This is a genomic window from Demequina gelatinilytica, assembly GCF_000971115.1.
Classification (GTDB): Bacteria; Actinomycetota; Actinomycetes; order Actinomycetales; family Demequinaceae; genus Demequina; species Demequina gelatinilytica.
The window spans coordinates 95,353-149,651 of record NZ_BBLV01000010.1 but is presented as its reverse complement, the minus strand read 5'-3'; the positions used below and the strand labels follow the sequence as shown (position 1 = coordinate 149,651).

The window sequence follows — 54,299 nt, the reverse complement described above, 5'->3', positions numbered from 1 at the left end:
GCCGAGGCCTCCGCGCCCCGTGAGCCGCGCGCCGAGGGCGCCGCGGGCTCGTCCCCCGAGGGCGAGGCCAAGCCGCGCCGCAACCGCAACCGCCGTCGCCGCCGCTCGGGCGGCTCGGGCTCGGGCGAGGGCTCGGCGCCGCAGGCGCAGCCGGCCGGCGAGTAGCAGCTGAACGCGAAGGGCGGGACCTCCTGGGAGGTCCCGCCCTTCGTCGTCTCAGCGTGTCAGGAGCTGACGCGCGCGGCTCGACCCGCGAGGCTCACCACGTCGCCCTGGTGCAGCTGACGCCCGCGCCGAAGGTCCACCTCGCCGTTCACCGACACCTCGCCCTCGAGGATCGCCTCCTTCGCCTCGCCGCCGGTGTCGACCAGCCCTGCGAGCTGGAGGAACTGGCCGAGGCGGATCACGTCGCCGGAGATGAGGACGTCTTCGATGGGAGGCTGGCGGGTCATGACCGCATGATAGATCCCGGCGGGCACGGCGCGACGGTCGGGCCTCTCAGGTGCGCTGAGCCTCCAGCGCCTCGAACGCCTCCACCGTCGTGAGGTTCTCCCCCAGCAGGTTGAGCTTCCCCGTGCCGTGGTAGTCCGAGGACCCGGTCTGGACAAGCCCGTACCTCGCGGCGAGCCCGGCGAGCCGCGCGCGCGCCTCCTCGTCGTGGTCGCGGTGGTCCACCTCGAGGCCCGCGAGGCCCGCCTCGGCAAGCGACGCGATCACCGCGTCCGGCACCACGCGTCCGCGCGCGTGGGCGCCCGGATGCGCGAAGACCGGTACCCCGCCGGCCGCCCGGATGGCGCGCACGGCATCGTGCACGTCGGGCGCGTGATGGTGGACGTAGAAGGGCGAGCGGTTGTGCAGGATGGCGTCGAACACCTCGCCGCGCGTGGCGAAGTGGCCGCGCTCGACCAGGGCGTCGGCGATGTGCGGCCGACCCACCGTCGCGGCCTCGCCCGACTGGCGCACCACGTCCTCCCACTCGAGCGGGTACTCGACCGCGATCCGCTCCACCATGCTCTGCGCACGGCCCACGCGCGCCTCCCGGGTGAGCGCGAGGATCTCCGCGAGCGCCGCATCGTCCGGGCGGGGCCAGTACGCGAGCATGTGGATCGAGACCCAGCGGTCCTTCGCGGACACCTCGATGCCGGGCACGAACCTGAGACCCAGCCGCGCGGCCTCCGCCGCGGCCTCCTCCCAGCCGTCCACGGAGTCGTGGTCCGTGAGCGCGACCACGTCCAGACCGGCCGCGGCGGCGTCGCGCATCACCTGCGCGGGCGTGCCGGTGCCGTCGGAGACGTTGGAGTGGGTGTGAAGGTCGATGCGCACGGCTTCAGCCTAGGCATCGGCGCGACCACCTGCGCCGGACCGGTCAGACCTCGAGCTTGCGGACCAGGAAGATCGCGGCGAGGATCGCCGCGATGAGCGCGCCGGGGATCATCGTCCGGCCGTCGCCCGAGGACGCGGGCGCCTCGGCTGCCGCAGCCGCCGGCTCGACCACCTCGGCAGCGACCTGCACCACCGCCGGCTGCTCCGCCGGGGCCGCCGCGGGGGTGGCCTCGGTCGCAAGGCGCGCTATCTCCTCGACGGCGGCACGATGCTCGAAGGGGTCCGGCTCCTCGGGCGCCTGGCTCGGCTCGGGCTTCGTGGTGGCCGCAGGGGCCGGCGCCTCGGGAACCGGCTTCTCCGACGGCTCCGGCGCGACGGTTCCAGGATCGGGATCGACAGCTTCGGGCTCCGGCGCCGCGGTGACCGTGAGCGTGAAGGTCTGGGTCACGGCGACGCGGGTGCCCATGCGCGCCCCCTCGGGCTCCGACGCGTCTGCGCCGAGCGGCAGCACGCCCGTGAGCGCGATCGTGAGGTCCACCGCGCCGGCCACGGCATCCGCCTCGGTCACGGCGTAGTCCACGGCGCACGTCACGGTCGCGCCCGCGTCCACGCCGCCGTCGAGGACGTCGCATGAGGGCGCGATCCCCTCGGGGGCGAGCACCGTCACCTGGGGATCCCGCAGCGGCAGCGCCGCGGTGTTGAGCATCGCGAGCACAAGGGTCACGGTGTCGCCCGCGTGGATCGGGTCCTCGAACGGCGTCACCGACCACCCCGCGGTGTCGAGGAACGCGCGCACCTCCGCGATCTCGAGGCGCCTCTGCGCCATCGTGACCGCGAGCTCATGCGCCGCCTCGTGCAGCGGTGCGACGGCAGCAAGGTCAGCGAGCGCGGCGTCGAGCTCGACGCGCGCCGCCTCCGCGGTCGCGACGGCGAGGGCATGCGCGGCGACCTCCGCCTCGAGCGCCATGAGCGCATCCGCCACCGCCTGCCACGACTCGAGCGCGGCGGCCGCGGCGGGCTCGGCCTCCGCGAGCTCGGTCTCGGCCTCCGTGAGCCGTGCGGCCATGTCGTCCCGGTCGGGCCCGGGCTCGGTGAAGGCGAGCTGGTCCGTCAGCAGCGTGATCTCCGCGCGCAGCGCTGCGGCGGCCGCGTCCGCCTCGTCGAGCGTCGCCTGCGCCAGCGCGACCACGTCCACCTGTGCGTCGTACGCCTCGGGCGCCCCCGCGGTGGCCGCCGCCTCGGCCTCGGCCGCGGCCACCGTGTCGGAAGCGATGTCGGCCGCCGCCTGCGCCGCCGTCAGCAGCGTCTCGAGCGCCGCGTCGGCGCCGTCGACGGCCTCGGCCTGAACGAGCGCCTCGTCGAGGTCACCCTCCGTGAAGGCGGCCTCGGCGGCCACCGCGGCAGCCGCCGCATCGTCCGCGAGGGCCTGCGCCGACTCGAGGCGGGTCGGCTCGTCCGTCGCCCCGGCCGGGGCCACGAGCACGGCCATCACGGTGACCAGCGCCGCGACCGCGGAGAGCAGGCGTGCGCGCACGTGTGGGCCTTCCGTCGAGGTGGGAGAGATCAAGGTTATGGCCGGTGCGGGCCAGGATCGGGGCGGGAACGGCACGATGTGCGCAAACTCACACGGCCGACGCCCCCGACCCGCAGGGACCCCCGGCGCATCGTCCACACCGGACCGCGTGGGACCATGGCGACGTGAACGACAAGGTTGAGAACAACAAGGCCCGCACCGGCCGCCCCACCACCCAGGAGTTCAAGGACTTCATGGGCTCCCACTGGGCCCCGCACGAGGACGTCGAGGTCACGCGCATCGCGGCCGCGCCGTACGCGGCCGAGCGCCGCGCCCGCCTGAGCGCACGCTTCCCGGGCGAGCTCATCGCGGTCAAGGCAGGCAACCTCAAGACCCGCGCGAACGACACCGACTACCGCTTCCGCCCCGACAGCGACTTCGCCTACCTCACGGGGCTCGGGCTCGACCACGAGCCCGGCGCGATCCTGGTGATGGAGCCTCGCGAGGGCGAGGGTCACGATGCGACGCTCTACCTGGTCCCGCCGGCGCAGCCGGGCGACGAGGGCTTCTACTCCGACCCCGCCGCGGGCGAGTTCTGGATCGGGCGCCGCCCGGGCCTGGCCGAGTTCGCGGCGATGACCGGGATCGCCACCAAGGCGCTGTCCGACCTGCCGAAGCTCAACCTCACGCACCAGCCGCACAAGAACGTGCGCGAGGCGCTGGCGGAGATGCGGTTCGTCAAGGACGAGTACGAGGTCCAGCAGCTGCGCGACGCCGTCGACGCGACCATCGCGGGCTTCGAGGCCGCGATCACCCAGCTGCCGCGAGCGATCGACCACAAGCGCGGCGAGCGCGTGATCGAGGCCTCCTTCGACGGCCATGCGCGCGAGGAGGGCAACGGCGTGGGCTACGAGACCATCGCCGCCGCCGGCCCCCACGCGACCACGCTCCACTGGATCGCCAACACGGGCCAGGTGCGCGAGGGCGACCTGCTGCTGCTCGACGCCGGTGTCGAGGTCGAGAGCCTCTACACCGCGGACGTCACCCGCACCTTCCCCATCTCGGGAGACTTCACCGCGACGCAGCGTCGCGTCTACGAGATCGTGCTCGAGGCCGCCGATGCCGCGTTCGCGGTCGCGAAGCCGGGCGTGCGCTTCCTCGACATCCACTTCGCGGCGGTCGAGGTCCTGGAGAAGCGGCTGACCGAGTGGGGCATCGCGCCGGTCTCGGAGGACCCCGAGTCGAAGCTGTTCCGCCGCTGGATGGTGCACGGCACGTCGCACCACCTGGGCCTGGACGTCCACGACTGCGCCGAGGCCAAGCGCGAGCTCTACATGGAGGGCATCGTCGAGCCGGGCATGGTCTTCACCATCGAGCCGGGCCTGTACTTCCAGGAGGGCGACCTTGCGGCCCCCGAGGAGCTGCGCGGCATCGGCATCCGCATCGAGGACGACATCCTGGTGACCGAGGACGGCGCCGAGAACCTCTCGGCGGCGCTGCCCCGCGACCCCGACGAGGTCGTCGCCTGGATGAAGCGCGCCATGCGCTGACGCTGAGAGCGCTAGGCTCCCTCACGCTCGAAGGGCGGGACGTCGCGATCGGTGCGGCGGCCCGCCCTTCGTCATGTCCGGGGAGGGCCGTCCCTGGCTCCGCCGCGCCACGCTGACACATGGGTGCCCGCACAGCAGCACGTGCGGGCACCCATGTGTCAGCGGGACGATGCGGCGGTGAGCGAGAGCGGGCGCCATGCGGCGCGGTGGGTCCTGTGGGTCCTGGTGCTCGCCTTCGTGTTCGCGCCGATCTTCACGGTCGGCAGGTGCGTCGACTCGGAGGACCCGGGCACGAGCTACTGCGAGAGCGGGCTTGCGTCTCCGCTCATGGCGCTCGTCGGGATGACCTACCCGGTCACGCGCACGCCCTGAGGCGTGCGACTCAGCCGAGCCACAGCACGTGCCAGGGCGACCGCAAGGCCGGCGCCGACAGCGCCGCCCAGCGCCGCGAGCAGCACGTCGTCGATATCGACAGAGCCGAGCACGAACACAAGCTGTACGGTCTCGACCACAAGCGCCGTTGCCGTCGCCCATGCCAGCCCAGCGATGAACGAGGTCCTCCGCACCGCGAGCGCGCCGAGGAAGCCGACCGGGACGAGCATGAGCGCGTTGCCATAGATCTGCCAGCGCGGACCCGGCAGCAGGTTCGAGTCCGTCCACAGCGCCGAGATCGATCGCAGCGGCACCAGGTTGACTCCTGCCCACATGCCCGCCGGCCGCAGCAGCGTGACGGCCGCGATCACCAGCAGCGCCGCTGCGAGCAGGACCCGCGCCGCGCCGGCACGGTCGAGCCTGCGGTGCCGCACGAGGACGGCCACCGCGAGGGAGGCGACCGCGCCGGCGATGACCGCGAGCGCGACGAGCGGCAGCGGGACGGTGCGCAGGATCTCGCTCATCGCACCGGCGGGTACTTGCCTGGGTCAGGGAACACGATGATGCCGCCGCCCTGGGCCTTGGTGGTGTTCCAGTGGGCGGCGAAGCAGGGCTCGATCTTGTCCCACAGCAGGTGTCGGTCGGTTGGCGGCTGCCCGGCGCCGTACCAGGCACGCGTCGCGAACGCTACGAGGTCCGCCAGTTGGATGAGCTCCCGATCCCATGTGCTCAGGGTGGGATCGATCCAGACGGGCTTGTCGACGACGAGGTTGAAGTTCGGGCGGTTGGCTCCCTTCGATGCCAGTCCCTGTCGGACCTCGTGCATCGCGCCCGAGTTGAAGTACGCCTCGTGCTCGTCCTGGCGGTCCGCCACGAAGATCGCGCCTTCGCCGCGGTTCACGCTGCCGAGCGTCTGCGCAACCCGCTCGTAGAGTCGTGCATACGCGACGCCGAGCGGATTCAGCGTCGGGTCCACGGCCGCGAGCGCGCGCTTGTCGACCACGACGCTGAAGACCAGGGGCCGAAACTTGGCGAACAACTGGCCCAGATCACGGAGCAGATCGTTGAGGTGCTTCTTGTCGGCGACGCCGGCGTACCCGGCTGGCGCCCCCGCGACCTGCTCCCCGTGAGCCCGACGGCTCGCAAGCCACAGGTGGCGCGCCTTGATCTCGGTCGCACCCCAGTCGGACCCGAGCGCTTCAGCGCCGAAGTTGCGCTCCTTCAGCCGCACGATCTCCTCGGCGAGGGGCTCACGCGAGGAGTCATGGATCCCCACCGCTGCCAGTGCGAACAGATCGCGCACCGGCGTGCGCCCGTCAGCCGCCACCCCGACGTTCATCGAGGTACCGCCGGACTCGTCGACATAGAACAGCAGCATGGTCCCCCCGGGTCCTGACGTGACGTGGGCAACCTACCGGGCACCGCGCATCGTCCCTGGCTCCGCCGCGTCCCGCTGACACATGGGTGCCCGCACGTGCTGCTGTGCGGGCACCCATGTGTCAGCGGGACGATGCGCCGCGTACGCGGGCATAGGGTTCCATCTCCCGGTGTTCAGCCTCCGGCCCCCGCCTCACCACCCGAAGGAAGCCATGCCCCTCGCCCTGTCCCTGCTCGATCTCGCCTTCATCCGTCCCGGCGGCACCGCCGCGGAGAGCCTCGCGCACTCGGTCGAGCTGGCCCGCACGGCGGAGACGGCGGGCTACCGACGCGTCTGGTACGCCGAGCACCACGCGATGCCCACCATCGCCTCATCGGCCCCGGCGGTGGTCATCGCCCACGTCGCCGCCCACACGTCGACCATCCGCCTGGGCGCCGGCGGCGTCATGCTCCCCCACCACTCGCCGCTGGTGGTCGCGGAGCAGTTCGGCACCCTCGCGGAGCTCCACCCGGGACGCATCGACCTGGGGCTGGGCCGCGCACCGGGCGGCGCCGGCGAGGTCTACGCCGCGCTGCGCCGCACTCCCGACGCTTCCGACCGCTTCCCCGAGGACGTCCGCGAGCTCCAGGACCTGCTCGCGGGCGAGGCGCGGCTCGACGGCATCCGCGCCACCCCCGGGGCCGGGACGAACGTGCCGCTGTACGTGCTCGGCTCATCGCTGTTCGGCGCGCAGCTCGCGGCGCAGCTGGGCCTACCCTACGCCTTCGCCTCGCACTTCGCCCCGCAGGCGCTCGAGCAGGCCGTCGCGCTCTACCGCGGCACCTACCAGCCCTCGGAACGGCACCCCGAGCCGTACGTGATCGCCGGCGTCAACGTGGTCGCGGCCGAGGACGGGGACGATGCCCGGGCCGAGCTCGCAGACGCCCGTCGCCAGCGCGTGCGCGCGCTCATCGCGCGCGGGCCTGCGGCGCGCACCTACACGGACGAGGAGATCGAGGCGTTCCTCACCACCCCGCAGGGCCAGGGCATCGCGCAGATGATGTCGAAGGCCGCCGTGGGCACGCCGGCCGAGGTGCGCGCGGGCCTCGAGGCCTTCGCCGCGGAGGCACGCGCCGACGAGCTCATCACGGTCCACCCCTCGCTCGACCCGGCCGCGCGGATCCGCTCGGTCACGCTCGCGGGCGCGGCGGTCCGCTGAGACGCCCTACGCGGCGCGCTCGGCGAGCGTCTTGATCCCCAGCCGCATCTCCTCGGGCGACAGGTAGAACGGCAGCCGGAAGCGGTCCGCTCCCGCGCCGGGCACCACGGAGAACGCGGCACCGGCCACCACGGGCACGCCCGCGCGCTCGGCACGCTCGGCGAAACGCTCGGCAGACTGGCCGGGCATGCGCACCCAGAGGCTCGGCCCGCCCACGGGCTCGACCGCCTCCCAGTCGAGGCCCGCCTCGGCGATCGCCTCGCGCACCGCCGCGAGGGACTCGCGCAACGCGTCCAGGCGCCACGCGAGCGTCTCCTCGAAGCTCTCCCGGAGCAGCCGCGCTCCGATGCGCTGGAACAACGCAGGGCTGCCCAGGTCCATCGCCGCGCGCCGGTGCCGCAGGTGCGCCGCGAGCGTCGCGTTGGTGTGCAGCCAGCCGATGCGCAGACCGCCCCAGAACACCTTCGACATCCCGCCCACGGTCACCACCGACGCCCCCGTGCCGAGCGATGCGAGCGGCCGCGGCATCGTCCCCGAGAGCGCGAGCTCGCCGAGCGTGCGGTCGTCGATCACCGTGGTGCCGGACGATGCGGCTGCGGCCAGGAGCCGCACGGCGTCCCCCTCCGCGAGCGCGGTGCCGGTCGGGTTGTTGAACGTGGTGAGGTAGGCGAGGTCGGGCTCCGCAGCGCGCAGCAGCTTGGCCGCGCCGTCGACGTCGAGGCCTTCATCGGTCATGGGCAGCGCGAAGGGCCGCGACCCGGCGGCGGCGATGGCGTCGAAGATCCCGGGGTACGTGATCGCCTCGAGGGCGACCGGTCGCGACGGCGAGGCCAGCGTGGTCACCGCGAGCCAGAGCGCCTGCTGCGCGCCCGACGTGATGACGATCTCGTCGGCGCGCGCGGGGATGCCCTGCGCGCGCAGGTGGTCCGTGACGGCGAGCACCAGGTCGCGGTCGCCGAGCGCGGCGTAGCCGTTGCCCAGCGCCGCGCGCCCCTCGAGCAGCACCTCGGGGTTCGCGAGGGCCTCCGACACCGCGGGCGCCGGCGGCGGCGACGCGGTGTTGAGGGCGACCAGCGGCGGCTCCTGGCCCACCAGGATCCGCGAGAACCTGTCCTGGGCCGTCAGCGCCGACACGCCGCGCGACCGTGTCCCGAGCCGAGGCGCCGCGCCCGGCGACGCCTCGAGCCATCCCTGGTCGCGCAGGCGCTGATACGCGGCGGTCACGGTGTTGCGCGACAGGTGGAGGCGCGTCGCGAGGGCCCGCTCGGACGGCATGCGCGCACCGTGCTCGAGCGTGCCGGACTCCCCGAGCGCGACGATCGCGTCGGCAAGCTGCTGATAGAGGGGTCCCGTGCCCGACTTCCAGTGGTCGAGCACGCCTGCGAGCTGGTCGGCCGTGGTGCGCATGGAGCCATCTCACCGCCTCCTGGCACCCTTGCACAAGTGCCAGATGGAGCCGATGCGGCGCTTTCCTCACGGTGCCAGTCGCCGCAGGCTGTCCTGCATGAGCCTCATCGACCTGACCCCGGCCCTCACCAGCCCGACGTCGCTCGCGCTCGCCCGCGAGCGCATCGGCCTCATCTCGGAGGCCGCACGCCGTGCGGGCTCCTATGTGGCCAACGCGCCGCATCGTCCCGTCTCCCCCGGCCCCGATGCGATCGCGGCGCTCGACGTGTTCCGCCGCCCGCTCCAGGACGGGCGCATCGACGCCCGCGAGGTGCTGGCCGAGCTCGACACCTTCGGCTCGCCCGCGACCGTCACGCAGGCGCAGGGACGGTTCTTCGGCTTCGTCAACGGCGGCGTCGACAACGCCGCGGGCGCGGCCGCGCTGCTCGCGGGCCAGTGGGATCAGAACCCCTCGCTACCGGTGGGCTCGCCCGTCGCCTCGGTGCTCGACGAGGTCGCGGCCGGCTGGGTGATGGACCTCCTGGGCCTTCCTCACGATGCCACGGCCACCTTCACGCCTGGCGCCACCCTCGCGAACCTCACCGGGATCCTCGCAGCGCGGGACACGCTCCTGGCACGCGCGGGTTGGGACGTGCATGAGCACGGCCTGTTCGGCGCCCCCGCGATCCGCGTGGTCGTCGGCGAGGAGGCGCATGTCTCGATGCTCAAGGCCGTGCGTCTCGCGGGCCTGGGCGTCGGGCGCATCGAGACCGTCCCTACCGACGAGCGGGGCGCCGTCCGCGCCGACGCCTTCCCCACCGACACGGATGCCCTCACCTTGGTGCTGCTGCAGGCGGGCAACGTCAACACGGGCGCCTCGGATCCGTTCGCCGCGATCATCCCCGGCGTGCGCGAGCGCGGAGGCTGGGTCCACGTCGACGGCGCCTTCGGGCTCTGGGCCGCCGCCTCCCCCGCCCTGCGTCACCAGGTCGCAGGCGTGGAGCTCGCGGACTCATGGGGCACGGATGCCCACAAGTGGCTCAACGTGCCGTACGACTCGGGGCTCGCGATCGTGCGCGACAGGGAGGCGCTCGAGCGCGCGACGGCCATGAACGCCGCCTATGTCGCGAGCTCCGACGCACGCCCGCTCATGCAGCTGGGCCTCCAGATGTCGCAGCGGGCGCGTGGCATCGAGACGTGGGCGATGCTCGCGGCGAACGGTCGCGACGGGGTCGCCGCGCTCATCGAGCGCACGTGCGCGCATGCGCGCCTGTTCGCGGAGCTGCTGACCGCGGGCGGCGCCACCGTGCTCGCGCCCGTCGCGCTCAACCAGGTCCTCGTGTCGTTCGGCGATGCGGCGACCACGGATGCCGTGATCGCGGCGGTCCAGCGCGACGGGACCATGTGGGCGGGCGCCTCCACCTGGAAGGGCACCCGCGCGATGCGCCTGTCCGTCTCCGACCAGGCGACCACGAGCGACGACGTCCGGGTAAGCGCCGCCGCGATCCTCGCGTGCTGGGCCGCCGTGCGGCGTTGAGAGGTGGGGCCGATGCGCGGGACCCTTCCGCGCATCGGCCCACGTCCCAGGACCGACGCGCCCGCGGGACTACTCTGAGCCCATGAGCACCGCAGTCGACCGCGTCTACATCGCGCGCCTCGCGGGCACCTCCGTCTTCGACCCCATCGGCGACGAGGTGGGCCGCGTCCGCGACGTCGTCGTCGTGATCCGCCGCACCGGCGGCACGCCGCCCACCGCCGTGGGCCTGGTCGTCGAGGTCCCCGGCCGCAGGCGCGTCTTCATGCCCCTCACCCGCGTCACCGCGATCAACCCCGGGCAGGTCATCTGCACGGGCGTGATCAACCTCCGCCGCTTCAAGGCACGCGCCGGGGAGTCCCTCGCGATCGCCGAGCTGTTCGAGCGCTCGGTGAAGCTCAAGGAGGACAAGTCCACGGCGTACATCGAGGACATCGCGATCGAGCAGGACCGCACCAAGACGTGGCGGTTCACCAAGCTCTACGTGCGTCGCGCCGAGCGCCGCAAGGGCGTGCTCGGGTTCTCGCGTCGCGGCGAGTCGCTCGTGGTGGACGTCGACCAGGTCACCGGGCTGTCGACACGCGACAAGAACCAGGGCGCGTCGCTGGTCATCGAGGCCTTCGAGGACCACAAGCCCGCGGACCTCGCGGCCGCGCTCATGGAGATGAGCCCCTCACGCTCCGCGGAGATCGCAGCGGCGCTGGACGACGAGCGCCTGGCGGACGTGCTCGAGGAGCTGCCCGAGGAGGATCAGATCGTCCTCCTGTCCACCCTGCGCTCGGAGCGCGCGGCGGACGTCCTCGAGGCGATGGACCCGGACGATGCCGCCGACCTCCTGGGCGACCTGCCGGCACCTCAGGCCGCGGCCCTGCTCGAGCTCATGGAGCCCGAGGATGCGCGCAACGTCGAGCAGCTGCTGGGTTACGAGGACGACTCGGCCGGTGGCCTCATGACCACCGAGCCCGTCATCGTGGGGCCCGAGACGTCGGTCGCGACGTGCCTCGCGCTGGTGCGCAAGAACGAGCTGCCGCCGGCGCTGGCCTCCATGGTGTTCGTGGTGCGCCCGCCGCTCGAGACCCCCACGGGCCGGTACATCGGCCTGGTCCACATCCAGAAGCTGCTGCGCGAGCCTCCTCACGAGTCCATCGGCTCGTTCGTGGACCCCGCGATCGCGCCGCTGCACCCCGGCGACCACCTGTCGATCGTCGCGCGCCGCATGGCGGCCTACGACATCCTCGCGCTGCCGGTGGTGAACGACGACCACCGCCTGGTGGGCGCGATCTCCATCGACGACGTGCTCGACCACCTGCTCCCCAGCGACTGGCGCGAGCACATGGACGAGGACGACTCGGAGGGCGCTGCGGCGAAGGGGGGCGCCCGTGGCTGACCGGCTCGATCGCCCCAAGGGCGCGGAGCGGGGCTTCTTCCGCCGCCGCTCGAGCAACCCCGACCGCGCGGGCGTGGTGGTCGAGGGCATCGCGCGCTTCCTCGGCACCCCCAAGTTCCTGCTGTGGCTGACGCTGTTCTGCGCGGCATGGCTCGCGTGGAACTCGTGGGGTCCGGAGGACTACCGGTTCGACTCGGCGGAGTTCGGCTTCACGCTGCTCACCCTGATGCTGTCGCTCCAGGCGTCCTACGCCGCGCCCCTGATCCTGCTGGCGCAGAACCGGCAGGACGACCGCGACCGCGTGGCGGCCGAGCAGGACCGTCAGCAGGCGGCCCGCTCGCTCGCCGACACCGAGTACCTGGCCCGCGAGGTCGCCTCGCTTCGTCAGGCGCTCGGCGAGACCGCGACGCGCGACTTCGTCCGCTCGGAGCTGCGCGGCCTGCTCGAGGAGCTTCGCGACGAGCTGCGGGACGACGAGGACGATGAGGACGAGCCGGAGGACCAGCGGCGCGGCTCGCGCCGCGGCCGCTGACCCTCCCGAGCCCTACGCGGCCTTGGTGCCGGTGAGGCCGGCGCCGCGGAAGAACGCGTAGCCGAGCGTGACGCCGATCCAGACGTAGTCGAGGAGCTCGTCGAACAACGTCGAGATCACGTCTCCGGGGAGCTCCAGCACCAGGTCGAGCGCGTCGGAGAACGGCACGTCGAACTCCTTGGCGATCATCCCCGCGACCTCGCCGAACGCCGCGACCACGAACAGGAGCGCGGTGATCCCCACGGCCGCGAGGCCGAGCGCGATGCTGCGGCGCTGTGCGAACCGCTGGATGCCCCACGCCACCGCGACGCCGATGATCACGGCGAGGAACAGGAACTCCCTCCCCGACATCACTGCCGCGAGCGCGTACACGGATGCGGCGGCCGCGCCGAGACCGGCGCCGACCAGCAGCCCCATGCCGACGCTGCCCTGGGCGGACGGCTCCTCGTACGGCGCGAAGCCCTGGGGCTGTGCGGGCGGCGCATCGTACGGCTGCGGCTCGTACGGCGCCGGCGGAGCCGCCTGCGCGGCGGAAGGATCGGGCTGCTGCGCCGCGCCGGGCGCGCCGAACTCTGTCATGGATGGACCCCCCTCTGGATCGCTGTCATGCCTGATGGCATGGCTGTCACCGTACTGATCGCGAGGTCGGGGCGGAACCACCTCGAGCCATCGTCCCCCGCACCGCCGGGAGCAGAACGGGACAGACGAGGCGCAATCGGACCGCGCAGCCGGCCCGGGCCGAGCGCCTACGATTGACCCCATGCCTACCGCCGAGCTCATCCACGACGCCCTCGCGAAGGTCATCGACCCCGAGATCCGCCGCCCCATCACCGAGATCGGCATGGTCCGCTCGGTCGAGGTCGACGGCGCCCTCGCCGTGGTCGGCATCGATCTCACCACGCAGGGCTGTCCCATGCGCGAGCGGATCACCACGGACGTCGAGGCCGCGACGCGCACCGTCGCCGGGGTCGAGGAGGTGCGCATCGAGCTGGGCGTCATGTCCGAGGAGCAGCGCCTCGAGCTGCGCTCGAAGCTGCGCGGCGGCAAGCCCGAGCCCGTCATCCAGTTCACGCAGCCCGGCAACATGACGCGCATCTACGCGATCGCGTCGGGCAAGGGCGGCGTGGGCAAGTCGACCGTCACCGCGAACCTCGCGGCCGCGATGGCGCAGGACGGGCTCAAGGTCGGCGTGCTCGACGCGGACATCTTCGGCTTCTCCATCCCCGGGATGCTGGGCGTCCAGGGCCAGCCGACGCGCCTCGACGACATGCTCCTGCCGCCCATCGCGCACGAGGTCAAGGCGGTCTCCATCGGCATGTTCGTGCCGGAGGGTCAGCCGGTGGTGTGGCGCGGACCCATGCTCCACCGTGCGATCGAGCAGTTCCTGGCCGACGTCTTCTGGGGCGACCTCGACGTGCTGCTGCTCGACCTCCCGCCCGGGACCGGCGACATCGCGATCTCGGTCGCGCAGCTGCTCCCCCACGCCGAGATCCTCGTGGTGACCACGCCCCAGTCGGCCGCCGCGGGCGTCGCCGAGCGCGCGGGCGCGATCGCGACGCAGACCTCGCAGTCGGTGGTCGGCGTGGTCGAGAACATGGCATGGCTCGAGCAGGCCGACGGCTCGCGCCTCGAGGTGTTCGGCTCCGGCGGCGGCGCCACCGTGGCCGGCCGCCTGTCCAAGGTGCTCGGCACCGATGTCCCTCTGCTGGGCCAGATCCCGCTCGACATCACCGCGCGGGAGGCCGGCGACGCGGGCACTCCCGTGGTGGTCTCCGACGCGGGCTCGCCCGCCGCCTCGGCACTGCGGGAGGTCGCGCGCAAGCTCACCTCGCGTCAGCGCGGCCTCGCGGGCCGCTCGCTGGGCGTCACCCCCGTCAAGCGCTGAGCCGCCGCCGCCCCCGCGCCTCGCGGCTCCGGGGCGGCGGCGGCGAGCTCAGTCGCGCTCGCGCGGCCCCCAGCCGACGATGATCGCGGCGATCAGCCCGCACAGGACGCCTCCCGCGGACACCGCGGGCGTCGCGAGCGCGCCGAGCAGCGCATCGTCGAAGCCCGGCGCCTCGGCGCCGATGAGCCCCAGCAGCCCGTCCAGCCCGCCGCCCGTGGTGTCGATGGTGCCGGTCACCCCCATGATGTGGATGCCCAGCAGGGTCGCCACGAAGCCCACCGCCTGCGCCTTGAGGTCGCGCTCATGCGACAGGTAGCGGACGGTGAAGCCCACCGCCGCGGTGAGCATCAGCCCCAGCACCGTGAGCGCGTAGAGGTTGGGCACGTTGGGCACCAGCACGGCGAGCAGCAGGGCCACCGCGAACGCGACGCCCAGCCCCGCCGCGAGCGGTCCCGTGCGGTTGCTCCGCACCTTCTCCAGCAAGGAGGGCGGGACGGACGATGCCGCGGGCGCGGGCTCGGCGGGAACGACCTCGGGGGTCGGGGCCGCCGCGGTCGGGTCGACCGCCTGGGCCTCCTCCGGCTCGGGCGCGGTCGCATCGTTCTTGCGGGCCATGAGGACCTCCTCGGCTAGACCCTCGCATTGTGGCATGTCCGCTTTCGCACCCAGATGTCCGGCCTGGCATGATGGCGACCGTGAGAGCACCCGCCCCCGACGACGCGCCTCGTCGGCTCGAGCCCTGGAGCCTCGACCAGGGCGCCGACCGCGTGCGCGCGCTGTTCTCGGAATCCTTCGAGGGTGAGCCCGAGGCGAGCGTCTCCGCACCCGGCCGCCTCACCGTCGTCGGCGACCATACGGACTACAGCGGCGGTCTCACGCTCGCGACCGTGACCCCGCATCGGACCTTCGTCGCCGCCCGGCGACGCGACGACCAGGCGATCCGCGTGGTCGCCGCGCACGGCGACCAGATCGAGGGTCCCGGACCGCGGTGGGAGGGAGCGCTCGGCTCGCTCGAGCCCGGCTACGACGGTTGGCCTTCGCGCGTCGCGGGCGTCCTGTGGGCCCTGGCGGAGCGCGGGTACCCGATCGGCGGGATGGACATCGCGATCGACTCCTGCCTGCCGCTCGGCACCGGCCTCGGATCATCCGTGGCGCTCAGCGCGGCGGTCGGACGCGCCGCCGATGGGGTGTGGGGTCTCGCGCTCGACACCGAGTCAGGTGCGGTCGAGCTCGCCGAGGCCTGCTGGGAGGCCGAGAACACCTACGTCGGCTTCCCGTGCGGGCGCCTCGACCAGCACACGGTGCTGCGCTGCGAGGAGGGGGAGGCCGCGCTGCTCGACTTCTCGGAGACCCCGCCGCACATCACGCACTACCCGCTGTACTTCCACGAGTACGGCCTGAGCCTGCTCCTCATCGACACGGGGCCGCGCCGCGACGGCTGGCGCGACGCCTACGCTCGGCGCAGCCGCGCCGCGGTGCGTGCGGCCGACGTCCTGGGGCTGCCGTCCCTGCGCGAGCTCAAGCGCGACGAGGCTCTCGCCCGGGTCGCCGCGCTCGAGGACAACGCGACGCGCATCCGCGCGCGTCACATCGTCTCCGAGAGCATGCGGGTGCAGGCGACCGTCGCGGAGCTGTCGGGCCTGGGCCCCGCGCATGACCGCTTCACCGAGATCGGGGCGCTCATGCTCGCCTCGCACCAGTCCCTGAGCGCGGACTACCGCGTCAGCACCCCGGTGCTCGACCTCGCGGTCGACTCGGCCTTCGCCGCCGGGGCGCTGGGTGCGCGCATGGCCGGCGCGGGATTCGGCGGCTGCGTGGTCGCGCTGGTGAGGACCAACGCGATCGCGCAGATCGCCGACCAGGTGGATGCCGTGCTGGTCTCCCAGGGCTACCCGCAGCCCACCTTCCTCGAGGTCTGACTACAGCGCGTAGTCGACCACCAGCGGCGCGTGGTCGGTCCAACGCGCGTCCCAGCTGGCCTGCCTGTCGACACGCACCGACGTGGCCTTGGCCGCGAGCAGCGGGCTCGCGTACTGGTAGTCGATGCGCCAGCCCGAGTCGTTGTCGAAGGCCTGGCCGCGCTGCGACCACCACGTGTACGGGCCCGGCTTGACTCCCTCGAGCGCACGGTGGACGTCCACCCAGCCCGCGTCGAACCAGCGGTCCAGGTACGCGCGCTCCTCGGGCAGGAAGCCCGCGGACTTGAGGTTGCCCTTCCAGTTCTTGATGTCGTTCTCGGTGTGGGCGATGTTGATGTCGCCCATCACCACCACGCGGTCGTGCTGCTCGCGCAGCACGGCGAGGCGCGCGGTCATCGCGTCGAGCATCGCGTACTTCTGGTCCATCTTGGGAGTGCCCGCGGTGCCCGAGTGCATGTAGACGGAGACGATGCGCACCGGTCCGGACGGCGAGTCCACCGTGGCCTCGATCCACCGACCCGTGTGCACGGGCTCGCCCATCTCGCCGCCGAGCGCATCGACGCCCGCGACCACATCGGTGAGCGGCAGCCGCGAGGCGATCGCGACGCCCGCGCGGCCCTTGATCTCGCACGCCTGCTCGACCACGTGCCAGTCCTCGCCGACCAGTCCCGCGGTGACCTCGAGCGGAGCGCGGACCTCCTGGAGGCAGATGACGTCGGGCTCGCACGCGGCGATCCACTCGTGCATGCCCTTCTTGGCGGCGGCGCGGACGCCGTTGACGTTGACGGAAGCGATCCTCATGGCGAATACGGTACCTGCGCCCGCCGACACCGAGGGCCCGTCCGGAACGTCCCGGACGGGCCCTCGGTGCACCATGGCGGTGAAGCGTCAGCCGAGCGCGCGCTCCGCGCTCTCGACCACGTTCGCGAGCAGCATCGCGCGGGTCATCGGACCCACGCCGCCCGGGTTGGGCGAGTACCAGGAGGCCTTCGCCCGCGCGTCGGGCGCGATGTCGCCCGCCACGCGCGACCTGCCGGTCTCCGGGTCGGTGACGCGCGAGACGCCTACGTCGACCAGCACCACGCCGTCCTTGACCATGTCCCCGGAGACGATGCCCGGGACGCCGGCCGCCGCGATGACCACATCGGCCCCCCGGGTGTGCGACGCGAGGTCCGCGGTGCCCGTGTGGCACAGGGTCACGGTCGCGTTGACGTCCTTGCGCGTGAGCAGCAGCCCGATCGAGCGGCCGACGGTGGTGCCGCGGCCCACGACCACGACCTCCTTGCCGCGGAGCGAGATCCCGTGGCGCGTGAGCAGCTCGATGATGCCCTTGGGCGTGCACGGCAGGCTGGACTCGACCGGCTCGGCGATGCGCAGCACCAGGCGGCCCAGGTTGGTCGGGTGCAGCCCGTCGGCGTCCTTGTCCGGGTCGATGAGCTCGAGCACGCGGTTGGTGTCGATCCCGGCAGGCAGCGGCAGCTGCACGATGAAGCCGGTGCACGCGGGGTCCGCGTTGAGGCGCGCGACTGCGGCCTCGATCTCCTCCTGCGTCGCGGTCTCCGGCAGGTCCTCGCGGATGGAGGCGATGCCCACCTCGGCGCAGTCGGCGTGCTTGCCGTTGACGTACCAGGTCGAGCCCGGGTCGGAGCCCACCAGGAGCGTGCCCAGGCCGGGGGTGACGCCGCGAGCGCGCAGCGCCTCCACCCGGTCCTTGAGCTCGCCCTTGATGGCGGCCGCGGTGGCCTTGCCGTCGAGGACCTGCGGGCCGTCGGCGACGGGAGCCGTCACTGGGCGAGGCCCTCGTACAGCGGGAAGTCGTCGGCGAGCTTCTTGACGCGGGCGCGCAGCGCGTCCACGTCGGCACCGCCCTTGAGCGCCGTCGCGATGACGTCGGCGACCTCGGTGAACTCCTCCGCGCCGAAGCCGCGCGACGCGAGCGCCGCGGTGCCGATACGCACGCCCGAGGTGACCATCGGCGGGCGCGGGTCGAACGGGACGGCGTTACGGTTGACGGTGATGCCCACCTCGTGGAGGAGGTCCTCGGCCTGCTGGCCGTCGAGCGGCGAGTGGCGGAGGTCCGCGAGGACCAGGTGCACGTCGGTGCCGCCGGTGACCACGTTGACGCCGGCCTCGATCGCGTCGGGCGACGTGAGGCGGTCCGCGATGATGCGGGCGCCCTCGAGCACGCGCTCCTGGCGCTCCTTGAACTCCTCGCCGGCCGCGGCCTTGAGCGCGACGGCCTTCGCGGCGATCACGTGCATGAGCGGGCCGCCCTGCTGTCCGGGGAACACCGCGGAGTTGAGCTTCTTCGCGAGCACGGTGTCGCGCGACACGATCATGCCGGAGCGGGGGCCGCCGATGGTCTTGTGGATGGTGGTCGAGACCACGTCCGAGTGCGGCACGGGCGACGGGTGCAGGCCCGCGGCCACCAGGCCCGCGAAGTGCGCCATGTCGGTCCAGAGCTTCGCGCCGACCTCGTCGGCGATGGCACGGAAGGCGGCGAAGTCGAGGTGACGGGGGTAGGCCGACCAGCCGGCGATGATCACGTCGGGACGCTCCGCGAGCGCCTGCTCGCGCACCTGCTCCATCTCGATGCGGTGGGTCTGCTCGTCCAGCCCGTAGGCCGCGACGTCGTAGAGCTTGCCGGAGAAGTTGAGCTTCATGCCGTGCGTGAGGTGACCGCCGTGCGCGAGCGACAGGCCCATGATCTTGTCGCCGGCGTTGATGAGGGCGTGCAGCACCGCGGCGTTCGCGGTGGCGCCCGAGTGGGGCTGGACGTTCGCGTACTCGGCGCCGAACAGCGACTTGGCGCGCTCGATCGCGATGGTCTCCGCGACGTCGACCTCCTCGCAGCCGCCGTAGTAGCGGCGACCCGGGTAGCCCTCGGCGTACTTGTTGGTGAGCACGGAGCCCTGGGCCTGCAGCACGGAGCGCGGCACGAAGTTCTCGGACGCGATCATCTCGAGGTAGGTGCGCTGGCGGTCGAGCTCGCGGTCGAGGACCTGGGCGATCTCGGGGTCGAAGTCCTGCAGCGTGGCGTTCATCACCGCTGCGGTGGCGCTGGAGTCGGTCGTCATGACTGTCCTTGTCTGTCCGCCGGCGGGGTCGCCGGCACCTTGCTTCCGGTGACCAGTGGCCCAGGCGTGCGACCAGCAGTCGAGAGATCTCCTTGCCGCTCCCCGTGGGTGAGCCCACTGCGCCAGTTGCGGCAGGCCCGAGTCTAGCAACGTGGCGCGCGAGCGCCAGGGCCTATCCCACGTCACGCGCGGCGGGCCCGCGATCGGCGCCGGGCACCGGCGCATCGTCCTCCGTCGCCCGGACGATGCTGTCGCTCACGCGCCGCTCGACCGCGGCCGTGAGGCGCGTCCCGTGCGCGCCGCCGATGCGGTCGCGGATGCGGTCCCACCGGCGCTGGTAGACCTCGGAGTACCGGCGCCGCGCCCGCGCCATCTTCTTGTCCTTGTAGAAGCGCCTCGCCCAGAACGAGGTCGGCTTGGCGAGCCGGATCGCAGCGACCTCGGACACGACCGGCAGCACCACGCCGATGAGCGCCGTCACGCGCTTGCCCTTGAGCGCCGTGATGATGACCAGGGCGAAGTGGATCGCGAGCGCGAGCGCGAAGGCCCAGCCGGAGCTCTGCTCGGAGGGGTCGATGCCCACCGGCGAGGAGCCGAGCAGCAGGCCGAGCGCGATGACCGCGGCGACAAGGATGGCGTCGATCGACTTGCGGCCCTCCGCGGACCAGTAGACGTCGTCGAGGTGGAGCCACAGCGCGAACTCGTCGAGCGCGAGCGCGGCTCCGGCGCCGAACAGCGCCGCGAGGATCTCGACCCACGGCGAGGCGGGGCTGAACCGGAACTCGAGCACGCCCGTGGCCATCACGAGCAGGATCCCCCACACCTGGTGATGCACGTGCACCCCGCCCAGGTGGATGTTGGAGATGACCCCGCCCTCGGCCGGCTCCGCCTCGCCCCGCGCGACGGCGAGCTCGCGCGCACGGATGCGGCGCGTCACCCATCGCGTGAGGGCGAACGTCACCAGGAACCCGATGAGCAGCCACAGGATGGGCGCGCGTCCCGGTTCGACGATGGTCGCGTCGTACCAGGACATCGTCCCTCCTCAGGCGCTGCGCGAGGCAGGCGGCGTCAGTTCTCCCCGCGCACCGCGACGTCCTCGACGTCGTCCTCGTCGTCGACGATCGCGCCTGCCTCGAGCACCTTGCGCAGGTACGCGTACGTGAGGTCGCCCGCGACCTGGTCGAACTGGTGCTCGTACCCGGCCTTGTTGTACAGCGCGATGTTGTGCTTCGAGTTCTGACCGGTGAAGACCCACACCTCGCGCGTGTTCTCCGGGAGGTACGCGAGCACCGCGAACAGCAGCTGCGTGCCGATGCCCTGGCCCTGCTGGTCGGGAGCGACCGCGAGACGGCCGATGGTCGCCTTGTCGTCCTCGATGCCCACGCGGATCGAGCCGATGAGCCGGTGCCCCTGCCATGCGCCGAGCGTCACCACGTCCTCCGACTGGAGGTCGACCGCCAGCTCCTCGAGCGTCTGTGTCAGCGCCGGGATGTTGGGGTCGTTGAAGATCTGTGCCTCGGACACGAAAGCCGCGCGCCTCAACGTGAGGAGCTCGCCGACATCCGGGGTGCCGACGACATCGATGCGGATCTGATCGCCCTCGCTCATGGATCCATCCTGGCATGACGGACCCCCCTGCGGGTATGCGCGTGGCCCTGGCGCGGCGCGTCGTTCCCGCTAATCTTGTGCGTCATGACCGACGCATCGTCCTGGGTCCTGAGCCTGTCCTGCCCCGACCGTCCCGGCATCGTGCATGCCGTGACCGGCGTCCTCGCGGAGCACGACGGCAACATCACCGAGTCGCAGCAGTTCGGCGACCCGGACACGGGCCTGTTCTTCATGCGCGTGGAGTTCGCGTCGGCGGCACCGCTCGCGGAGCTCGAGGCTGCCGTCGCGGGGATCGCCGCGCGCTTCGAGATGACGTGGAACCTCGACGTCGCGGGACGCCGGATGCGCACCATCGTCATGGTGTCGAAGACCGCGCACTGCGTGAACGACCTGCTGTTCCGCGAGCGCGCGAAGACCCTGCCCGTCGACATCGTGGGCGTGGTGGGCAACCACACCACGCTGAAGGACCTGGCCGAGTTCTACGGCAAGCCCTTCCACCACATCCCCGTGACCGCGGACACCAAGGCCGAGGCGGAGGCGGCGCTCCTCGCGCTGGTCGAGGAGCTGGACGCGGAGCTGGTGGTGCTCGCGCGCTACATGCAGATCCTGTCCCCCGAGCTCTCGGACGCGCTGCGCGGGCGGATCATCAACATCCACCACTCGTTCCTGCCGTCCTTCAAGGGCGCGCGGCCGTACTTCCAGGCGCACGACCGCGGCGTCAAGCTCATCGGCGCCACCGCGCACTACGTCACGTCCGACCTCGACGAGGGCCCGATCATCGAGCAGGACGTCGAGCGCGTGGACCACACCTACACGCCGGAGTCGCTCACCGCGATCGGTGCGGATGTCGAGCGCCGCGCCCTCGCGCGCGCGGTGCGATGGCACGCGGAGCACAGGATCCTGCTGGACGGGCATCGCACCATCGTCTTCAAGTAGCCCCCCAAGCCCGACACTCGCAACGGATCTCGCGGCGACACGCCGCATCGTGACCGGTCACGGGCCGCGACACGCCGGCGAACCGGGACCAGCTCCGTTGTGAGTGTCGGCGGAGCGGGAGGGGGTCAGAGGTCGAGCACCCACGCCGGGGTGGTGGTGACCCCCGCCTCCGCCTCGTCGCGCGGCACGCCCGCCGCGACGCAGACCTCGACCGCGCGGTCCAGGGTCAGCGTGGACCCCGCCAACGTCTGCGTGCCCGCGAGCACCGCGCGGCCGTCGACCGTCACGTCCACGTCCAGCCCTCCGAGGGAGTAGCGCCCCGGGGACGATGCGGCGGCCGCCATGGCGTCCGTCACCAGGACGATGCGCCCGGGCGCCGCGCGGAACAGCGTCGCGATGTTGGACGGCGCCACGTGGATGCCGTCGGCGATCACCTCGATCGCCACCCGGGGGTCGTCGAGCGCGGCACCCAGCGGGCCCGGATCGCGACCTGCGATGGGCGGCATCGCGTTGAAGCCGTGCGTGATGAGCGTCGCGCCGGCGTCGAACGCCGCACGCGCCTGCGCAGCCGTGCACTCCGTGTGGCCCACGGCCACCACGACGCCGTGGTCCACGAGCGTCGCGATGGCCTCGAGCGCGCCGGGGAGCTCGGGCGCCATGGTGATCTGGCGGAGCGTCCCGTCGCACGCGGCGAGGAGCCCCTCCACCGCCTCACGCTCGGGCAGCGCCAGCGCGGAAGGGTCATGCGCGCCCTTGCGGGAGGGCGCGAGGAACGGTCCCTCGAGGTGGATGCCCAGCAGGCCCGGGTCGGCCGCCATCGCCTCGCGGATCACGCCGGCGGCGCGTGCCGTCTCCGCGAGCGGCGCGGATACCAGGGACGCCACCATCCGGCCGGTCCCGTGGGCACGATGCGCGGCGAGCGCCGCGAGGGTCCCCTCGACGGTCTCGCCGCACGTGTGCCCACCCCCGCCGTGACAGTGGATGTCGGTCCACGCCATGGTCAGATCCCCTGCCAGTCAGGCTTGTTGTCCTGGGCCCAACGGTAGTAGTCGGCGAAGCGCAGCCGCGAGGCGGCGCCGGGGTCGACCACCACGGTGACCCGGGGATGCAGCTGGATCGCCGAGCCGGGCATCGACGCGGACACCGGTCCCTCGACCGCCGCCGCGAGCGCCTCCGCCTTCGACTCCCCGAAGGCGAGCAGCACCAGGTGCCGCGCCCGGAGGATGGTGCCCAGCCCCTGCGTCACGCAGTGCACGGGGACCTGATCCAGCGAGTCGAAGAAGCGCGCGTTGTCCTCTCGCGTCCTCTCTGTCAGCGTCTTCACGCGGGTCAGCGACCCGAACGAGGACCCCGGCTCGTTGAAGCCCAGATGCCCCGTGCGACCGATCCCCAGCAGCTGCAGGTCCACCCCCCCATGCGCGCACAGCGCCTCCTCGTAACGCTCGCCCGCGGTCTCGATCCCCTCGGCGGAGCCGTCGGGCACGTGCACCCGTGCCGGGTCGAGCCCGAGCGGCACCGTGACCTCCCGGTCCACCACCGCGCGGTAGCTCTCGGGATGGCCCGCAGGCAGGCCCACGTACTCGTCGAGCGCGAAGGCGGTCATGCGCGTGAAGTCGGTGCCCGCCTGCGCCTCGGCGCGGAGCGCCTCGTAGACCGGGAGCGGCGTCGAGCCCGTCGCGACGCCGAGCGTGAACTCGGGGCTCGTGCGCACCTGAGCGGCGATGTGCGCCGCCACGAACGCCCCCGCCTCCGCGGGCGTCTCGACCACGATGACCTCAGCCACGTCCGCCTCCCAGCATCGCGGCGCCCACGGCGGCCACCGGGACGTCGATGTCGAGCGCCCGCATGCGCGCGGCGAGCTCGAGCGAGGCGAGGAACGGGCTGGCGCCCGCCCACGCGTCCAGGATGCGGGTCGCGCCGTCCATGAGCTCGGCTCCCCACGCGGTCATGCCGCCGCCGATCACCACCTCGTCGACGTCGAGCGTGAGCACCAGCACGCGGACGCATGAGGCGAGCCCGTAGTACGCGCGCTCGCAGATCTCGCGTGCCCGCGCATCGCCCGAGGCGGCCGCCTCGACCACGTCGCGACCCGTTGCGCCGTCCACGCCCCACTGGAGCGCGAGACCCGAGCCCGAGGCGTACGTCTCGAGCCCGCCGGGGAGCCCGTCGGCGCCCACGGGTCCGGCCGGGTCGACCGAGATGTGCCCGATCTCCCCTGCGGCGCCGCGCGCGCCGCGCCACACGCGGCCCCCGAGCACCAGCCCCGCCGCGAGCCCCGTCCCCAGGTTGAGGTAGGCCATCGAGCGGTCCGCCCCGTCGCCCGCGAGCGTCCACGCGCCCAGCGCGGCGACGTTCACGTCGTTGTCCACCTCGGGCCGTGCGCCCCAACCGGCGGCGAACTCGCCCGCGAGGTCCATCCTGTCCACCCGCAGGTTCACCGCGTGCGACACGATGCCGTCGATCACGGTGCCCGGCGTGCCGATGCCCACCGTCACCTCGCCGGGCGTCAGGCCGGCGTCGGCGCACGCGGCACGCGCGCTCTCGAGCGCCGCCGCGACCACGGCATCGGCGCCTCTCCCGGAGGGCCGGCGGTCACGGGCGAGGACCGCGCCGGACGCGTCCACGACCACGGCATCGGTCTTGGTGCCGCCGATGTCGATTCCCAGATGCATGCTCACTGTCCGATCAGCTCGATGAGCGCCTCGCCCACCAGTCGCGAGGCCCCGTAGGTCGCGACGTCGGCGGCGCGGTCGCCCGGCCATCCCATGTCCACCACCACCGCGTCGCCCCGCTCGCGCACCGCGGCGATCGCCGCGAGCGCCCACGGGTGCCGGTGGTTGTCCTTGCCCACCACGATCGCGAGCGCGCCGTCGGGGACGGCCGCGGCGAACGGTGCGATCTCGCCCGCGGAACCGAGGCTCGCCAGCGGCTCCAGGCCTGCGGCGAAGGGCCCCCAGGGCGCGTTCCCGACCGCCATGTTCGCGGCCGGGTCGAGCCGCAGCCACGCGCGGGGACGGTCCTGCGCGAGCAGCTCGCGCGCCTCGGCGGACACGTCGAACGTGCGCCGCACCATGCCGGCGTCGACGATGCCGGGGACGGCGGCCGTCGCTCCGTCCGCCCGCCGCTCGGCGTGGGCGGACCCCAGCGCCGCGCATCGTGCCGCCGCGTCCGCGAGGCGGTCGGCGTCGAGCGCGCCGGACGCGACCGCCGCCGCGATCGCGTCCGCGATCTCGCCGATCTCCTCGTCGGGGTTCACCGAGCCCAGGCACAGCAGGTCGGAGCCGCCCGCGAGCGCGAGGACCGCGGCTGCGGGGATGCCGCGACCGGCGGAGGCGCCGGCCATGTCGAGCGCGTCGGTCACCACCACGCCCTCGAAGCCGAGCCCGGCCCGCAGGAGGCCCTGGAGGATGGGCCGTGAGAACGTCGCGGGGAGCTCCGCGTCGAGCGCGGGCACCATGAGGTGCGAGGTCATCACCGTGGCCGTCCCCGCGTCGATCGCGGCGACGAAGGGCGGCAGGTCGCGCTCGTGCAGCACCTGCGCCGCGGCATCCACCACCGGGAGCGCGTGATGCGAGTCCTGCGCGGTGTCGCCGTGGCCCGGGAAGTGCTTCGCGCACGCCGAGACGCCGGTGGACTGCACGCCGCGCACCCATGCCTCGGTGTGGCGTGCCACGAGCGCCGGGTCGGCCCCGAAGCTGCGCACACCGATCACCGGGTTGCGGGGGTTGGCGTTGACGTCGACGTCCGGGGCGAGCGTGAGGTCCACGCCCACCGCCGCGAGCTCCGCGCCCACCCGGGCCGCGACGGCCTCGGTGGCCGCCGCATCGTCCAGGCGGCCGAGGACCGCGTTGCCGGGGAAGGGCGAGCCGACGGCCTGGTACAGCCGCGAGACGTCGCCGCCCTCCTCGTCGATCGCGACGATCGCGCGGGGGTTGGCCGCGTGGATCGCGTCGGTGAGGGTGCGCAGCTGCTCCGGGGACTCGACGTTCGCACCGAAGAGGCACACGCCGCCCAGCCCGTCGCGCAGCCTGGCCTCGAGCCAGCCCGGGAGGGTGTGCCCGACGAAGCCGGGCATGAGCACGCTGAGGGGGTTGGTCACGTCGCTCACCCCTTGACCGCGCCGCCGACGAGGCCCTGCGCCATGCGCCCCTGGACGATCATGAAGAACACGATCACGGGGATGGCGACCAGCACCGATCCGGCCATGACCTCGCCCCACTCGGTGACGCCCAGGTTCGACGACTGCGCGAAGTCGCGCAGCCACAGCGGCAGGGTGGCCTTCTGGCTCTCGGTGAGGATGATCGACGCGAGCGCGAACTCGTTCCACACCTGGAGGAAGGCGAACACGCCCGACGCCACCAGGCCCGGTGCGAGCAGCGGGAAGGTCACGCGACGGAACGCGCCCATGCGGGTGCAGCCGTCGATCATGGCGGCCTCCTCGAGATCCACCGGGATGCCGGCGACGAAGCCTCGCAGCATCCACGTGGTGAACGGCACCACCATCGCGAGGTAGATCACCGAGACGCCGATGACGGAGTTGAGGAGGTTCGCGCCCGCGAGCATCTTGTACTGCGCGATGAACATCGCCTCGGCGGGCAGCATCTGGACCACGATGATCGCGAGCACGAAGCTCTTGCGGCCCTTGAACCGGAAGCGGCCGATCGCGAACGAGGCCAGCAGCGCGTACACGAGGCACAGCACCAGGCAGATGGCGGTCACCACGAGGGACATTCCGAGCGCGGAGGTGAAGGCGTTGTCGGCGAGCACCGCGCGGTAGTTCGAGAGGTTGCCGCCGAACGGCACCCAGGTGGGCTCGAGCTTCGAGATGGTCGCGGGCGTCAGGAAGGACGAGTTGACCATCCAGTAGACGGGGAACGCCCAGACGAGGGCGAGCACCAGGGCCAGCGCCGCACCGGCGCCGCGGAAGACCGTGCGCTTCACGACTCCTCATCCTCCTTGAGCAGGCGGCGGACGTAGCCCCAGCTCACCGCGAGCGTGAGGATCATGACCACCATGGCGGCGGCCGCGGCCGCCCCGAACTGGCCCTGGCCGATGCCGAGGCCGTAGATGTACGTGCCGAGCAGGTCGTACCGCTCACCGGCGGCGCCGAAGTCCTGCAGCAGCTGGATCTGCGCGAACACCCGGAGATCCCAGATGAGCTGCAGCAGGATGAGGATCACCAGCACGGGGCGGATGATCGGCATGATGATGAGGCGCAGCATCTGGAACGGGCTCGCGCCGTCGAGCTGGCCGGCCTCGAGGACCTCCTCGGAGACCTGCGTCAGCCCCGCGTAGACGGAGAAGGCGACGAACGGCACCGAGGCCCACGTGATGATGACCAGCGCGACGCCGAAGAAGCTGAGGGGGTCGCGCAGCCAGTCGTGACCGATGTAGTCGACGCCGGGGATCAGCGACAGGACGTAGTTGAGCACGCCGTTGCGGTCGTCGATGAGCCAGTTCGCCACGGTCATCTGGGCGACGATGGGCATGGCCCAGGCCAGCAGCATCGCCACCTGGAGGACGATGCGCGACCAGGTCGGGATGACCTTCATCAGGAGCGCGAACGCGATGCCGATCACCATGGTGACCGCGGCGGTGGCGGCCATGAAGGCCACGGAGCGCAGCGCGATCTGCCAGAAGACGGCGTCCGTGAACAGCGCGATGTAGTTGTCGAAGCCGACGAACTCGGCAGGCTGACCGAACTGCTGCTTGAGCCCGTACTCCTTGAAGGAGTTGAGGATCTGCCACGTCACGGGGTAGCCGAGGCCGATCAGCAGTGTCACGATCGCCGGGATGAGCAGGATGTACGGCAGCTTCTGGCCGCGGCGCCGTCGCCGCGGGGGCTGCTCCACGCGGGCCGGGCTGCTCGCCGGCGCCGTCATGGTGGTGGTCATGATGTGCCTCTCGATGGTGCTGAGATGGGGTCCAGCCATGGCAGGGGCCCGGGTGCGGGTGCGCACCCGGGCCCCTGCATGAGCGGCGAGGCCGCTCGAGTGGTTGCTAGCCGTTGATGAGCTGGTCGATCTTGGCGTTCGCCTCGACCGCGAGCGAGGCGACGTCGCCGCCCTCGGCGACCGCCTGGAAGTAGTCCTCCATGATCCCGGCCTCCTCGATGCTGGCCCAGCCGGCCGCGGCCGGGGTGAGCTTCGCGTTCGCGGCTGCCTCGTAGGCGATCTCGTTGACGCCCTCGAACGAGCCGGCGCCGATGTAGGCGTCGGCGAAGTCGAGGTTCGCCGGGCCCATGCCGTTCTCGGCCAGCATCTGCTGGTACTCGTCGGCGAAGATGATCTCCATGAGGGCCATCGCGCCGTCGGGGTGCTGGGTCGCGGCCGAGATGCCGATGTTCGAGCCGCCCGCGAACACGGGGGCCACGCCGCCGTCGACGCCCGGGAGGGCGTAGACGCCGAAGGTCTCCGGGTTCCACACGTACGCCTCGGACTCCTCGTCGAAGTCGCCGAGCGTCCAGGTGGCCCAGGACGGCGCCATCGTGGACGATGCGGGGGTCCCGGGGAGGAACTCGTCGTTGATCGCCGAGTAGGTGGTCGTGTCGTCGTCCGTCGCCTTCGCGACGTTCGCCGTGGTGAAGAGCTCCTGCCACTGCTCCATGCCCGCGATCGCCTCGGGCGAGTCGAGCGCGGCGTGCCACTCGGAGCCGTCGTACTCGGCGATGTCGCCGCCGTTGGCGAAGATCCACGAGATCCCGGAGCGCCAGTCGCGGCCGGCCAGGTACGCACCGCCGACGCCCTCGTCGAGCATCGTCTTGTTGGCCTCGGTGTACTCGGCGAGCGTGGTGGGCACCGAGACGCCCGCGGCGTCGTAGATGTCCTTGCGGTAGAACACCGCACGGGAGCCGAAGTAGTACGGGAGCGCGTAGACCGAGTCGCCGATCGAACCGGCCTCGACGAAGCCCTGGAGCAGCGAGTCGCCGCCCAGCTCCTCGTAGTGGTCGGTGAGGTCCATGAACGCACCGACCGTGGTGAAGGTCGCGGCCTGCGTGTTGCCCACCTCGACCACGTCGGGGGTGTTCTCGGAGTCGGGCAGCGCGGTGGTGAGCGACGAGATGAGGTCGCCCCAACCGATCTGCTCGACGGTGAGCGCGCCGCCGTTGACCTCGGCGTACTCGGTCTTCAGGTACTCGATGAGCGCGTCGGGCGTGTCCGTACCGGCCAGCCAGAGCGTGATGTCCTCCGCCGCGGGAGCGGCAGCAGGCTCGCTGCCCGCCGCGGTGGGCGTGGTGTCGGTCGAGCCCTCGCCGGTCGACGAGCAACCCGCCAGGGCGATGGCGCCGGCGGCCGCGAACGCGGTCACCCCCAGCATCGTCTTCTTCATTCCAGTTCCAGTTCCTTCGTAGGGTTTCCCGGGCCCGCAGGGCTCGGGGAGTGGGGACGAGGGTCAGAAGACCCCCAGCTGGCCGGTGAGGACCATGACCGCGGCCCCGAGCACGACGATGTCGCGCCCGAGCGTGGTCATCCGTACCGCAGGACCGCCGTGGGAGTCGGCCATCGTGCGGGAGCGGATCGTCTCGGCGGCGGACTCGAGGAGCGAGCCGTCGAGAAGATCGAGGGGGCCGCTCAGCACGACCTCCCCGAGATTGAGGGCGCCCACCACGGGCGCGAGGGAGATGCCCAGACGCTCGCCGGCCGCGGCGAGGGCCGCGCGGCGGGTGTCGGCATCGTCGGCCGCCTCGAGGCGGGCCTGGAGGCGGGGGATGGCAAGCCAGGTCTCGAGGCACCCGGACTTGCCGCACGCGCAGACGTCGCCGCCGTCGGTGCCGACCACCACGTGCCCGAGCTCGCCGGCAGCGGAGTGCGCGCCGCGCACCAGTCGTCCGCCGACGATGAGCCCCGCGCCGACGCCTCGACCCACGCGGACGAGGATCGCGTCCTCATGCGCGCCGCCGAAGGTGCGCTCCGCGAGCGCGGCGGCGTTGGCGTCGTTCGCGACCAGCACCGGGAGCTCGCTGCGCTCCGCGAGGGCCGCCTGCAGCGGGACGTCCGCCCAACCCAGGTTGGGGGCGGACAGGACCGTGCCCGCATCGTCCACGATGCCGGGGCTGCCGACCCCCACCCCCAGCACGGGAGCCTTGGCGGCCGCGACCAGGCGGTCGAGGAGCGCGGCGACCGCGTCGATCGCGTCGGTGCCGGTGATGCCGGTGACGTCGGCGTGCTCGCGGTGGAGCACCGTGCCGTCGAGGTCGGTGACCACGCCGCGGAACAGGTTGTCGTAGGAGAGGTCGAGCGCGATGACCGCGAAGCCCTTGCGGTTGATGTCGAGCAGCGTCGCGGGCTTGCCGGGGCGGGCGTCGGAGCGCAGGCCGAGCTCGATGACCAGGCCGTCCGCGATCAGGTCCGCGACCAGGTCGGAGATGGTGACGCGCGTGAGGCCCACGGCACGGGCGAGGTCCGCGCGGGACAGCCCCTCGGAGCGGTACAGCTCCTGGAGCACGAGCACGCGGTTGTGGCTGCGGGCCCGCTCGGGCGTCACGCGGCTGCCGGCGCGCACCGACGATGCGAAGCGCTGCTGGCGCGCGGTGCCTCGCTGCGTCGCGAGGTCTGCTCCCTGGGGGCTCATGTTCGTTAGTAAAGGTTACTAACAATCAAACGCGCAAGGGGGGTTCACCGGTTCGTTACCGATCCGTGATGTGGGCGTTCACACCACCCGCCCCGCTCCTCTCCTCCTCGGGAAGCGGTCGGCTCCCCCTCGGGAAGCGGCCCCCTCCCCCTCGGGAAGTGGTAGGCGTTGGTCGGTTCTCGGAGGTTTCAGCATCACAGTGGTCGGCCATTGTCGGCAGCCGAGGTGCCGCCGACTGGTCCCCCGTGTGCAACTGTCGACGTCCCCCGGCCCTGAGCGGCCCACGACCCGGCACCCGCGCCCAGCCGCCACCGCTCCCTGCCCCAGCGCCCGCGGCACTGAGCCACCACTGCGATGCCGCGATCTCGCAGAACCGACCAAGGGCTACCACTTGCGTCGACGGGGGACGGGGGCGCACACCACGAAGGCCCCGGCCCGCCGGAGCGGATCGGGGCCTTCGCGGTGTGCGGCTAGATGAGCGACAGCTCCGTGACGGCGTCGCGCTCCTCGACCAGCTCGTCGACGGACACCTGGAGGCCCGCCTGCGCGGCCTCGGACATCTCGAGGCCCTGGACGATCTCCCAGGCGCCGTCCTTCGACACGCACGGGAAGCCGGAGATGATGCCCTCGGGCACGCCGTACGAGCCGTCGGACACGAGGCCCACCGACGTCCACGAGCCATCCGGGGTCCCGAGCACCCAGTCGCGCACGTGGTCGATAGCGGCATTCGCGGCGGACGCGGCGGACGAGGCGCCGCGCGCGTCGATGATCGCCGCGCCGCGCTTCGCGACGGTCGGGATGAAGGTGTCGGCGACCCACGCATCGTCCGCGATGACGGCCGGTGCCGGGCGGCCGCCGATGACGGCGTGCGCGATGTCCGGATACTGCTTCGCGGAGTGGTTGCCCCAGATGGTGACGTTCGAGACCTCCGAGACGCCCACGCCCGCCTTCGACGCGAGCTGCGCGAGCGCACGGTTGTGGTCCAGGCGCATCATCGCGGTGAAGCGCTCAGCGGGCACATCGGGCGCGTGCGACGCCGCGATGAGGGCGTTCGTGTTGGCCGGGTTGCCGACCACGAGCACGCGCACATCGTCCGCCGCGCCCGCGTTGATCGCCGCGCCCTGCGGCCCGAAGATGCCGCCGTTCGCCGCGAGCAGGTCGCCGCGCTCCATGCCCGGTCCGCGCGGACGCGCGCCTACCAGGAGCGCGACGTTGACGCCGTCGAAGGCGGCCTCGGCGGAGTCGTGGATGTCGATGCCGTCCAGCAGCGGGAAGGCGCAGTCGTCCAGCTCCATCGCGGTGCCCTCGGCGGCCTTGACCGCCTGGGGGATCTCGAGCAGGCGCAGGCGGACCGGGGTGTCCGGGCCGAGCATCGCGCCCGACGCGATGCGGAACAGGAGCGCGTAGCCGATCTGGCCGGCCGCTCCGGTGACGGTGACGTTGACAGGGGTGGTGCTCACAGCGCTGTGACTCCTTCTGCGATGGGGACTACGGGGAAACTGCGGGGGGACGATGCGCCGGTCGCCGACGCATCGTCCCGTCGCGCGTCTCGGGGGCTCAGCCCAGACGCGCCGAGAGGTTGGCGTCGAGGGTCGCGAGGAACTCCTCGGTGGTCTGCCACTCCTGGTCGGGACCCACGAGCAGGGCGAGGTCCTTGGTCATGGCACCGCCCTCGACGGACTTGATGATGACGTCCTCGAGGGTCTCGGCGAAGCCGGTGACCTCGGGGGTGCCGTCGAGCTTGCCGCGGTGCTTGAGGCCGCCGGTCCACGCGAAGATCGACGCGATCGGGTTGGTCGACGTGGGCTTGCCGGCCTGGTGCTGACGGAAGTGACGGGTGACGGTGCCGTGCGCCGCCTCCGCCTCGACGGTCCTGCCGTCCGGGGTCATGAGCACCGAGGTCATGAGGCCCAGCGAGCCGAAGCCCTGCGCGACCGTGTCGGACTGGACGTCGCCGTCGTAGTTCTTGCAGGCCCAGACGTAGCCGCCCTCCCACTTCATCGCGGCGGCGACCATGTCGTCGATCAGGCGGTGCTCGTAGGTGATGCCCGCGGCATCGAACTGCGCCTTGTACTCCTTCTCGAACACGTCGGCGAAGATGTCCTTGAACTGGCCGTCGTAGGCCTTGAGGATCGTGTTCTTGGTGGACAGGTACACCGGGTAGCCGCGCTGCAGGCCGTAGGCGAAGGAGGCGCGCGCGAAGTCCTCGATGGACTTGTTGAAGTTGTACATGCCCATCGCGACGCCGCCGTCGGCGCCGTAGTTCGCGACCACGTGCTCGATGGGCTCAGAGCCGTCCTCGGGCGTGAAGGTCACCGTGAGCCTGCCGGCGCCGGGCACCTTGAAGTTGGTGGCCTTGTACTGGTCGCCGTGCGCGTGACGGCCGATGACGATCGGCTTGGTCCACCCCGGCACCAGGCGCGGGACGTTGGAGATGATGATCGGCTCGCGGAACACCACGCCGCCGAGGATGTTGCGGATGGTGCCGTTGGGCGACACGTACATGCGCTTGAGCCCGAACTCCTCGACACGCGCCTCGTCCGGCGTGATCGTCGCGCACTTGACGCCCACACCGTGCTTCTTGATGGCGTTCGCCGCGTCGATCGTGATCTGGTCGTCGGTCGCGTCGCGCGACTCGATCCCCAGGTCGTAGTACTCGAGGTCCACATCGAGATACGGGTGGATGAGGCGGTCCTTGATGAACTGCCAGATGATCCGCGTCATCTCGTCGCCGTCGAGCTCGACGACCTTGCCCTCGACCTTGATCTTCGCCATGCGTCAGTCCTCACACCTTCGGGGATGGTGGCACCAGGCTAGTCCACGGGACCGGGCCCAAGGTCACGGCAGGATATGGCCCTCTCGCGCATGGCCCGCAGGCATGCGACGATGCGACGGAGCGCGCCCGCCGAGGCGCCCCTACGCAGGAGGAACGATGAGCCAGCGAGAGTTCGAGGACGGTCCTGAGAAGGAGCCGACGGAGCCGGTCGACGAGGCCGTGGACCAGGCGGTCGAGACGGACGAGGGCGCTCCCGTCGAGGAGGAGGTCCTCCTCACCGAGGAGATCGACGACGACGTCTGGGTCGAGGACACCTCCGGACCGAGCCTGGTGAGCCGCATGGCGGCCGAGCTGGCCGGCACGTTCATCCTCGTGTTCATGGGCGTGGGCGCCGCCGTGTTCTCCGGCGTGATGGGCTGGGACGTCATCACGGTCGCGTTCGCCTTCGCGCTGGGCGTCATCATCGCCGCGCTCATCTTCGGCGGAATCTCCGGCGCCCACCTCAACCCCGCGGTGACCGTGGGCGTCTGGCTCGCGGGCCGCTTCCCCGGCCGCGACGTCGCGCCGTACATCCTGGCGCAGCTGCTCGGCGCGAGCGCGGCGGGCGCGGTGCTGCTGGGGCTGCGGTCGACCAACGCGCTCTACGACCAGATCGGCACCGCGCAGGAGTTCATCGCGACCGGCGCGAACGGCTACGGCGAGTTCTCGCCCACGCAGTTCGGCTGGGTCGCGGCCGGCGTGGTCGAGGTCATCATCGCCGCGCTGCTGGTCGCCGTGGTGCTCTCCGTCACGTCGCACCGCGCCAACCCGGCGGTCGCGCCCTTCGCGATCGGCCTCACGGTCGGCTTCCTGGTGCTCATCGCGATCCCGTTCACCAACGGCGCGCTCAACCCCGCGCGAGCGACCGGCATCGCGCTGTTCTCCGGCGCCGACCACCTCCAGCAGGTGTGGCTCTTCTGGGTCGCCCCCATGATCGGTGCCGCGGTGGCCGGAATGCTGGTCCGCGCCTTCGGGCCGGAGGAGGACCTCGAGACGGTCGAGGTCGTCGAACTCATCGAGGACTGACCCCGCACGCACGGAAGGCCCCGCCATGCGGCGGGGCCTTCCGTCTGTCCGGGGGACGACCTCTCAGCTCAGCGGCGTGGTGAGCCCCAGGAAGGCGAGCGCCGCTGCCAGCACCACGAGCACGCCCACATCGATCGCGCGCCGGCGCACGGCGAAGGCCCGCTCGACCGGCGTGATGATGCGCGCGACCGCCCCGGCCGCGGCGAACACCGCGAGCGCGAGCACCGCCCGTCCCACCCCGATGAGGAGGCCCGACAGGGCGACCGCGACCACGGCGAGGGCCAGCAGGTAGGCGAGCCGTCGCGGCGTGAGGGAGCTCTCGGACACGCGGGACCTCAGTGGAAGAAGTGACGCGTGCCGGTGTGGACCAGCGTGATGCCGGCGGACTCGGCGGCCGCGATGACCTCGGCGTCGCGCACGGACCCGCCGGGCGACACGACGGCCTTGACCCCGCCCTCGATCAGCACCTCGAGGCCGTCCGCGAACGGGAAGAACGCGTCGGACGCCGCGACCGAGCCGGCGGCCCGCTCCGTGCCCGCGCGGCTCACCGCGAGCCGGCACGAGTCGACCCGGTTGACCTGGCCCATGCCGATGCCCACCGCGGCGCCGTCCTTCGCGAGCAGGATCGCGTTGGACTTCACCGCGCGGCACGCGCGCCACGCGAACTCGAGCTCGGCGAGCAGCGCCTGGTCCGGCACGGGGCCGGCGACGTGCTGCCAGGCGGCGGTCGCATCGCCGGGCGCGTCGATCGCGTCGACGTCCTGGACCAGCAGCCCACCCGTGATGCGACGCCACTCGGAGGCAAGCGGCGCGGGGTCGATCTCGAGGATGCGCAGGTTCTTCTTCGCGGTGAGGACGGTGATCGCCTCGTCCTCGTAGCCGGGCGCGACCACCACCTCGGTGAAGATCTCCGCGATCTGGCGGGCCGCATCGGCCGTGATCACGCCGTTGGACGCGATGACGCCGCCGAAGGCGCTGACCGGGTCCGTCGCGTGCGCCTTGGCGTGCGCCTCCGCGATGGTGTCCGCGACCGCGATGCCGCACGGGTTCGCGTGCTTGATCACGGCGACCGCGGGGCCGGCGTGGTCGTACGCGGCGCGCACCGCGGCGTCCGCGTCGACGTAGTTGTTGAAGGACATCTCCTTGCCGTGCAGCTGCCGCGCGCCGGCGATGCCGGCACCCGAGCCGTCCGTGTACAGCGCCGCGGACTGGTGCGGGTTCTCGCCGTAGCGCAGGATCGCCTCGCGGGTGAACGATGCGCCCATCCAGGGCGCGAGCGCCGCGGGCTCGTCCTCGGCGTGCGCGGACATCCACGTCGCGACCGCGACGTCGTACTCGGCCGTGTGCTGGAAGGCCTTCGCCGCGTAGCGCGTGCGGTCCGCGACGGTGAAGCCTCCGTGGCCCACGGCGGAGGCGACGGCCTCGTAGTCGGTCGGGTCCACGACCACCGCGACGGACGCGTGGTTCTTCGCGGCGGCACGCACCATGGACGGCCCGCCGATGTCGATCTGCTCGACGATCTCATCGTCGGAGGCGCCGGACGCGACGGTCGCGGCGAACGGGTAGAGGTTGACCACCACGAGGTCGAAGGCCTCGATCCCCAGCTCCTCGAGCTGGCGCACATGGTCGGGCAGGCGACGGTCCGCGAGGATGCCGGCGTGGACGCGCGGGTGCAGCGTCTTCACGCGGCCGTCGAGGCACTCCGGGAAGCCGGTGAGCTCCTCGACCGGCGTGACCGGGACGCCTGCGGAGGCGATGCGCTGCGCGGTCGAGCCGGTGGAGACGATCTGCACGCCCTCATGCGTGAGCGCGGTCGCGAGCTCCTCGATGCCGGTCTTGTCGTACACGGAGATGAGGGCGCGGCGCACGGCCTGACGCTCGGTCATGATTCCTCCTCGGGAGTGGGTGTCGGCGCTCCGAATCGCACGGAGCGTCCCGTGACGGTCCAGCCCTCGCGCGCCATCCGGCCGATCGTGCGGGCCACCAGGACCTGCTCGACCTCCTTGATGCGCGCGTGGAGCGTGGACTCGGTGTCGTCGTCGAGGACCTCGACCGCCGCCTGCGCGACGATGGGCCCGGTGTCCACGCCCGCGTCGACCAGGATGACGGAGCAGCCCGTCACCTTGGCGCCGCCGGCGAGGGCGTCCCGCACCCCGTGCGCGCCGGGATAGGCGGGCAGCAAGGCAGGGTGCGTGTTGACGATGCGGCCGCCGAACCGATCCAGCACCGGAGCGCCGAGCAGCCGCATGAATCCCGCGAGCAGCACCAGCTCGGGGTCGAAGGTCGCGAGGGTGCGTGCGACGGCCTCGTCCCACAGCGCGCGCGACTCGAAGTCCTCGAGGCGGACCACCGCCGTGGGGATGCCGGCCTCGCGCGCGATGGCGAGCGCGCCTGCATCGTCCTTGTCCGTGACGACCCCGACCACGCGGGCACCGAAGGCCTCCTCGCGGGCGGCCTCGATGACGGCGCGGAGGATGGACCCGGTCCCCGAGGCGAGCACCACGACACGCCGGGCGGGGGGAGGGTTTGTCACAGCGCCGAGCCTATCGGCATGCTGGGGGTCACACCGACCGAGGGAGCCGCATGCCGACGACCCCTGCCGCGCCCGAGGTGGGCGCGCGAGCGCGCCGCGCCGTCCGCTGGTCGCTCGTGCTCTTCGCGGCCATGCTGCTGGTCCCGATGCTCGGCACGCTGTGGGGCTACAGCACGCTCCTGCTCGCGCCTGCCTGCGCGACGGCGATGATCATCGCGCTCGTCGGTCTCCGAGGCGTGCAGCTCACCGCGCTCAAGACGATGCTGTGGATCGGGCTCGGGGTATCGGGGCTCGCGCTCCTGTCCGGCGTGGGCCTGGTGATCCTCCACGAGCAGATCGTCGCGCTCGTGCAGTGCCAGGACCGTGCCATCACGCACACCGCGGAGCAGGCGTGCCTCGACGAGTACCTCGACTCCTCGGCGGCGATGTTCGAGCGCTGGGGCCTCAGCGTGCCGGAGCAGCTGCGTCCTTGACGGCGGCGGCGTCGGGCCGCACGCCCGCGAGCGGCACCGGGCCCGTCACGGTCGCATCGTCACCGCGCATGCGGCCACGGGTCCATCGCCACGCGGCGAGCACCCCCCACACGAGCCCGTAGCCCACCATCACGAGCGCGGTGCCGATGAGCGTGACCGGCACCACCTCGGCGCCCACGTCCGCGAGCCGTCCCGGTCCGGCGGAGCCTCGCGACAGCGCCGTGAGGGTCGCGAGCCCCGTGGCGACCGCGAGGATCGCGACGCCCGCGGACTTGGCCGAGTCCCAGTCGAGTCCGATGCGGCGGGACAGCATCGCGCGCGCGAGCGCGGCGAGCGCGACCACTCCCACGGGCGCCCACACCCACCAGCCACCGGAGCCCGACGGCAGCGCGCCGAGCAGGGGCACGCTCGGGAGCGCATCGGTGGTGAGGGTGTCGACCGCGTACAGCGAGCCCGTGCCCACCACGAACCCCGGACCCACCAGCCATGCGACCATCCAGCAGACCATGGTGGGCACGTAGAGCGTCTCCGCGACCGCGAGCGCGCCGGCGCCGAGGGGGTCCATCCGCAGGCTGGTCGCGATCACCGAGACGTGGTCCATCCCGAGCACCGCCCACACCCCTCCCACGGCGGCCGCCGACGCGATCACCAGGGCGAGCGTGCCGAGGCCCAGGCGCAGGCCCGCGCGCACGGGGTCGGGGATGACGTCGAGGATGCGCAGGCGAGCCCCGTAGGCGCGCCAGATGCCCGCGGCGACCGCCGGCGCGGCGATGAGCATGCCCACCAGCGCGGCGCGTGCCGCGGGGCCCGAGCGCAGCCCGTCGGGCGCCCCCAGCCAGCCGATCAGCGCCGCGCCCACCGCGAACGCGGCGACCGCGAGCGCCCAGCTGGCCCAGGTCTTGACCGCGAAGCGACGCGCCACCGCCGCGAGGATCCCCGCGGTCACGAGCGGCAGGCCCAGCGGGATGAGGCTGAGCGTCGCCTGATCGGTCACGAACGGCACGCCGTGGCCCAGCAGCCACAGGTCGGTGGCGATCGCCGTGGCGCCGGACCAGTCGACCGCGGCCGAGCCGTCGAGGCTCGGGGCGCCGGCCACCGCGGCGAGCGCGGGCACCAGCACCACCAGGTAGGACAGCACCACGCCCTGCACGCCCGTGAGCAGGCCGCCCATCCAGCCGGGGATCGCGGCGCGGATACGCGCGAACAGCGGCAGGCGCGAGCTCTCGGGGCGGGGGGTGGGCATGGGGTCAATGGTCACCCGGGCGGGGCACGATGCGGCGGACCGCCACGCGCTCCTCGCTCCCACTGCCCCGGTCTCGGGCCTCGCTGACACATGCGTGCCCGCACAGCGGCGTGTGCGGGCACTCATGTGTCAGCGGGGCACCGCCGAGGGACCGCCGACGTGAACGGGGCCCGGGCGCTCGCGCACCCGGGCCCCGCATCGTCCGTGCGCTCAGGCGCCGGTGAGGATCTCCCGCATGAGGCGCGCGGTCTCCGACGGGGTCTTGCCCACGCGGACGCCGGCGGCCTCGAGGGCCTCCTTCTTCGCCTGCGCGGTGCCGGCCGAGCCGGACACGATGGCGCCGGCGTGGCCCATGGTCTTGCCCTCGGGCGCCTCGAAGCCGGCCACGTAGCCCACCACGGGCTTGGTGACGTGCTCCTTGATGTACGCCGCGGCGCGCTCCTCGGCGTCGCCGCCGATCTCGCCGATCATCACGATCGCCGCGGTCTCGGGGTCGTTCTCGAACGCCTCGAGGCAGTCGATGTGGGTGGTGCCCACGATCGGGTCGCCGCCGATGCCCACCGCGGTGGTGAAGCCGATGTCACGCAGCTCGAACATCATCTGGTAGGTCAGCGTGCCGGACTTGGAGACCAGCCCGATCCTGCCGGGGCCCGTGATGTTCGCAGGCGTGATGCCCACGTTCGACTGGCCGGGCGTGATGAGCCCCGGGCAGTTCGGTCCGATGAGCCGCGTGCCCTTCGACTGGGCGTACGCGAAGAACTCGGCCGTGTCCGCGACCGGCACGCCCTCCGTGATGATGACCACCAGCGGCATGCCGGCGTCGACGGCCTCGATGACGGCGGACTTGGTGAACGGCGGCGGCACGAACAGCACGGACACGTCCGCGCCGGTGGCCTCCATCGCCTCGGCGACGGTGCCGTACACGGGCACCAGCACGTCGCCGGGGAACTCGACCTCGGCGCCCGCCTTGCGCGGGTTGACGCCGCCGACGACGTTGGTGCCGGAGGCGAGCATGCGCTGCGTGTGCTTCATGCCCTCGGAGCCGGTCATGCCCTGGACGATGACCTTGGACTCTGCGGTGAGGAAGATGGCCATGGTTTCTCCTTACTCTGCCGCGGCGGCGAGCTCGGCGGCCTTGGCCGCGGCGCCGTCCATGGTCTCGACGATGGTCACGAGGGGGTGGGCGGCGTGCGCGAGGATCGCGCGGCCGTCCTCGACGGCGTTGCCGTCGAGCCGCACGACGAGCGGCTTGGTCGCCTTGTCGCCCAGCGCCTCGAGCGCGCCGACGATGCCGTCGGCCACCGCGACGCAGGAGGTGATCCCGCCGAACACGTTGACGAACACGCTCTTGACCTGCGGGTCGTGCAGGATGACGTCGAGGCCGTTGGCCATCACCTCGGCCGACGCGCCGCCGCCGATGTCGAGGAAGTTCGCGGGCTTCTGACCGCCGAACTGCTCGCCCGCGTAGGCGACCACGTCGAGCGTGGACATCACCAGGCCCGCACCGTTGCCGATGATGCCGACGGAGCCGTCGAGCTTCACGTAGTTGAGGTTCATGTGCTTGGCCTTGGCCTCGAGCGGGTCGGCCGCGGCCTTGTCCTCGAGCGCCGCGTGGTCCGCGTGGCGGAACTCGGCGTTCTCGTCGAGGGTCACCTTGCCGTCGAGCGCGATGATCGAGCCGTCCTCGGTGCGCACCAGGGGGTTGACCTCGACCAGCGTCGCGTCCTCCTCCTTGTAGACGGTCCACAGCTTCTGGATGACGCCCGCGACCTGGTCGCGCAGATCCGCGGGGAAGCGCGCCTCGTCGACGATCTCGTAGGCCTTCGCCTCGTCGATGCCCACCAGCGGGTCGATGGCGACCTTCGCGAGGGCGTCGGGCCGCTCGACGGCGAGCTGCTCGATCTCCATGCCGCCCTCGACGGAGCACATGGCGAGGTAGCGGCGCTCGGCGCGGTCCAGGAGCACGCTGAAGTAGAACTCCTCGGCGATCGCGGCACCCGCGGCGATCATCACGCGGTGCACGGTGTGGTCCTTGATGTCCATGCCGAGGATCGCCTCGGCGTAGGCCTCCGCCTCGTCCGGCGTCTTGGCGACCTTGACGCCGCCGGCCTTTCCACGTCCGCCCACCTTGACCTGCGCCTTGACGACGACCACGCCGCCCAGCTGCTCGGCCGCGGCGCGTGCCTCGGCGGGGGTCTCGGCGACGATGCCCGGGAGCACGGGTACGCCGTGCTTCTCGAACATGTCGCGCGCCTGGTACTCGTACAGGTCCATGCACTGTCCTCACGCGAAGGGCGCGCCCTCGTCGGCGCGCTGGTCCGATGCTGCAGGGCTCATGCTACCCACGTCCGGGCCCCGTCCGGGACCATCGTCCCGGTGAATGTCGACAGAATTGTCGCCAATCTTGCGGGCGTTCGCCGACAATCCCCCGGCATCGCGAACGGCCCCGGCCCCGGCTCGCCCGTGTGTCGGCTGGTAATCCGGGCGATCTCCGGGCCCGTCGCGGCACGATCCGTTCGGACCGTCCGCGGACGCGGGAGGTCAGGCCCCCGCGGTCTCCCCCGGCGCCACGAACCCGCTCTCGTACGCCGCGATGACCGCCTGCGTGCGGTCGCGCACCCCGAGCTTCATGAGGATCGAGGCGACATGCGACTTCACCGTCTCGACCGACACGAACAGCTCGGACGCGATCTCGCCGTTCGAGCGCCCTCGCGCGAGCGCGCGCAGGACATCCTCCTCGCGCTCGGTGAGGTCCGGCAGGCGCTGCGCCCCGCGGCTCGAGAACCGCTCGATGACGGCGCGCGTCGACGCGGGGAACAGCAGCGACTCCCCGAGCGCGACCACACGGATCGACTCGATCAGCTCGGCGGGCGGGATCCGCTTGAGCACGAACCCCGAGGCGCCCGAGCGCATCGCGTCGAACACGTACTCGTCCACCTCGAACGTGGTGAGCACCAGCACCCGGGTCGCGATCCCGCGTGCCACGATCTCGCGCGTCGCGCTGAGCCCGTCCATGCCGGGCATCCGCACGTCCATGAGCATGATGTCGGGCCGCTCGGTCTCCGCGAGCCGGATCGCGCCGCCGCCGTCGCCGGCCTCGCCGACCACGTCCCAGCCCTCCTCGGACCCGACGATGGCGCGCAGACCCATCCGCACCAACGGGTCGTCGTCGACGATCGCCACCCTCATGCGCGCACCTCCACGCGCAGATCGTCCCACGTCGAGCCGGCTCCCGCCGGAGCGATCGTGGAGTCGAGCGGCAGCAGCACACGCACCCTGAAGCCGCCGTCCGCGGCGGGGCCGATCTCGGTGCGGCCGCCCATGAGCGTCACGCGGTCGCGCATGCCCGCGACGCCGCGACGCGGGCCGTCCCGGCGCGCCTCCTCCGACCGCGACCCGGGCGCGGGGGGCCCGTTGACCACCTCGATACCCAGCGCATCGTCCTCGCGCTCGACCCGCACGCGCACGGCTGCGCCCGGCGCATGCCGCGCCGCGTTGGTGAGCGACTCGCGCACGATGCCGAAGGCCGCCCGCCCGATCGCGGGCGGCACGGCACGCGTGTCGAGCTCCGCATCGACGTCGATGCCCGCCTCGCGCGAGACCTCGACCAGCCCCGGGATGTCCTCGATGCCCGGCAGGGGCGCGCGCTCCCCCGTCTCGTCGCCCCGGATGGTCGCGATGATCCGGTCGAGCTCCCCCATCGCGGCCCGCCCGCGCTCCTCGATGGTGCGCAGCGCCTGGCGCGCGAACTCGGGGTCCGAGTCGAACACGTGCGCGCCCGCGCCCGCCTGGACGATGTTCATGGTGATCATGTGGCCGATGCTGTCGTGCAGCTCCTGATCGATCCTCACCTGCTCCTCGGCGAGCTCGGCGCGGGCCGTGGCGGCGCGCGCCACGTCGCGGTCGCAGATCCCGAGCGCCCAGCCCGCGATCCACCGGTGGAGCTCCGCGAGCGCCCGGACCATCCACGCCGGCGCGGGCAGCAGCAGGATGAGCACGGGGCTCCCCACCGCGACCCAGAAGACGACGGTGTCGACGATCCGCTGGGCGTCGGCGTCGTCCGCCTGCAAGCCGATCGCATCGCTCCAGCCGAGCAGGTGGAGCAGCGCGATCACCATCGCGGCGACCAGGCTGAGGGGCAGCACGAGCTGCACGATCGCGAACGCGAAGGCGACGGGCGCGAGCACGATGCGGGCGAGGATCCACGCGAGCACGCGCCATGACTGCGGGTCGTGGAAGGACGCGAGCGTGCGCCGGATCAGGGTGGCGTCCGCGGGCACCCGGAGGGGTGCGGGACCGGGGATGTCGTCCTGGAGCAGCGCCGCCGCGAGCCTGCGCTCGGCCGCGCCGATGACGCGCATCGAGGACTGGACGCCGATGAGCACCAGCACGCCCACCCAGATGATCGCGAGCCCGATGCCCACCGCGTAGCCGGTGACCGCGTACGTGAACAGCACGATCGCCATGGGCAGGCTGATGAGGAAGTACACGACCGCGAGCCAGGTGCGCGCCTGCCACATCGCGGCGAAGTAGCGTCCAAGAGCGTTCATGAGGACATCGTGCCTCGCAGGCGGCCCGCGGGGCCTCCTCCACCCGGAGGTTCCCCTTCCCCCGCACGGGGGAACCGTCGGCGCCCCTCCCCCGGCGGGACCACGCGAGGTTCCCCCGCGAGCGATGTCCGTTTCGCCCCTGAGCGGGCTGAGACCAGGGTGCTCGCCCACCTAGCGTCAGGTTCAGTCGGGACCTCCCGGCGATCTCGAGGAGGGGATCATGGAACTAGGCATCACCGGGCGCATCGCCCGCGCCGCGGCCGCACGGCCGTGGCTGACGATCACGGCATGGGTGCTCGCGCTCGCCGCCGCGATCGTCGCGGCAGGGGGTCTCGGCGACGCCCTCACCCAGGACGACCGCGTGCTGGTCGCCACCGACTCCGACACCGCCGAGCAGCGGGACTCCCAGCTGCGCGGCGCGGACTCGGCCACCGAGCGCGAGACCGTCGTGGTCTCGGCGGACACCGCGCGCTGGGGCGACACGGAGTTCACGGCAGCGATCGACCGCGTGGTCGCAGGCCTCGAGGCGCTGCCCGACGTCGAGTCCGTGACCGCGCCCACCGCCGAGCAGCCGTTCCCGGTCTCGGAGGACGGCAGCGCCGTGCTGGTGACCGCGGAGGTGCAGGCGGGCTCCGACACCGTCGCGCAGGCGGTCGAGGACGCGACCGACGCCGCCGTCTCGGCCGGCTTCACGCTGCGCAACGTGGGTCCCCTCACGGGCGAGCTCGCCTTCGACTCGATGGCCGAGGACACGCTCGTGCGCGGCGAGGCGATCGGGATCGGCGTCGCGCTCGTGATCCTGGTGGTGGTGTTCGGCGCGCTCGTCGCGGCCGGCCTGCCGCTCATGATCGCGATCGTGTCGATCATCTCCGCGGTGGGCGCCACCGCGATCGTGGGTCAGGCGGTCGAGCTGTCCTTCTTCATCGTCAACATGATCACGATGATGGGCCTCGCGCTCGGCATCGACTACAGCCTGGTCGCGGTGCAGCGCTTCCGCGAGGAGCTCGCGCACGGCCGCACCGTCAAGGATGCGGTCGCGATCACGGGCCAGACCGCGAACCGGGCGATCCTGTTCTCGGGCGTCACCGTGCTGATCTCCCTGGTGGGGATGCTGGTGGTGCCGTCGACCATCATGCGCTCGCTCGGCGCGGGCGCGATGATCGTCGCGCTCATGGCGGTGATCTCGGCGCTCACGCTGCTGCCGGCGGTGCTCCGCCTGCTGGGCCACCGCGTCAACCGGGGCCGCATCCCGACGGCGCACCCCGGCCGCGAGCCGCGCACCTGGACCGCGATCGCACGCGCCGTCACGGCGCGTCCGGCCATCTCGGCGACCGCGGGGCTCGCGGTGCTGCTCACCCTGGCCCTGCCCCTCCTGTCGATCCGCCTCACGTTCCCCGGCTTCGAGTCGCTGCCCGAGGACAACGAGCTGCGCCAGGGCACCGAGGTGCTGGTCGACGACTTCGGGATGGGTCAGTCCACGACCATGATCGCGGTGGACGATGCGGGTGGGGACGCCGCGGCCATCGACGCCCTGGCGAGCGTGGTCGAGCAGGACCCCGCCTTCGCCGAGACCACCGTGGACTGGCGTGCGGGCACGGCCTTCATCGACGCGCGCGGCGTGTTCGACTCCGCCGACCCTGCCGCGGACGAGGCGGTCGAGCGCCTGCGCGAGGAGATCGTCCCCGCGGCGCTCGCCGGCACGGGGGCGACCGCGTACGTGGGCGGCGACCAGGCCGAGGCGGTCGACTTCCGCGACGTCATCGTGGACAACGTGCCGCTGCTGCTCACCATCGTGCTGGGCGCGAGCTTCCTGCTCCTGCTGGTCGCCTTCCGCTCGCTCGCGATCCCGCTCACCGCGATCGCGCTCAACGTGGTCTCCGCGGCGGCGGCGTTCGGCCTGCTGGTCGCCGTGTTCCAGTACGGATGGGGCGCCGAGCTCTTCGGCTTCGCCCAGGTCGACGGCATCGCGCCGTGGATCCCGGTGTTCCTGTTCGCAGTCCTGTTCGGGCTGTCGATGGACTACCACGTGTTCCTCATCAGCCGCATCAAGGAGCGTCACGACGCGACGGGCGACACCCGCGATGCGGTGGTCTTCGGGCTCTCGCGCACGGGCTCGCTCATCACGGGCGCGGCGCTCATCATGGTCGCGGTCTTCCTGGGCTTCTCGCTCGGGGACATGGCCGAGTTCCAGGAGATGGGCTTCGGGCTCGCGGCCGCGGTGATCATCGACGCGACCGTGGTGCGCACCATCCTGGTGCCGTCGCTCATGACCCTCCTGGGCGAGCGCAACTGGACGCTGCCGCGCTGGCTCGGGTGGCTCCCGCAGGTCTCCGTCGAGGGCTCTGCACCCGAGCCGCCGCGCGAGAAGGAGCTGGCGCGGGTCTGACCCCGCCGCACGATGCCCCGGTCGTCCGACCGGGGCATCGTCGCGCCACCGCCCCCGCGTCCGCTTCACTAGGGGCATGCGCGACTATCCGACCATCGAGGAGACCATCGGCCGCACGCCCCTGGTGAGGCTCCAGCGCCTCGCCGGTGAGGCCGCGGAGCGCGGCACCGTGGTGCTCGCGAAGCTCGAGGGCACCAACCCCGCGGGCTCCGTCAAGGACAGGCCTGCGCTGTCGATGATCGAGGCCGCCGAGGCGGCGGGACGCATCCGCCCGGGCGACACCGTGATCGAGGCGACGAGCGGCAACACCGGCATCGCCCTCGCGATGGTGGCCGCGGTGCGTGGCTACGCGATGGTGCTGGTGATGCCCGCGGACCTGTCGGTCGAGCGGGCGCGCACCATGACCGCCTACGGGGCGCGGCTGGTGCTCACGGACCCGGCCGGCGGCATGGAGCTCGCGCGCACCACCGCCGACGCGATGGAGGCCGCGGGAGAGGGGATCCAGCTGGACCAGTTCGCGAATCCGGCGAACCCGGCGGCGCACGTCGCCGCGACGGCCGAGGAGATCTGGGAGCAGACCGGCGGCCGCATCACGCACCTCGTGTCCTCCATGGGAACCACCGGCACGCTCACCGGCACCGGTCGGCGCCTGCGCGAGCTCAGCGACGCGGTGCGCATCGTGGGCGTGCAGCCCGAGCCCGGCTCGCGGATCCCCGGCATCCGCGCGTGGGAGCCGGAGTTCCTGCCGCGCATCTTCGACCCGACCGTGCCGCACGAGGTGCGCAACGTGAGCCAGGACGATGCGACCCGCACCACGCGCGCGCTCGCCCGCGAGGAGGGCATCCTCGCCGGCATGAGCGCCGGCGGCGCGGCCCACGTCGCGCTCGGGCTCGCCGCGACGGAGCACGACGCGACCATCGTGTTCATCGTCCCCGACCGCGGCGACCGCTACCTGTCGACGGATCTGTTCGCGGAGGACTGACCTCCTCACGCGCCCTGCGAGGTGCTGAGTGCCCGTTCCGGCCCGTTCTGGGCACTCAGCACCTCGCAGGGCACGGACGTCGGCCTCAGCCGACGCCGAAGCGGTTCGCGGTCTCCTTGATCGAGCGGGCGGAGGCCTCGAGCGCGGCCTTCTCCTCGTCGTCCATCGGGGTCGCGGCCTGGTGCTCGATGCCGTTGCGGCCGATCACGGCCGGCAGCGACATGCAGACCTCGCCCACGCCCGGGTAGTCGATGAGCGTCGAGACGGGCATGATGCGGCGCTGGTCGCCCAGCACCGCCTCGACGATGCGCGCGCCGGCGGCGCCGACCGCGTAGTTGGTCGCGCCCTTGCCCTCGATGATCGTGTAGGCGGAGCGCATGACGTCGTGGTGGATCTGCTCGCGGACCTCGGGGGTCATCACGATCTCGCCGTCGCGTCCGCGCCAGTCGACCAACGGCTGGCCGCCGATGGTGGCCGAGGACCACAGCGCGACCTCGGAGTCGCCGTGCTCGCCCGCGATGTACGCGTGGACGTTGCCCACCGCGATGTCGCAGTAGTCGGCGATCTGGTGGCGCAGGCGCGACGTGTCGAGGGCCGTACCGGAGCCGAACATGCGGCTCGGGTCCATGCCGGACTTCTTGATCGCGGCGTAGGTCACCACGTCCACGGGGTTGGTGACGAGGATGTAGATCGCGTTCGGCGCCGCCTCGAGCAGCGGCGGCAGCACCTTGTCCATGAGGCTGATGGTCGCGCCCGCGAGATCCATGCGGGTCTGCCCGGGCTGCTGCTTCGCGCCCGCCGTAATGACCACCACGTCGGAGTCCTCCACCACGCCGATGTCCGACGAGCCGAGCACCGTCGCCTCGGGCATGAACTGGATGCCCTGCGCGAGGTCGAGCGCCTCCGCCTCGACCTTCGCCGTATTGATGTCGTACAGCGCGACCGTGCGCGCGAATCCGCGCATCAGGCCTGCATACGCCAGGGTCGAGCCCACGGCTCCCGCGCCGACGATCGACACCTTCGAGGTCTTGTCCGACATGCCACCCTCCCTGGGTTCCGGTCCAGGATGAGCCTAGCCGTGCCGGACGATGCTCGCCGCGCCGCGCGAGGTCACGCGAGGTCGAGGCACAGGGTCGCGAGCGTGCCGGAGCCGACGGTCGACATGGTCCCGCCGTCGAGGAACGTGAGCCCCTGGTCCACCTCGAGGCACCACAGCGGGCCGCGCGTGAGGCCGCCGGCGATGGCCAGCACCAGCCCGGAGCCGTCGACCGCCTCGACGCCCTCGTCCGTCACCACCTGGAGCCGCACGCCGGTGCCGCCGCAGTCGACCGCGACCGCGCTGGTCTGCTCCTGCCCGGCGTTCCACTCGGAGCACTCCCCCGTGGGCGTGAGGGCGCCGAACCCGTCGGCGATCTCGGCGGCGCGCTCCCCGCACCGGGGATCCTGCGCGACGCCGAGGCGCGCGCCCGTGACCTCGACGTCGGTGAGCCAGGAGATCCCGAGCACGTCCACGAGCGGACGATGCACGGTCGCGGTGAGCCCCGCGGTCACCGTCGCGGTCCCGCAGCCGTCCGTCTCGGTGTCCTCGATCGTCGACGCGAACTCGGAGGGCGCCGTGGAGACCTCGGAACCGACGAACGGCACGGGTACGGCGACCGCCGCCAGGACCACGGCCGCCACGGCGACACCCACCCGGACTCCCCTGCGCATCGTCCCCCCAGAGATATCTGGGGGAACGCTAGCGCCGGGCGCTACAGCTTGTCGAGGGAGTTGAAGCGCAGCACCAGGCGCTTGACCTCGCCGCCGAAGTCGACCTTCACCACCGCGTTGCGGCCCACGCCCTCGGTGCCCACGACCTTGCCCATGCCGAACTTGTCGTGCAGGACGCGCTCGCCGACCTCGAAGCCGATGTCGCCCCCGCCCGAGCCCGGCGGGCTCGGCGGGACCCGGCGCGTGGTGACCGCGCCGGCGCGGGAGTACGTGTTGCCGTCGCCGCGGTCCTGGTTGCCGCCGTAGCCCATGCCGGACCACGCGCCACCGCGCGACGAGCCGCGATCGGACCGCTCCCGCAGCGAGCTCATGGTCACCGCGGCGCGCGTCCACTCCATGAGCTCGTCGGGGATCTCCTCGACGAACCGGCTGGGCCCGAAGTACTGCGGGGCGCCCCAGCTCGAGCGCGCTTCGGCGCGCGTGAGGTACAGCCGCTCGCGGGCGCGGGTGAGGCCCACGTACGCGAGGCGGCGCTCCTCCTCCATGTCCTTGGTGTCGCCCGACTCGATCGACCGCATGTGCGGGAACGTGCCGTCCTCCATGCCCGTGAGGAACACCACTGGGAACTCGAGGCCCTTCGCGGTGTGGAGCGTCATCATCGTCACCACGCCGCCGCCGCCGTCCGCGTCGGGGACCTGGTCCGCGTCCGCGACCAGCGCGACCTTCTCGAGGAAGTCCGCGAGCGTGCCGTCGGGGTTGTCCTCGGAGAACTCACGTCCCACCGCGACGAGCTCCATGATGTTCTCGATGCGGCTCGCGTCCTGCGGGTCCTCGCTCCTGCGCAGGCTCGCCAGCAGGCCGCTGCGGTCGGCGATCGCGTCGAGCACTCCGGCAGGGCCGTTGTCCTTCGCGAGCGCGCGGAGGTCGTCCATGAGGCGCACGAAGTCCTCGATGGCGCGCTGCGAGCGCGCCTGGAGCCCCGCATCGTCCAGGTGCCTCAGCGCCACGCCGAAGCTGGCCTCCTGGCCCGCCGCGACGAGCGAGCGGCGCACGCCCTCGACCGACTCGACCGCGGTGTCCCCGATCCCGCGCTTGGGCTCGTTGATGATGCGGCGGGTGGCCACGTCGTCGTCCTCGTTCACCACGGCGGCGAGGTACGCGAGCATGTCCTTGATCTCCTTGCGCTCGTAGAAGCGCGTGCCGCCGACCACCTTGTAGGGGATCTCGGCGCGGATGAAGCGCTCCTCGACCGCGCGGGACTGCGCGTTGGCGCGGTACATGATCGCGATGTCGTTGGGCTCGATGCCGTCCTCGTCGATGAGGCGACGGATCTCCGTGGCGATGTACTGCGCCTCGCCCTGCTCGGTGTCCGCGGCGTAGCCCTTGATCTTCTCGCCCGCGCCCGAGTCCGTCCACAGGTTCTTGGGGCGTCGGTCGGAGTTGTTCTGGATGACCGTGTTCGCCGCGGTGAGGATGTTCTGGGTCGAGCGGTAGTTCTGCTCGAGGCGCACGATGTGCGCGTTCGGGTAGTCCTTCTCGAACTCCATGATGTTGCGGATGGTCGCGCCACGGAACGCGTAGATCGACTGGTCGGCGTCACCCACGACGGTGAGCTCGCCAGCCGGGAGGCTCGCGTCGTCGGCGGGGCCGACCAGCTCGCGCACCAGGACGTACTGCGCGTGGTTGGTGTCCTGGTACTCGTCGACCAGGATGTGGCGGAACCGCTCGCGGTAGGCGCGCGCGACCTTGGGGTGCTCCTGCACCAGCTTCACGGTCTTCACGATGATGTCGTCGAAGTCGACCGCGTTGGCCGCCTCGAGACGCCGCTGGTACAGCGGGTACGCGGTCGCGGCGGCGTGCTCGATCGAGAACTTGGACGCCATCGAGGCGCCGGCCAGCGCGACCTCGGGGTCGATCAGCTCGTCCTTGAACTTGCCGATGCGGCCCAGGATCGCCTTGGGCGTGAACTTCTTGGGGTCGAGGTTCAGCTCCTTCATGACCAGCTTCATGAGGTTGACCGAGTCCGACGTGTCGTAGATGGAGAACGTGCCGCTGAGCCCCGCGAGCTGGTGGTCGGCGCGCAGGATGCGCACGCACGCGCTGTGGAACGTCGCGACCCACATGCGGCGCGCCTCGGGGCCCACGAGCGCCTCGACGCGCTCGCGCATCTCCGCCGCCGCCTTGTTGGTGAACGTGATCGCGAGGATCTGATGGGGCCGCGCGCGGCCCGTCTCGAGCAGGTGGGCGATGCGGTGGGTCAGCACGCGCGTCTTGCCGGAGCCGGCGCCCGCCATGATGAGCAGCGCCTCGCCCTCGTGGGTGACGGCCTCCGCCTGGGGGCCGTTGAGCCCCTTCACCAGGGACGATGCGTCACGCACCGGCCGGTTCGCCGCGGGTTCCGGCCGGTGGTGGCCGGCGAGGATCGGGGCAGGAGGGATCCAGGCGTCCTCCGGCTCGGGCTCGTACGCCTCCTCCGGGGCCGGCTCGAAGTCGGGCTCGGGCCACGCCTCCGGCTCGGGCGCCTGCTCGGCGGGCGTGCTGGGCTGGGGCTCGTGGGGGACCGAGCCGTCGAGATCGAAGAGCGCATCCATGACCCGAGAATTCTAGGCGCTCGGGCGGACACCGCCGCCGACCGTCCACCGCCCGCCCACCCCGTCCCGGGCGCCGGTAGCCTCGCGCCATGCGCCGCCTCGCCGCCCTCGCCATGCTGCCCCTGCTCGTCGCGTGCGCGGGCGGGCCCGAGCCCGACGCGACGGCGTTGGAGACGTGGACGCCCATCCCCGACCGCGCCACCGAGGTGGCATGCGGCGACCTGTGGGCGGAATGGGCAGATGGCACCGTCGAGGCGCCGGAGCGGTGCTGGACCTTCGAGGAGACGGACGCGCTCCACTCCACGTTCCGGACCATCGCGGACTCGTACGCCGACGCGGTGGGGGGCGCCGCGGAGGCCGCCCCCGCCTGCGCGCCCGCCACCGCGACCAACCGCGCCGTCGGCTGCAGCGCCACCTGGCGCATCGGCGATCGCTACGTCACCGTCGCGACCTCGGTGACCCTGAGCTGGCTGCAGGAGTCCGTCGCCCAGGAGCCCCCGGTGGACGTCATGGACCCGGGCGTGCCGGGCACGCACGAGCTGACGGTGTGGATCGCGGATGCGGCACCGGTCGACGAGATGGGCCTCTACACGGAGCCCGTCTGACGGCTAGGCGCCGCGCGGGACCGTGCCGTGGCGCTCGAGGTCGGTGAGGGCGGCATCGGCGATGCGTCGGACGCCGGGGTCCTCGTCGTACTTGCTCAGCCCCAGGAGCGCGCGCCAGACCTCGCGGTCCGCGGGCGCACGGCCCTCGCACGCGAGCATCGAGTAGCACAGCGCGTACAGCGAGCGCATGTCCGGACGGCGGTCCTCCGACAGCCCCTTGAGCCGCGGGATCAGGTCCGCGAGCGCGTCGACCCGGCTGCTGCGGATCGCCGCATCGGACTGCTCGTCAGGTGCGGGCTCCTGCTCGGGCCGTGTGGCGCGGAGGCTCCGTCGGCTGGGGGCGGCGGCATCCTCGCGCGGGCGCGGCGCGGGTGGTACACCCCCGGAGAGCGCCCCGCCGCCGCGCGAGTCGGATCGGCGCGGCAGCGGCTTGGGGCCCGTCTCCGCGGGCACCACGCGCACGTCCGTGCTGGCCTCCGCGACCGCGAGCTCCGCGAGGCGCCTGAGCACCACCGCGGGGTCCACGGGCGCGGGAACCTCGGGCGCGATCCGCGCCCGAGGCACGCCTGACGCAGGCGTCGCCGACGTCCAGAACTGCGGGGCCTTGAGCGGATCCGCGTCCGGGCGCGCCGCGTAGGCGCGCGGGAGGTCCGCCTGCGCGAGGCGTCGCCCTCCCGCGGCCGCCCCCTCAGCTGCGCCCGCGTTCGACACCCTTGCAGGCTATAGCCGCGTCATCCCTGGAACAAGGGGGATGACGATACGTATGAAATGTACGGTCAGCGGGAGCGGCGGCGGTTCGCACCGGAGCCGCCACGCGCCGAGAACGCCGCGGCGCCGCCGGACGATGCGCCGGTCCCGGTCGCCTTCGGCGCACCCTGGGTGCGTCCCGCCGAGCCGCCCGACTTGGCCGCGCCCTGGCCCCGGGCCTGCCGGCCCTGACCCTGCGCGGCGGTCGAGGCGCCGCCCTGCCCGCGTCCGCGACCACCCGAGCGGCGGCCGCGTCCCGGACGGGATCCACCTGCGGAACGGCCGTCCCCGGGGTGCGAGGTGTGGTGCGACTGCGGTGCGGCGGCCTGGCTCGGGGCGACGTGCGGCGCGACCTCGCCGACCAGGCGGGTCACCGGCGCCGACGAGGCGTTGACGGCCTGCGGGCGCACCGAGATCTTGGCCTTGCGGAGCAGCTGCTCCGTCTCCTTGCGCTGCTCCGGCATCACGACGGTGACCACGTCACCTGCCGAGCCGGCACGCGCGGTGCGGCCCGAGCGGTGCAGGTATGCCTTGTGCTCGGCCGGCGGGTCCACGTGGACCACCAGCTCGATGCCGTCGACGTGCACGCCGCGCGCCGCGACATCGGTCGCGACGAGCACGCGCACGCCGCCGCCGGCGAACGCCGCGAGGTTCCGGTCGCGCGCGGCCTGCGACAGGTTGCCCTGCAGCTCGACCGCGGGGATCCCCGCGGCCGTGAGCTGCCGTGCGAGACGCTTGGCCTGGTGCTTGGTGCGCGTGAAGAGGATGCGGCGGCCGGTGCCCGAGGCGAGCGCCTGGACCACGTCCTTCTTGGCATCCGCGCCGTCGACGTGGAAGACGTGGTGCGTCATGGCCTCGACCGGGCTCGACGCATCGTCCACCGAGTGCAGGATCGGGTTGTCGAGGAAGCGCTTGACCAGCTTGTCCACGCCGTTGTCGAGCGTCGCGGAGAACAGCAGGCGCTGACCGCGCTGGGGGGTCTTGCTCATGATGCGGGTGACGCCGGGCAGGAAGCCCAGGTCGGCCATGTGGTCGGCCTCGTCGAGCACCGTGACCTCGACGGCGTCGAGAGACACGTGCCCCTGACCCATGAGGTCCTCGAGGCGTCCCGGGCACGCGACGACGATATCGACGCCGCGCGCGAGCGCCTGCTCCTGGCGGCGCTGGCTCACCCCGCCGAAGATGGTCGCGGTGCGCATGCCGTACGCGGCGGCCAGCGGCGCGACCACGGCGTCGATCTGGGTCGCGAGCTCACGCGTGGGGGCGAGGATCAGGGCGCGCGGGCGTCCCGGACGCGCCTTGGCACGACCAGCGCCGAGGCGCGCGGCGAGCGGGATGGAGAAGGCGAGCGTCTTGCCCGAGCCGGTGCGACCGCGGCCGAGGACGTCGCGGCCCGCGAGCGTGTCGGGCAGGGTGTCGACCTGGATGGGGAAGGTCGAGGTCTTGCCGTCACCCTCGAGCACGTCGGTGATCGGGGTGGGCACGCCGAGCTCGGCGAAGGTGGTGGAGGACATGGGTGCCTTTCTGGGCAGCCACCGGCATCCGCGTTCGCGCGGCACCGGGGAAGGTGGCGAAGGCGGAGGTGTCCGCTCTCGTTCGCCGAAGAGAATTTCTACGAGCCGCGCCGCCATGAGGGTCGGGCGCCGGCGAGAAGTGGAAGCAATCTGCGACGCAGGAGGGCCGTCGACGGCCCTGCAAGTACGCCCAGGGTAGCAGGCGGGCGCACAATCCCCTCATGACCTTCATGCCCGCAGGCGGCCGAGGCGAGCATCGCTGGCCGGCCGTGGCCGCGCTGCTCGTCGCGCTCGCGCTGTATCTCGCACTTCCGTCGACCTTCATCCCCGGGCTCCGCTACACGGTCGCGGGCATCGGCGTGGTGCTGCTCGTGCCGCTCGTCGCGGTGAACCCGGTGCGTCTCCATCGGCAGACGGCATGGTCCCGCGGGCTGTCCGTGGGGCAGGCGCTGCTGCTTGCGGTCGCGAACCAGGTGGCCCTGGTCGCGCTGGTCCTCACGCTCGTGGACCCTCCCGCCGGCTCGGGAACCCGCCTGCTGCTGTCCGCCGCGCAGGTGTGGCTCACCAACGTGATCGCGTTCGCGCTGGTGCTGTGGGAGCTCGATCGCGGCGGGCCCGTGGTGCGCCGGGCCCTCGCCCGGCACGAGCTCCCGGCCGCGGATCTCCGATTCGCCCAGGACGAGGACCACGATGCGATCGCGGAGGTCGCGCTCGCATCGTCACGCGTCGCGGACTGGCGGCCGCGGTTCGGCGACTACCTCTACACGTCGCTGTCGAACTCGATGGCGTTCTCGGCCTCGGACTCGATCCCGCTGTCGGGGCGGGCCAAGGCCCTCCTGGGCCTGCAGGCGTTCTCCGGCTTCGTGCTGCTGGCGCTGGTGATCGCGAGGGCCGTGTCGCTGTTCAACTGAGCCGCCCCGACGCCCGACCTCCGCTCCGCCCCCGCCTCCCGCCC

General features: G+C 72.4%; 51 protein-coding genes and 1 riboswitch. Of the genes, 15 read left to right on the top strand and 36 right to left on the bottom strand.

Annotation, left to right across the window (positions count from 1 at the left end):
- Positions 1–224 precede the first annotated feature (224 nt).
- From AOM00_RS10280 to AOM00_RS10270, 3 genes are read right to left on the bottom strand one after another with little or no spacing between them, the layout of a single operon-like run.
- Complete coding sequence (locus AOM00_RS10280) at positions 225–452, bottom strand: RNA-binding S4 domain-containing protein (protein WP_062517703.1); 228 nt, start codon at positions 450–452, stop codon at positions 225–227.
- Between the two features lie 46 nt (positions 453–498).
- On the bottom strand, positions 499–1,323 hold the full coding sequence (locus AOM00_RS10275) for a PHP domain-containing protein (protein WP_062517694.1): 825 nt from the start codon (positions 1,321–1,323) through the stop codon (positions 499–501).
- 43 nt (positions 1,324–1,366) lie between these two features.
- Positions 1,367–2,857, bottom strand: a complete 1,491-nt coding sequence (locus tag AOM00_RS10270) for a hypothetical protein (protein ID WP_062517693.1) — start codon at positions 2,855–2,857, stop codon at positions 1,367–1,369.
- 164 nt (positions 2,858–3,021) lie between these two features.
- Between AOM00_RS10270 and AOM00_RS10265 the strand changes: the two genes are divergently transcribed.
- Complete coding sequence (locus AOM00_RS10265) at positions 3,022–4,386, top strand: aminopeptidase P family protein (protein WP_062517692.1); 1,365 nt, start codon at positions 3,022–3,024, stop codon at positions 4,384–4,386.
- Positions 4,387–4,563: 177 nt separating this feature from the next.
- Positions 4,564–4,758 (top strand): hypothetical protein, encoded by a 195-nt coding sequence (locus AOM00_RS10260; RefSeq protein WP_062517691.1) that lies wholly within the window; start codon positions 4,564–4,566, stop codon positions 4,756–4,758.
- Here AOM00_RS10260 and AOM00_RS10255 read toward each other — a convergent pair.
- Together AOM00_RS10255 and AOM00_RS10250 are read right to left on the bottom strand one after the other, a co-directional pair.
- On the bottom strand, positions 4,734–5,282 hold the full coding sequence (locus AOM00_RS10255) for a VanZ family protein (RefSeq protein ID WP_062517690.1): 549 nt from the start codon (positions 5,280–5,282) through the stop codon (positions 4,734–4,736). The two genes, AOM00_RS10260 and AOM00_RS10255, sit on opposite strands and share 25 nt — an antisense overlap.
- Positions 5,279–6,136 carry a DUF3800 domain-containing protein gene (locus AOM00_RS10250; RefSeq protein ID WP_062517689.1) on the bottom strand — a complete coding sequence of 286 codons (858 nt, stop codon included), beginning with the start codon at positions 6,134–6,136 and terminating at the stop codon, positions 5,279–5,281. The genes AOM00_RS10255 and AOM00_RS10250 overlap by 4 nt, the downstream gene beginning before the upstream one ends.
- A 211-nt stretch (positions 6,137–6,347) precedes the next feature.
- Here AOM00_RS10250 and AOM00_RS10245 point away from each other — a divergent pair, with 211 nt between their 5' ends.
- Positions 6,348–7,334, top strand: coding sequence for an LLM class flavin-dependent oxidoreductase (locus AOM00_RS10245; protein ID WP_062517688.1), 987 nt, complete (start codon positions 6,348–6,350; stop codon positions 7,332–7,334).
- A 6-nt stretch (positions 7,335–7,340) separates the two neighbouring features.
- Here AOM00_RS10245 and AOM00_RS10240 read toward each other — a convergent pair whose 3' ends face one another.
- Complete coding sequence (locus AOM00_RS10240) at positions 7,341–8,741, bottom strand: aminotransferase-like domain-containing protein (RefSeq protein ID WP_062517687.1); 1,401 nt, start codon at positions 8,739–8,741, stop codon at positions 7,341–7,343.
- A gap of 97 nt (positions 8,742–8,838) precedes the next feature.
- On the opposite strand from AOM00_RS10240, the gene AOM00_RS10235 reads away from it, so the two are divergent.
- The 3 genes from AOM00_RS10235 to AOM00_RS10225 all read left to right on the top strand — a co-directional run bounded on the left by AOM00_RS10235 (position 8,839) and on the right by AOM00_RS10225 (position 12,173).
- Positions 8,839–10,257 carry a pyridoxal phosphate-dependent decarboxylase family protein gene (locus AOM00_RS10235; protein ID WP_082096894.1) on the top strand — a complete coding sequence of 473 codons (1,419 nt, stop codon included), beginning with the start codon at positions 8,839–8,841 and terminating at the stop codon, positions 10,255–10,257.
- Positions 10,258–10,339: 82 nt separating this feature from the next.
- Complete coding sequence (locus tag AOM00_RS10230; RefSeq protein ID WP_062517686.1) at positions 10,340–11,641, top strand: magnesium transporter MgtE N-terminal domain-containing protein; 1,302 nt, start codon at positions 10,340–10,342, stop codon at positions 11,639–11,641.
- Positions 11,634–12,173, top strand: a complete 540-nt coding sequence (locus AOM00_RS10225; protein ID WP_062517685.1) for a DUF1003 domain-containing protein — start codon at positions 11,634–11,636, stop codon at positions 12,171–12,173. Before AOM00_RS10230 ends, AOM00_RS10225 begins: the two co-directional genes overlap by 8 nt.
- A 12-nt stretch (positions 12,174–12,185) precedes the next feature.
- Here AOM00_RS10225 and AOM00_RS10220 read toward each other — a convergent pair whose 3' ends face one another.
- Positions 12,186–12,752, bottom strand: a complete 567-nt coding sequence (locus AOM00_RS10220) for a hypothetical protein (protein ID WP_062517684.1) — start codon at positions 12,750–12,752, stop codon at positions 12,186–12,188.
- Between the two features lie 181 nt (positions 12,753–12,933).
- Here AOM00_RS10220 and AOM00_RS10215 point away from each other — a divergent pair, with 181 nt between their 5' ends.
- The gene (locus AOM00_RS10215; RefSeq protein ID WP_062517683.1) at positions 12,934–14,058 is read left to right on the top strand and encodes an Mrp/NBP35 family ATP-binding protein; all 1,125 of its coding nucleotides are present in this window, start codon (positions 12,934–12,936) and stop codon (positions 14,056–14,058) included.
- Between the two features lie 48 nt (positions 14,059–14,106).
- Here the strand turns inward: AOM00_RS10215 and AOM00_RS10210 are convergent, their stop codons facing one another.
- Positions 14,107–14,673 carry a hypothetical protein gene (locus tag AOM00_RS10210; RefSeq protein ID WP_062517682.1) on the bottom strand — a complete coding sequence of 189 codons (567 nt, stop codon included), beginning with the start codon at positions 14,671–14,673 and terminating at the stop codon, positions 14,107–14,109.
- A gap of 80 nt (positions 14,674–14,753) precedes the next feature.
- Here AOM00_RS10210 and AOM00_RS10205 point away from each other — a divergent pair, with 80 nt between their 5' ends.
- Positions 14,754–15,977: a galactokinase gene (locus AOM00_RS10205; protein ID WP_169746838.1), complete on the top strand. Its 1,224-nt coding sequence runs from the start codon at positions 14,754–14,756 to the stop codon at positions 15,975–15,977.
- Here AOM00_RS10205 and AOM00_RS10200 read toward each other — a convergent pair whose 3' ends face one another.
- The 5 genes from AOM00_RS10200 to AOM00_RS10180 form a co-directional block, all read right to left on the bottom strand.
- On the bottom strand, positions 15,978–16,778 hold the full coding sequence (locus tag AOM00_RS10200) for an exodeoxyribonuclease III (protein WP_062517680.1): 801 nt from the start codon (positions 16,776–16,778) through the stop codon (positions 15,978–15,980). It lies immediately after the preceding gene.
- An 87-nt stretch (positions 16,779–16,865) separates the two neighbouring features.
- Complete coding sequence (locus AOM00_RS10195; protein ID WP_062517679.1) at positions 16,866–17,765, bottom strand: bifunctional methylenetetrahydrofolate dehydrogenase/methenyltetrahydrofolate cyclohydrolase; 900 nt, start codon at positions 17,763–17,765, stop codon at positions 16,866–16,868.
- On the bottom strand, positions 17,762–19,054 hold the full coding sequence (glyA, locus tag AOM00_RS10190; RefSeq protein WP_062517678.1) for a serine hydroxymethyltransferase: 1,293 nt from the start codon (positions 19,052–19,054) through the stop codon (positions 17,762–17,764). Before glyA ends, AOM00_RS10195 begins: the two co-directional genes overlap by 4 nt.
- A 51-nt stretch (positions 19,055–19,105) precedes the next feature.
- Positions 19,106–19,194, bottom strand: a riboswitch (ZMP/ZTP riboswitch).
- Between the two features lie 32 nt (positions 19,195–19,226).
- Positions 19,227–20,087 carry a hypothetical protein gene (locus AOM00_RS10185; RefSeq protein WP_062517677.1) on the bottom strand — a complete coding sequence of 287 codons (861 nt, stop codon included), beginning with the start codon at positions 20,085–20,087 and terminating at the stop codon, positions 19,227–19,229.
- Positions 20,088–20,122: 35 nt separating this feature from the next.
- Entirely contained in the window at positions 20,123–20,662 is a 540-nt protein-coding gene (locus AOM00_RS10180) for a GNAT family N-acetyltransferase (RefSeq protein ID WP_062517676.1), read from the bottom strand.
- A gap of 84 nt (positions 20,663–20,746) precedes the next feature.
- Here AOM00_RS10180 and purU point away from each other — a divergent pair, with 84 nt between their 5' ends.
- A complete protein-coding gene (purU, locus tag AOM00_RS10175) occupies positions 20,747–21,598 on the top strand; it encodes a formyltetrahydrofolate deformylase (RefSeq protein ID WP_062517675.1) in 852 nt (283 codons plus the stop codon).
- Between the two features lie 125 nt (positions 21,599–21,723).
- Here the strand turns inward: purU and AOM00_RS10170 are convergent, their stop codons facing one another.
- The 10 genes from AOM00_RS10170 to AOM00_RS10125 form a co-directional block, all read right to left on the bottom strand.
- On the bottom strand, positions 21,724–22,596 hold the full coding sequence (locus tag AOM00_RS10170) for an N-acetylglucosamine-6-phosphate deacetylase (protein WP_062517674.1): 873 nt from the start codon (positions 22,594–22,596) through the stop codon (positions 21,724–21,726).
- Positions 22,597–22,598: 2 nt separating this feature from the next.
- Positions 22,599–23,381: a glucosamine-6-phosphate deaminase gene (locus AOM00_RS10165; protein ID WP_062517673.1), complete on the bottom strand. Its 783-nt coding sequence runs from the start codon at positions 23,379–23,381 to the stop codon at positions 22,599–22,601.
- Positions 23,374–24,270 (bottom strand): ROK family protein, encoded by an 897-nt coding sequence (locus tag AOM00_RS10160; protein WP_062517672.1) that lies wholly within the window; start codon positions 24,268–24,270, stop codon positions 23,374–23,376. Before AOM00_RS10160 ends, AOM00_RS10165 begins: the two co-directional genes overlap by 8 nt.
- A gap of 2 nt (positions 24,271–24,272) precedes the next feature.
- The gene (locus tag AOM00_RS10155) at positions 24,273–25,697 is read right to left on the bottom strand and encodes a glycoside hydrolase family 3 N-terminal domain-containing protein (protein WP_228373469.1); all 1,425 of its coding nucleotides are present in this window, start codon (positions 25,695–25,697) and stop codon (positions 24,273–24,275) included.
- A gap of 5 nt (positions 25,698–25,702) precedes the next feature.
- A complete protein-coding gene (locus AOM00_RS10150) occupies positions 25,703–26,539 on the bottom strand; it encodes a carbohydrate ABC transporter permease (protein WP_228373468.1) in 837 nt (278 codons plus the stop codon).
- A complete protein-coding gene (locus AOM00_RS10145) occupies positions 26,536–27,492 on the bottom strand; it encodes a carbohydrate ABC transporter permease (RefSeq protein WP_062517671.1) in 957 nt (318 codons plus the stop codon). Before AOM00_RS10145 ends, AOM00_RS10150 begins: the two co-directional genes overlap by 4 nt.
- 106 nt (positions 27,493–27,598) lie before the next feature.
- The gene (locus tag AOM00_RS10140) at positions 27,599–28,927 is read right to left on the bottom strand and encodes an extracellular solute-binding protein (RefSeq protein ID WP_082096893.1); all 1,329 of its coding nucleotides are present in this window, start codon (positions 28,925–28,927) and stop codon (positions 27,599–27,601) included.
- Between the two features lie 63 nt (positions 28,928–28,990).
- Positions 28,991–30,169: an ROK family transcriptional regulator gene (locus AOM00_RS10135; RefSeq protein ID WP_062517670.1), complete on the bottom strand. Its 1,179-nt coding sequence runs from the start codon at positions 30,167–30,169 to the stop codon at positions 28,991–28,993.
- Between the two features lie 470 nt (positions 30,170–30,639).
- Positions 30,640–31,629 carry a malate dehydrogenase gene (locus tag AOM00_RS10130; RefSeq protein WP_062517669.1) on the bottom strand — a complete coding sequence of 330 codons (990 nt, stop codon included), beginning with the start codon at positions 31,627–31,629 and terminating at the stop codon, positions 30,640–30,642.
- A gap of 97 nt (positions 31,630–31,726) precedes the next feature.
- Positions 31,727–32,944 carry an NADP-dependent isocitrate dehydrogenase gene (locus AOM00_RS10125; protein ID WP_062517668.1) on the bottom strand — a complete coding sequence of 406 codons (1,218 nt, stop codon included), beginning with the start codon at positions 32,942–32,944 and terminating at the stop codon, positions 31,727–31,729.
- Between the two features lie 157 nt (positions 32,945–33,101).
- On the opposite strand from AOM00_RS10125, the gene AOM00_RS10120 reads away from it, so the two are divergent.
- Positions 33,102–34,010 carry an aquaporin gene (locus AOM00_RS10120; protein ID WP_062517667.1) on the top strand — a complete coding sequence of 303 codons (909 nt, stop codon included), beginning with the start codon at positions 33,102–33,104 and terminating at the stop codon, positions 34,008–34,010.
- Positions 34,011–34,073: 63 nt separating this feature from the next.
- Here AOM00_RS10120 and AOM00_RS10115 read toward each other — a convergent pair whose 3' ends face one another.
- From AOM00_RS10115 to purN, 3 genes are read right to left on the bottom strand one after another with little or no spacing between them, the layout of a single operon-like run.
- Positions 34,074–34,337, bottom strand: a complete 264-nt coding sequence (locus AOM00_RS10115) for a hypothetical protein (protein WP_062517666.1) — start codon at positions 34,335–34,337, stop codon at positions 34,074–34,076.
- 8 nt (positions 34,338–34,345) lie between these two features.
- Complete coding sequence (gene purH, locus AOM00_RS10110; protein ID WP_062517665.1) at positions 34,346–35,896, bottom strand: bifunctional phosphoribosylaminoimidazolecarboxamide formyltransferase/IMP cyclohydrolase; 1,551 nt, start codon at positions 35,894–35,896, stop codon at positions 34,346–34,348.
- Complete coding sequence (gene purN / locus AOM00_RS10105) at positions 35,893–36,543, bottom strand: phosphoribosylglycinamide formyltransferase (protein WP_062517664.1); 651 nt, start codon at positions 36,541–36,543, stop codon at positions 35,893–35,895. The genes purH and purN overlap by 4 nt, the downstream gene beginning before the upstream one ends.
- Positions 36,544–36,593: 50 nt before the next feature.
- Between purN and AOM00_RS10100 the strand changes: the two genes are divergently transcribed.
- Positions 36,594–37,016, top strand: coding sequence for a hypothetical protein (locus AOM00_RS10100; protein WP_062517663.1), 423 nt, complete (start codon positions 36,594–36,596; stop codon positions 37,014–37,016).
- Here the strand turns inward: AOM00_RS10100 and AOM00_RS10095 are convergent.
- The 5 genes from AOM00_RS10095 to AOM00_RS10075 form a co-directional block, all read right to left on the bottom strand.
- Complete coding sequence (locus tag AOM00_RS10095; RefSeq protein WP_062517662.1) at positions 36,988–38,259, bottom strand: cell division protein PerM; 1,272 nt, start codon at positions 38,257–38,259, stop codon at positions 36,988–36,990. The two genes, AOM00_RS10100 and AOM00_RS10095, sit on opposite strands and share 29 nt — an antisense overlap.
- A gap of 210 nt (positions 38,260–38,469) precedes the next feature.
- A complete protein-coding gene (gene sucD / locus AOM00_RS10090; RefSeq protein ID WP_062517661.1) occupies positions 38,470–39,354 on the bottom strand; it encodes a succinate--CoA ligase subunit alpha in 885 nt (294 codons plus the stop codon).
- 9 nt (positions 39,355–39,363) lie between these two features.
- Entirely contained in the window at positions 39,364–40,533 is a 1,170-nt protein-coding gene (gene sucC / locus AOM00_RS10085; protein ID WP_062517660.1) for an ADP-forming succinate--CoA ligase subunit beta, read from the bottom strand.
- Positions 40,534–40,800: 267 nt separating this feature from the next.
- Complete coding sequence (locus tag AOM00_RS10080; RefSeq protein ID WP_062517659.1) at positions 40,801–41,448, bottom strand: response regulator transcription factor; 648 nt, start codon at positions 41,446–41,448, stop codon at positions 40,801–40,803.
- On the bottom strand, positions 41,445–42,809 hold the full coding sequence (locus AOM00_RS10075) for a sensor histidine kinase (protein WP_062517658.1): 1,365 nt from the start codon (positions 42,807–42,809) through the stop codon (positions 41,445–41,447). The genes AOM00_RS10080 and AOM00_RS10075 overlap by 4 nt, the downstream gene beginning before the upstream one ends.
- Positions 42,810–43,029: 220 nt before the next feature.
- Between AOM00_RS10075 and AOM00_RS10070 the strand changes: the two genes are divergently transcribed.
- Complete coding sequence (locus AOM00_RS10070; protein WP_062517657.1) at positions 43,030–45,195, top strand: MMPL family transporter; 2,166 nt, start codon at positions 43,030–43,032, stop codon at positions 45,193–45,195.
- A gap of 76 nt (positions 45,196–45,271) precedes the next feature.
- Complete coding sequence (cysM, locus tag AOM00_RS10065) at positions 45,272–46,177, top strand: cysteine synthase CysM (protein WP_062517656.1); 906 nt, start codon at positions 45,272–45,274, stop codon at positions 46,175–46,177.
- An 85-nt stretch (positions 46,178–46,262) separates the two neighbouring features.
- Here the strand turns inward: cysM and AOM00_RS10060 are convergent, their stop codons facing one another.
- The 3 genes from AOM00_RS10060 to pcrA form a co-directional block, all read right to left on the bottom strand.
- A complete protein-coding gene (locus AOM00_RS10060) occupies positions 46,263–47,216 on the bottom strand; it encodes an L-lactate dehydrogenase (protein WP_062517655.1) in 954 nt (317 codons plus the stop codon).
- 71 nt (positions 47,217–47,287) lie between these two features.
- On the bottom strand, positions 47,288–47,869 hold the full coding sequence (locus AOM00_RS10055; RefSeq protein ID WP_062517654.1) for a hypothetical protein: 582 nt from the start codon (positions 47,867–47,869) through the stop codon (positions 47,288–47,290).
- 59 nt (positions 47,870–47,928) lie between these two features.
- The gene (pcrA, locus tag AOM00_RS10050) at positions 47,929–50,478 is read right to left on the bottom strand and encodes a DNA helicase PcrA (RefSeq protein ID WP_062517653.1); all 2,550 of its coding nucleotides are present in this window, start codon (positions 50,476–50,478) and stop codon (positions 47,929–47,931) included.
- An 89-nt stretch (positions 50,479–50,567) separates the two neighbouring features.
- Here pcrA and AOM00_RS10045 point away from each other — a divergent pair, with 89 nt between their 5' ends.
- Complete coding sequence (locus tag AOM00_RS10045; RefSeq protein WP_062517652.1) at positions 50,568–51,083, top strand: hypothetical protein; 516 nt, start codon at positions 50,568–50,570, stop codon at positions 51,081–51,083.
- Positions 51,084–51,086: 3 nt separating this feature from the next.
- On the opposite strand, the gene AOM00_RS10040 is transcribed toward AOM00_RS10045, so the two are convergent.
- Entirely contained in the window at positions 51,087–51,794 is a 708-nt protein-coding gene (locus AOM00_RS10040) for a hypothetical protein (protein WP_062517651.1), read from the bottom strand.
- A gap of 65 nt (positions 51,795–51,859) precedes the next feature.
- Entirely contained in the window at positions 51,860–53,344 is a 1,485-nt protein-coding gene (locus AOM00_RS10035) for a DEAD/DEAH box helicase (protein WP_082096889.1), read from the bottom strand.
- A 221-nt stretch (positions 53,345–53,565) separates the two neighbouring features.
- Here AOM00_RS10035 and AOM00_RS10030 point away from each other — a divergent pair, with 221 nt between their 5' ends.
- Complete coding sequence (locus AOM00_RS10030) at positions 53,566–54,255, top strand: hypothetical protein (protein ID WP_062517650.1); 690 nt, start codon at positions 53,566–53,568, stop codon at positions 54,253–54,255.
- Positions 54,256–54,299: the final 44 nt, after the last annotated feature.

Coding starts and splice junctions, on each gene's coding strand:
- AOM00_RS10280 (WP_062517703.1), bottom strand. CDS start 452: ATGACCCGCCAGCCTCCCATCGAAGACGTCCTCATCTCCGGCGACGTG.
- AOM00_RS10255 (WP_062517690.1), bottom strand. CDS start 5,282: ATGAGCGAGATCCTGCGCACCGTCCCGCTGCCGCTCGTCGCGCTCGCG.
- AOM00_RS10250 (WP_062517689.1), bottom strand. CDS start 6,136: ATGCTGCTGTTCTATGTCGACGAGTCCGGCGGTACCTCGATGAACGTC.
- AOM00_RS10245 (WP_062517688.1), top strand. CDS start 6,348: ATGCCCCTCGCCCTGTCCCTGCTCGATCTCGCCTTCATCCGTCCCGGC.
- AOM00_RS10240 (WP_062517687.1), bottom strand. CDS start 8,741: ATGCGCACCACGGCCGACCAGCTCGCAGGCGTGCTCGACCACTGGAAG.
- AOM00_RS10235 (WP_082096894.1), top strand. CDS start 8,839: ATGAGCCTCATCGACCTGACCCCGGCCCTCACCAGCCCGACGTCGCTC.
- AOM00_RS10230 (WP_062517686.1), top strand. CDS start 10,340: ATGAGCACCGCAGTCGACCGCGTCTACATCGCGCGCCTCGCGGGCACC.
- AOM00_RS10220 (WP_062517684.1), bottom strand. CDS start 12,752: ATGACAGAGTTCGGCGCGCCCGGCGCGGCGCAGCAGCCCGATCCTTCC.
- AOM00_RS10215 (WP_062517683.1), top strand. CDS start 12,934: ATGCCTACCGCCGAGCTCATCCACGACGCCCTCGCGAAGGTCATCGAC.
- AOM00_RS10210 (WP_062517682.1), bottom strand. CDS start 14,673: ATGGCCCGCAAGAACGATGCGACCGCGCCCGAGCCGGAGGAGGCCCAG.
- AOM00_RS10200 (WP_062517680.1), bottom strand. CDS start 16,778: ATGAGGATCGCTTCCGTCAACGTCAACGGCGTCCGCGCCGCCGCCAAG.
- glyA (WP_062517678.1), bottom strand. CDS start 19,054: ATGACGACCGACTCCAGCGCCACCGCAGCGGTGATGAACGCCACGCTG.
- AOM00_RS10185 (WP_062517677.1), bottom strand. CDS start 20,087: ATGTCCTGGTACGACGCGACCATCGTCGAACCGGGACGCGCGCCCATC.
- AOM00_RS10180 (WP_062517676.1), bottom strand. CDS start 20,662: ATGAGCGAGGGCGATCAGATCCGCATCGATGTCGTCGGCACCCCGGAT.
- purU (WP_062517675.1), top strand. CDS start 20,747: ATGACCGACGCATCGTCCTGGGTCCTGAGCCTGTCCTGCCCCGACCGT.
- AOM00_RS10170 (WP_062517674.1), bottom strand. CDS start 22,596: ATGGCGTGGACCGACATCCACTGTCACGGCGGGGGTGGGCACACGTGC.
- AOM00_RS10160 (WP_062517672.1), bottom strand. CDS start 24,270: ATGCATCTGGGAATCGACATCGGCGGCACCAAGACCGATGCCGTGGTC.
- AOM00_RS10145 (WP_062517671.1), bottom strand. CDS start 27,492: ATGACCACCACCATGACGGCGCCGGCGAGCAGCCCGGCCCGCGTGGAG.
- AOM00_RS10140 (WP_082096893.1), bottom strand. CDS start 28,927: ATGAAGAAGACGATGCTGGGGGTGACCGCGTTCGCGGCCGCCGGCGCC.
- AOM00_RS10135 (WP_062517670.1), bottom strand. CDS start 30,169: ATGAGCCCCCAGGGAGCAGACCTCGCGACGCAGCGAGGCACCGCGCGC.
- AOM00_RS10125 (WP_062517668.1), bottom strand. CDS start 32,944: ATGGCGAAGATCAAGGTCGAGGGCAAGGTCGTCGAGCTCGACGGCGAC.
- AOM00_RS10120 (WP_062517667.1), top strand. CDS start 33,102: ATGAGCCAGCGAGAGTTCGAGGACGGTCCTGAGAAGGAGCCGACGGAG.
- purH (WP_062517665.1), bottom strand. CDS start 35,896: ATGACCGAGCGTCAGGCCGTGCGCCGCGCCCTCATCTCCGTGTACGAC.
- AOM00_RS10100 (WP_062517663.1), top strand. CDS start 36,594: ATGCCGACGACCCCTGCCGCGCCCGAGGTGGGCGCGCGAGCGCGCCGC.
- AOM00_RS10095 (WP_062517662.1), bottom strand. CDS start 38,259: ATGCCCACCCCCCGCCCCGAGAGCTCGCGCCTGCCGCTGTTCGCGCGT.
- sucD (WP_062517661.1), bottom strand. CDS start 39,354: ATGGCCATCTTCCTCACCGCAGAGTCCAAGGTCATCGTCCAGGGCATG.
- sucC (WP_062517660.1), bottom strand. CDS start 40,533: ATGGACCTGTACGAGTACCAGGCGCGCGACATGTTCGAGAAGCACGGC.
- AOM00_RS10080 (WP_062517659.1), bottom strand. CDS start 41,448: ATGAGGGTGGCGATCGTCGACGACGACCCGTTGGTGCGGATGGGTCTG.
- AOM00_RS10075 (WP_062517658.1), bottom strand. CDS start 42,809: ATGAACGCTCTTGGACGCTACTTCGCCGCGATGTGGCAGGCGCGCACC.
- AOM00_RS10070 (WP_062517657.1), top strand. CDS start 43,030: ATGGAACTAGGCATCACCGGGCGCATCGCCCGCGCCGCGGCCGCACGG.
- cysM (WP_062517656.1), top strand. CDS start 45,272: ATGCGCGACTATCCGACCATCGAGGAGACCATCGGCCGCACGCCCCTG.
- AOM00_RS10060 (WP_062517655.1), bottom strand. CDS start 47,216: ATGTCGGACAAGACCTCGAAGGTGTCGATCGTCGGCGCGGGAGCCGTG.
- pcrA (WP_062517653.1), bottom strand. CDS start 50,478: ATGGATGCGCTCTTCGATCTCGACGGCTCGGTCCCCCACGAGCCCCAG.
- AOM00_RS10045 (WP_062517652.1), top strand. CDS start 50,568: ATGCGCCGCCTCGCCGCCCTCGCCATGCTGCCCCTGCTCGTCGCGTGC.
- AOM00_RS10035 (WP_082096889.1), bottom strand. CDS start 53,344: ATGTCCTCCACCACCTTCGCCGAGCTCGGCGTGCCCACCCCGATCACC.
- AOM00_RS10030 (WP_062517650.1), top strand. CDS start 53,566: ATGACCTTCATGCCCGCAGGCGGCCGAGGCGAGCATCGCTGGCCGGCC.